This is a genomic window from Rhizomicrobium electricum (genome assembly GCF_011762045.1).
Taxonomy (GTDB): Bacteria; Pseudomonadota; Alphaproteobacteria; order Micropepsales; family Micropepsaceae; genus Rhizomicrobium; species Rhizomicrobium electricum.
This window is the reverse complement of sequence record NZ_JAASQS010000008.1, coordinates 280,835-334,153: the sequence shown is the minus strand read 5'-3', so window position 1 is coordinate 334,153 and position 53,319 is coordinate 280,835. Positions and strand designations below refer to the sequence as shown.

The 53,319-nt window shown below is 64.4% G+C and carries 38 protein-coding genes (1 of these 38 running past the window's edge); 14 read left to right on the top strand and 24 right to left on the bottom strand.

Annotation, left to right across the window (positions count from 1 at the left end; translation table 11 throughout):
- The 4 genes from FHS84_RS17185 to FHS84_RS17170 form a co-directional block, all read right to left on the bottom strand.
- The coding region (locus FHS84_RS17185) for a nucleotidyl transferase AbiEii/AbiGii toxin family protein (RefSeq protein WP_166936647.1) at positions 1-790 on the bottom strand (790 nt) is incomplete at its 3' end.
- Positions 787-1,587: a type IV toxin-antitoxin system AbiEi family antitoxin gene (locus FHS84_RS17180; protein WP_166936646.1), complete on the bottom strand. Its 801-nt coding sequence runs from the start codon at positions 1,585-1,587 to the stop codon at positions 787-789. The genes FHS84_RS17185 and FHS84_RS17180, both read right to left, overlap by 4 nt.
- A 1,386-nt stretch (positions 1,588-2,973) precedes the next feature.
- Positions 2,974-9,006 carry an autotransporter-associated beta strand repeat-containing protein gene (locus FHS84_RS17175; RefSeq protein WP_166936645.1) on the bottom strand — a complete coding sequence of 2,011 codons (6,033 nt, stop codon included), beginning with the start codon at positions 9,004-9,006 and terminating at the stop codon, positions 2,974-2,976.
- A 327-nt stretch (positions 9,007-9,333) separates the two neighbouring features.
- Positions 9,334-10,266, bottom strand: coding sequence for a hypothetical protein (locus FHS84_RS17170; RefSeq protein WP_166936644.1), 933 nt, complete (start codon positions 10,264-10,266; stop codon positions 9,334-9,336).
- 467 nt (positions 10,267-10,733) lie between these two features.
- Here FHS84_RS17170 and FHS84_RS17165 point away from each other — a divergent pair, with 467 nt between their 5' ends.
- Positions 10,734-11,054, top strand: coding sequence for a hypothetical protein (locus FHS84_RS17165; RefSeq protein ID WP_166936643.1), 321 nt, complete (start codon positions 10,734-10,736; stop codon positions 11,052-11,054).
- 7 nt (positions 11,055-11,061) lie between these two features.
- On the opposite strand, the gene FHS84_RS17160 is transcribed toward FHS84_RS17165, so the two are convergent.
- Positions 11,062-14,283, bottom strand: a complete 3,222-nt coding sequence (locus tag FHS84_RS17160; RefSeq protein ID WP_166936642.1) for a patatin-like phospholipase family protein — start codon at positions 14,281-14,283, stop codon at positions 11,062-11,064.
- A gap of 442 nt (positions 14,284-14,725) precedes the next feature.
- On the opposite strand from FHS84_RS17160, the gene FHS84_RS17155 reads away from it, so the two are divergent.
- Positions 14,726-16,519 (top strand): hypothetical protein, encoded by a 1,794-nt coding sequence (locus FHS84_RS17155; protein WP_166936640.1) that lies wholly within the window; start codon positions 14,726-14,728, stop codon positions 16,517-16,519.
- Positions 16,520-16,684: 165 nt separating this feature from the next.
- Here the strand turns inward: FHS84_RS17155 and arsB are convergent, their stop codons facing one another.
- From arsB to FHS84_RS17115, 8 genes are all read right to left on the bottom strand, one after another.
- Positions 16,685-17,710 carry an ACR3 family arsenite efflux transporter gene (gene arsB, locus FHS84_RS17150; protein ID WP_166936638.1) on the bottom strand — a complete coding sequence of 342 codons (1,026 nt, stop codon included), beginning with the start codon at positions 17,708-17,710 and terminating at the stop codon, positions 16,685-16,687.
- A 7-nt stretch (positions 17,711-17,717) separates the two neighbouring features.
- On the bottom strand, positions 17,718-18,539 hold the full coding sequence (gene arsN2 / locus FHS84_RS17145) for an arsenic resistance N-acetyltransferase ArsN2 (protein WP_166936637.1): 822 nt from the start codon (positions 18,537-18,539) through the stop codon (positions 17,718-17,720).
- An 11-nt stretch (positions 18,540-18,550) separates the two neighbouring features.
- A complete protein-coding gene (locus FHS84_RS17140; RefSeq protein WP_166936635.1) occupies positions 18,551-18,694 on the bottom strand; it encodes a hypothetical protein in 144 nt (47 codons plus the stop codon).
- Positions 18,694-19,536 carry an arsenite methyltransferase gene (locus tag FHS84_RS17135; RefSeq protein WP_166936633.1) on the bottom strand — a complete coding sequence of 281 codons (843 nt, stop codon included), beginning with the start codon at positions 19,534-19,536 and terminating at the stop codon, positions 18,694-18,696. The genes FHS84_RS17140 and FHS84_RS17135 overlap by 1 nt, the downstream gene beginning before the upstream one ends.
- On the bottom strand, positions 19,533-19,880 hold the full coding sequence (locus tag FHS84_RS17130; RefSeq protein ID WP_166936631.1) for an ArsR/SmtB family transcription factor: 348 nt from the start codon (positions 19,878-19,880) through the stop codon (positions 19,533-19,535). The genes FHS84_RS17135 and FHS84_RS17130 overlap by 4 nt, the downstream gene beginning before the upstream one ends.
- Before the next feature lie 78 nt (positions 19,881-19,958).
- Positions 19,959-23,075 (bottom strand): efflux RND transporter permease subunit, encoded by a 3,117-nt coding sequence (locus tag FHS84_RS17125; protein WP_166936629.1) that lies wholly within the window; start codon positions 23,073-23,075, stop codon positions 19,959-19,961.
- Positions 23,072-24,598 carry an efflux RND transporter periplasmic adaptor subunit gene (locus FHS84_RS17120; RefSeq protein WP_166936627.1) on the bottom strand — a complete coding sequence of 509 codons (1,527 nt, stop codon included), beginning with the start codon at positions 24,596-24,598 and terminating at the stop codon, positions 23,072-23,074. Before FHS84_RS17120 ends, FHS84_RS17125 begins: the two co-directional genes overlap by 4 nt.
- Before the next feature lie 92 nt (positions 24,599-24,690).
- Complete coding sequence (locus tag FHS84_RS17115) at positions 24,691-25,050, bottom strand: hypothetical protein (protein WP_166936625.1); 360 nt, start codon at positions 25,048-25,050, stop codon at positions 24,691-24,693.
- A gap of 183 nt (positions 25,051-25,233) precedes the next feature.
- Between FHS84_RS17115 and FHS84_RS22100 the strand changes: the two genes are divergently transcribed.
- The 8 genes from FHS84_RS22100 (at position 25,234) to FHS84_RS17080 (ending at position 34,676) form a co-directional block, all read left to right on the top strand.
- Positions 25,234-25,359, top strand: a complete 126-nt coding sequence (locus FHS84_RS22100) for a hypothetical protein (protein ID WP_279589346.1) — start codon at positions 25,234-25,236, stop codon at positions 25,357-25,359.
- A gap of 5 nt (positions 25,360-25,364) precedes the next feature.
- Positions 25,365-25,454 carry a K(+)-transporting ATPase subunit F gene (kdpF, locus tag FHS84_RS17110; RefSeq protein ID WP_166936623.1) on the top strand — a complete coding sequence of 30 codons (90 nt, stop codon included), beginning with the start codon at positions 25,365-25,367 and terminating at the stop codon, positions 25,452-25,454.
- 2 nt (positions 25,455-25,456) lie between these two features.
- Complete coding sequence (gene kdpA, locus FHS84_RS17105; RefSeq protein ID WP_166936621.1) at positions 25,457-27,184, top strand: potassium-transporting ATPase subunit KdpA; 1,728 nt, start codon at positions 25,457-25,459, stop codon at positions 27,182-27,184.
- Between the two features lie 9 nt (positions 27,185-27,193).
- On the top strand, positions 27,194-29,203 hold the full coding sequence (gene kdpB / locus FHS84_RS17100; RefSeq protein WP_166936619.1) for a potassium-transporting ATPase subunit KdpB: 2,010 nt from the start codon (positions 27,194-27,196) through the stop codon (positions 29,201-29,203).
- A gap of 249 nt (positions 29,204-29,452) precedes the next feature.
- Positions 29,453-30,019 (top strand): potassium-transporting ATPase subunit KdpC, encoded by a 567-nt coding sequence (gene kdpC / locus FHS84_RS17095; protein ID WP_166936617.1) that lies wholly within the window; start codon positions 29,453-29,455, stop codon positions 30,017-30,019.
- Between the two features lie 9 nt (positions 30,020-30,028).
- On the top strand, positions 30,029-32,689 hold the full coding sequence (locus FHS84_RS17090; RefSeq protein ID WP_166936615.1) for a sensor histidine kinase: 2,661 nt from the start codon (positions 30,029-30,031) through the stop codon (positions 32,687-32,689).
- The gene (locus FHS84_RS17085) at positions 32,686-33,369 is read left to right on the top strand and encodes a response regulator transcription factor (protein ID WP_166936612.1); all 684 of its coding nucleotides are present in this window, start codon (positions 32,686-32,688) and stop codon (positions 33,367-33,369) included. The genes FHS84_RS17090 and FHS84_RS17085 overlap by 4 nt, the downstream gene beginning before the upstream one ends.
- Positions 33,370-33,401: 32 nt before the next feature.
- The gene (locus FHS84_RS17080) at positions 33,402-34,676 is read left to right on the top strand and encodes a hemolysin family protein (protein ID WP_166936610.1); all 1,275 of its coding nucleotides are present in this window, start codon (positions 33,402-33,404) and stop codon (positions 34,674-34,676) included.
- Here the strand turns inward: FHS84_RS17080 and FHS84_RS17075 are convergent.
- The 6 genes from FHS84_RS17075 to FHS84_RS17050 all read right to left on the bottom strand — a co-directional run bounded on the left by FHS84_RS17075 (position 34,662) and on the right by FHS84_RS17050 (position 42,616).
- Positions 34,662-36,047 (bottom strand): sodium:solute symporter family transporter, encoded by a 1,386-nt coding sequence (locus FHS84_RS17075; protein ID WP_208393925.1) that lies wholly within the window; start codon positions 36,045-36,047, stop codon positions 34,662-34,664. The two genes, FHS84_RS17080 and FHS84_RS17075, sit on opposite strands and share 15 nt — an antisense overlap.
- Positions 36,048-36,117: 70 nt before the next feature.
- Positions 36,118-37,236: an SGNH/GDSL hydrolase family protein gene (locus tag FHS84_RS17070; protein ID WP_166936608.1), complete on the bottom strand. Its 1,119-nt coding sequence runs from the start codon at positions 37,234-37,236 to the stop codon at positions 36,118-36,120.
- 149 nt (positions 37,237-37,385) lie between these two features.
- A complete protein-coding gene (locus tag FHS84_RS17065; protein WP_166936606.1) occupies positions 37,386-37,940 on the bottom strand; it encodes a helix-turn-helix domain-containing protein in 555 nt (184 codons plus the stop codon).
- A 358-nt stretch (positions 37,941-38,298) separates the two neighbouring features.
- The gene (locus tag FHS84_RS17060; protein ID WP_166936604.1) at positions 38,299-39,225 is read right to left on the bottom strand and encodes a thiamine pyrophosphate-dependent enzyme; all 927 of its coding nucleotides are present in this window, start codon (positions 39,223-39,225) and stop codon (positions 38,299-38,301) included.
- A complete protein-coding gene (gene porA, locus FHS84_RS17055) occupies positions 39,225-40,385 on the bottom strand; it encodes a pyruvate ferredoxin oxidoreductase (RefSeq protein WP_166936602.1) in 1,161 nt (386 codons plus the stop codon). Before porA ends, FHS84_RS17060 begins: the two co-directional genes overlap by 1 nt.
- Positions 40,382-42,616 (bottom strand): FAD-dependent oxidoreductase, encoded by a 2,235-nt coding sequence (locus FHS84_RS17050; protein ID WP_166936600.1) that lies wholly within the window; start codon positions 42,614-42,616, stop codon positions 40,382-40,384. The genes porA and FHS84_RS17050 overlap by 4 nt, the downstream gene beginning before the upstream one ends.
- A 290-nt stretch (positions 42,617-42,906) precedes the next feature.
- On the opposite strand from FHS84_RS17050, the gene FHS84_RS17045 reads away from it, so the two are divergent.
- The 4 genes from FHS84_RS17045 (at position 42,907) to FHS84_RS17030 (ending at position 49,024) form a co-directional block, all read left to right on the top strand.
- On the top strand, positions 42,907-43,350 hold the full coding sequence (locus FHS84_RS17045) for an HNH endonuclease (protein ID WP_166936598.1): 444 nt from the start codon (positions 42,907-42,909) through the stop codon (positions 43,348-43,350).
- Positions 43,351-43,861: 511 nt separating this feature from the next.
- Positions 43,862-46,426, top strand: coding sequence for an ATP-binding protein (locus FHS84_RS17040; protein ID WP_166936596.1), 2,565 nt, complete (start codon positions 43,862-43,864; stop codon positions 46,424-46,426).
- 840 nt (positions 46,427-47,266) lie between these two features.
- Positions 47,267-48,553, top strand: coding sequence for an adenylosuccinate synthase (locus FHS84_RS17035; RefSeq protein WP_166936593.1), 1,287 nt, complete (start codon positions 47,267-47,269; stop codon positions 48,551-48,553).
- An 87-nt stretch (positions 48,554-48,640) separates the two neighbouring features.
- Complete coding sequence (locus tag FHS84_RS17030; protein ID WP_166936591.1) at positions 48,641-49,024, top strand: YkgJ family cysteine cluster protein; 384 nt, start codon at positions 48,641-48,643, stop codon at positions 49,022-49,024.
- Here the strand turns inward: FHS84_RS17030 and thiD are convergent.
- The 5 genes from thiD to ftsH form a co-directional block, all read right to left on the bottom strand.
- Positions 49,021-49,848 carry a bifunctional hydroxymethylpyrimidine kinase/phosphomethylpyrimidine kinase gene (gene thiD, locus FHS84_RS17025; protein WP_166936589.1) on the bottom strand — a complete coding sequence of 276 codons (828 nt, stop codon included), beginning with the start codon at positions 49,846-49,848 and terminating at the stop codon, positions 49,021-49,023. The genes FHS84_RS17030 and thiD overlap by 4 nt on opposite strands.
- The gene (gene glmM / locus FHS84_RS17020) at positions 49,845-51,191 is read right to left on the bottom strand and encodes a phosphoglucosamine mutase (protein WP_166936587.1); all 1,347 of its coding nucleotides are present in this window, start codon (positions 51,189-51,191) and stop codon (positions 49,845-49,847) included. Before glmM ends, thiD begins: the two co-directional genes overlap by 4 nt.
- Before the next feature lie 52 nt (positions 51,192-51,243).
- Positions 51,244-52,053 carry a dihydropteroate synthase gene (folP, locus tag FHS84_RS17015; protein WP_166936658.1) on the bottom strand — a complete coding sequence of 270 codons (810 nt, stop codon included), beginning with the start codon at positions 52,051-52,053 and terminating at the stop codon, positions 51,244-51,246.
- Entirely contained in the window at positions 52,050-53,099 is a 1,050-nt protein-coding gene (locus tag FHS84_RS17010) for a site-2 protease family protein (protein WP_166936584.1), read from the bottom strand. Before FHS84_RS17010 ends, folP begins: the two co-directional genes overlap by 4 nt.
- 96 nt (positions 53,100-53,195) lie before the next feature.
- Positions 53,196-53,319 carry the final stretch of an ATP-dependent zinc metalloprotease FtsH gene (ftsH, locus tag FHS84_RS17005; RefSeq protein WP_166936582.1) on the bottom strand. It continues 1,799 nt past the right edge of the window, so the window shows 124 of its 1,923 coding nt (coding positions 1,800-1,923); its start codon lies beyond the right edge, outside the window — the gene reads right to left on this strand; the stop codon is at positions 53,196-53,198.

Sequence of the window (53,319 nt, the reverse complement as noted above, 5' to 3'; positions counted from 1 at the left end):
GCGGAAGAAGGCGGATGAAGGCCCCTCTTACGGCTTCAGCGGCTTCCTGAGTGTCCCAAACGTAGCCGGGCGCTAACAACGGGCTGATATCGGCTGTAAAGATCGGATCGTTGAGCTTGTCGTCGAGATTTTGTTCAAACAAGTCGCGGGTAACATGATGGCCGCCGTGGTCCATGTATACGCTGAACGCGGAGACGATACGCTCCGGGTTTGCTTTGCCGGAGGACAGGGCGGTTGCCAAATCGAAAAGGTCTCGCCCCTTCTTGCGCTGGTAGAGGGCGCGCAGCTTCGTCGCGAGCAGTTCGTCGAACTCGTAGGTCGGGATTTGGCAGGCCCCCTCGAACCAGCGCGAGCGCACTTCGTAGGAAATGTTGGTGAAGCCATGGACAGCAAAGTGTTCGCGCGTGTTGGTCTCGACCTTAAGCCGGAGCGGAATCGGCGGAACATCCTCCGATGCAAAGCGGTAGGCGAACGTCACACGCCCTTCGGTCTGTTTCCAGCGCGGCGCACCCAGCCAGGGCTCAAGCACCGACCGGAGACCGCTCATCACCGGCCCGGCTTGTTCGGCGCGGACCTGGACGAGGTCAATGTCCTCGGAGTAACGCGCCGCGGGCTTGAGGTAGAGCTTGTAAAGCGCAGTTCCACCGCGAAAGGCTAAGGCATCCGCGAGCAGCGGGTGCCGGAAGATTTCGACGAGCGCCCGGCTGATGACCAAATCCTGCTCGACCTGGATGTCCTGAATCCATGGCGCGTGCGCACGCCATTCCGTGATGTAGTCGCGCGGGATCACAGGTCAGGTTCCACTTCGGCGTTCACATCGAGCTTCCAGTCCGAATTCCGCTCGCCACGCATCGACGATGCCGACGGGAGAAGCCGGGTGACATCTCTGGCATGATTCCCTACATAGGCCTTCAAGGATTTGACTCTGTCGTGCCCCTCCACGCGTTCCAGCAGGTAGCCCAAGCGTTGCGACCAAGGGATCGGTGATTTCTCGGCAGTGGCAACCAGCTTGTCCGGGTCGATCGCCTCGGCTAGGTCGGCCAGAACCGTTGCGACCAGATCCAGGCCGCCGATCCGCTCCTGGTAGCCTACCAAATCGAACGCGGTCGCTTCCGGAGATGAAACGCGAATGCTGCCGCGCGGAGTATTCAAGCTCTGAACCGGAACCTCGGCGACGTTCTTCCGCAAGAAGAACGCGACGCGCACAGACCCGGCCTCGACGGACCGCCGAGCTGGAGCGGTCATCACCTGGAATTCTTGCGGGCGATGGTGCGCGGCGCCGTGGTACTGCGCGGCGGTAAGGAGCCCGGCGTAATACGGCTGGCCATAGTGCTCCATGAGCGCCGGGATGAACTGATCCGCTGGAAGCGAGCCTAGCGCGCGATATTCGGGCGGCACGATGATGTAGAAACCGCGCCCCGGTGAAGCGATCAATCCTTGCTTGGCGAGCCGGTACAGGGCGAGCTTGGTGGCGTCCTTGGAAACGCCGAGCGCCACCCCCGCATCGGCGGAGACAAAGCTATACCGGCCCCGCGCCGCAAGCTCGGCAATAAAATTACTGGCTCGATGGGTTTCTTCCGATTTCATGCGAGTAAAGTATCATTATTTGATGCTTTGTGCAATTGAAATAGTATTTCCGCCTGGCACCAGAGCGTCGGCGCTCGTTCTGCGGCGGCGAGCCCTCGTAGAGGCCGTCTGTTACGAAAGGCCCGCACCCTCCATGAAGGATGCTTAGCGCCCAAGGGCTCGCCGCGATGAGAATTTGCCAGAGCCGGGCACAGGCTGTCGAGCAACAGAGACCGCCAGATGCTCTGGCATGACCGATGGGGGACGCGCTAAGCATGCGAGTCCCCACTACCGACAACGTCCGCCAGACCAGCCAGCGAGCCCCGGAGAGCGCCTGGCGAGTCATTGCGCATCAGGCATCACTCCCAATGCGAACATAAACTACAAACGACGGACCAAGGCTCGCGATAGTAGAAATCCTCTCGGTCTAAGGCATTGCGCTCGTGCGTGGGGCGAAGGCGACGTTGATCCTTCTTACCCAGACCCCAACAGATCGCACCGAAACGCCTTACTCCCGATCCTGATCGTCACCACGATATGCATGCAAACGGACGCACTGTTCCTATCCCGAGCCTGTGCTGAAATTTCTACGCTGTTTCCCACGCATCCCTGACCAATGCACTCTCCGGATACGCCTTATACCGTCGCGATGAAGGCAGCCATCCAGCCGCATTCAAAGGTGATCACGCGCAACCCAATCCGTGCAGGCTTGAGCAAACAACATTGTGGGCCGAATTCCGTGAGGTTGCATACACGTTACGTCTGGCAAACACCCGTATGGCGAGTCCCGTTTGGAAGTTGCGATAGGTGCGATTTCCACGTTGCATGGAGGTTACGTGAGGTATTTTCCGGGTCGGGGGTATAAGGGTGCTGCCATGGCGAGGCGGGAACCCCCGGCACCCGGATACGACCTGCATCGTTTTTCCTACGACTTCGAGATCCCGCACCATGTAACCGATCGCTAACACCGCGTTATGTAATCGATCGATTACAGGGGAGAGTGTTGTATCGGGCTGGCCCGAAGCGCTCACCTTTCTCCATGAAGATCGGCGAGGCGCAGCAGGATGCGGTTCAACGAAGGACTTTTGAGCCGCTCCAGTTTTACGCTCAAAACCTAAGTCTTTGTTCTAGTTATATAAATTCTGACTGCGTTTTCAGCGCAAGCGATTGATCCGTATAAGGAAATTCGAGCTTCCCAAGCTGCATACGAGGGTTCGATTCCCTTCGCCCGCTCCAAGGCTTTTCACCAGACCAGATCCCGATCTTCAGCCCCGCTGGTGCGTTTTGCATGGCTGTTCCGCTGTGCGGCGCGCCAGCCCTGAGCCCGTCAATGTGTTCGGTTGCAGGCGGCATATGAACGTCGGCCTTCTCCCGGACATTTCAGTCCGGGAGACGGACGCGAACGGATTACCAGCTCCAGCGCAGGCCGATGGCGGCCGTCTGGGTGGTCTGGCGGGCGCGCAACTCGCCGCCGTAGGACAGATAACCGTCGACGCCGCTGCCAAGCTTGGCCGACAGGTTGAGGTTCACGACCGCCGCGTTGCGCCCGGTCTCGCTCGAATAGACGGTGTAGACGCCGGCGGACGAACCACTGAGGGCCGCATCCATGGCAGCTGCCTTGGGCTCGAAGTCATGCGCCCAACCGACCCTCGCCCCGATGTTGTAAGTGGTTCCACCGGTCTTGAAGTCGAAGCCCAACAGCGTGCGGGTGTTATCGAAGTCAGCGTCGGCGACATTGAGCGACAGGTCGCCGGCGTTGGCTTCCGAGAGGCTGGAACGACCGACATGGTCGAACCGCACTTGCAGGAACGGCTGCAACCAGCCGCTGCCGTAATGAGCGGTGGCGCCGACGGAGAGGTTCATGCCGGAGGTGCTGCCGGTAGCGGTTCGGGTCAACGCGCCGATTTCGAGCTGGCGCTTGACATCGTATTGCACCAGCGCGCCGGCGAGTTCGCCGTCGAAGCGGAAATCGCCCGCCGTTGTACCGCCATAGACCGACAGCCGCTCGGTGTTGAGCCTGGCGGTCGCGCCGTTGGTGGTCGCGACGTCGGCATGAGCATAGCCGAAGCTCGCACCCAGCTTGGCACGCGAGCGCAGCGGAATATCCATACCGACGATCAGGCCGCCCGCCGCGCTGTGATAGGCCGGCGCGTTGCCGTCGTTTGCAGTGGTCGACCACTGACCGAGGCCGCGGGCCCAGAACGGACCCTTGGCGGAATCGGTTTGCGCCGGAGCCGTATTGATCGCCGTCATGCCGGTCCGCTCGTTGGCCGACAGGCTTGCCACGACATGATCGCCGCCGATCCCGTGATCCTCGGTCGCCGATGCGAACATGGTGTCGAGGGACTGAGCGGTGTTCATCGCATCGGCATAGACCGTACCGGCGACTTGATTCATCGCGGGCGCAATCGCCGGACCGCCGAGGCTATAGATCGCCCCGAGCACCGCATTGCGGTCGCCCGTCATGCGCACACCCGGCGCCAGACGGTAGCCGTCGATCGCGTGACCGAGATTGGTCCGGTTGCGCGTGTCGGTGAGACCGGCCGCCGTCAGATTGGCATAGGACACCGGGGTGGCGACCAGATCCATCGCGGTATCGCTGTAGATCGTGTCGAACTGGGTGCCGACCGCCAAGCCGCTGGTCGGTTGGATCAGGCTGGCATAGCTGCCGGTGATGCCGGCCGTCGTGGCGATGACATTGAAGCGCTGACCGAGCACCGGCGTGAAGGTGTTGTTGGCCGCGCCGGTGATGCCGCGCAGCTTGACAACCAGCTTGCCGCCGACGGTGACGGTGTTGCCCGCCCCGGTGGCGACGATGCGGTCGAAATTGCCCGCACCCGCGCCGGTCCCGGTGCCATCGACATCGATGATCGTGGTCGAAGCGGCGGTCAGGATCAGCGGTGCCGTGAAGGTCATCGTGGCCGGGCTATTGCCGGGCGACAACGTGCCATTGACCGTGGTCCGGAAGCCGACATTGCCGGTGCCGCTGAGCGTGCCGAAGACATACAGGCCGTTGACGGTATCGAGCGTCCAGGCGCCGGTGGTGTGGACCGAGCCCGTGAACAAGGTGACCGCACCGCTGCCGGGGTTGAGCGTGATCGTGCCCGACACGTCCAGTGCATTGCCGTTCGTGTCGATACGGCTGTTGGTGCCGTTCAGCGTGATGTTGCGTGCCGTGGCGAAGCCGCAGGTCGTCGTCAACCTGCCGGCGTTGATGACCAGCGCGCCCGACGCTGCACCGAGATTGGCATCGGAACAGACATTGACCGACGTGCCGCCGTTGATGGTGGTGCCGCCCGAATAGGTGTTGGTCCCGGTCAGCGTCAGCGCACCGCCGCCCGTCGCCGTCAGATTGCCGGTGCCGCCGATCACGCCGTTCATCGTCACCGCCTGGCTGTTGGTGTCGAGAGTGGCGGTGCCGGTGATCGTCGTCGCGCGATTTGCGATGAGCGTGCCGATGGCCTGCAGCGTGCCGTTGTTGATGGTCAGGCTGCCGGCGGCCGCGCCGAGGGCGGCATTGCCGTTCACCTTGAGCATCGAGCCGCTGGTGACCGTGGTGCCGCCCGAATAGGTGTTGAGGCCGGTGAGCGTCTCGGTCCCGGTCACCGACAAGGCGCCGGTGCCGCTGATGTCGCCGGAGAACGTGCTGGTCGCCGCCGTCAGCGCGAGGGTCTGAGCGCCCAGCACGACGTGGCCCGATCCCGCCAAGGTCTTGATCGCGGCACCGGACGTGGTGGCAGCGATGTCGAACGTACCATCAGCGGTGACGCCGGACGACGTCGCCACACTGCCGTTGCCCGTAAGGGCCAGAGTCGCGCCGGCATTAATGGTGGTGGCGCCAGTATAAGTGTTGGTGCCCGACAGTGTTTCGGTCCCAGCCGCCACACGGACCACCCCTGTACCGGCGATCTCGCCGCCGAACGTGCCGTTGGCGTTGGAGAGCACCAGCGTCTGGCTGCCCAGCTTGACGAGGCCATTGCCATCCAGCGAGACGATGCTGGCGCCGGCGTTGGTCACGTCGAAGATGCCGTTCGCAGTGACGGTGGATGATTGGGCGACACTGCCCGCACCCGACAGGATCAGCGTGGCGCCGAGGTCGATGATCGTCGCGCCGGTATAGGTGTTGATGCCCGTCAGCGTTTCGGTGCCGGCCGCGATGGTGAGACCGCCGGTGCCGCCCGCAACGCCCGCGAACGTCGTCGAAGCATTCGACAGCGACAGACGCTGTGCCCCGAGATTGACGGTACCTGCGCCCGACAGCGTGACTATCGAGGCGCCCGCCGTGGTGGCGGCGATGTCGAAGGTGCCGGCATTGGCCACTTCGGCAGACGCGGCGATCGAACCCGTCCCCGTCAGCGTCAGGGTTGCTTCCGAGGCGATCGTCGTCTTGCCGGTGTAGCCGTTGGTGCCCGAAAGCGTTTCGTTGCCGGCCGCAACCATCAGCCCGTCGGTTCCGCCGATGCCGCCCGCAAACGTGGTCGACGCATTGGTCAGCGTCAGGAGTTTGTCGCCCAGCACCACATTGCCCGCACCCGACAGGGTGACGATGGAAGCGCCATTGGCGGCACTCGCGATGTCGAGGGTGCCGTCGGCGATGACGTTCTGCGATGCAGCGATGCTGCCGCCACCGACCAGGTAAAGGTTGGCGCCCGAACGGATCGTGGTGTTGCCGGTAAAGGTGTTGGTCCCGGCCAAGCTCTCATCGCCGGCCGCCACCGTAAAGCCGCCGGTGCCGGAAATGACACCCGCAAACGTCTGGCTGGCGTTGGTCAACGTGAGCGTCTGCGCGCCCAACGTCACCGAACCGTTGCCGGTCAGCGTGGTTATGGACGCTCCCGCGGAGGTCAGCGCGATATCGAACACGCCATTGGCCACCACGCCTGCCGACTGCGCGATGCTGCCCGTGCCGGACAGGACCAGCTTCTGGGATGCGCCGCCGTTGATATAGGTCTCGCCCGTGTAGGTGTTGGTACCGGTCAGCGTTTCGCTGCCGCCGGTGATCACGAGCCCGCCGCTCCCGCCGATGACACCGGCAAAAGTCGTACTGGCGTTGGCGAGATAGAGGTATTGGCTGCCGAGTGTGACCGTGCCGTTGCCGGATAGAGTTTGAATCGCGGCGCCAGACGCCGTCGCCGAAATATCGAAGATGCCGTTGTCGTCGACGCCCGACGACGTCGCGATGCTGCCGGTGCCGGAAAGCGCCAGCTGCGCGCCGGAGCTGATCGAGGTCGCGCCGGTATAGAAGTTGATGCCGGAGAGCCCTTGCACGCCGCCGGAAACCGTCAACCCGCCTGGGCCCCCGATGTTGCCGGCGAATTCGTCGCTGCCATTGGTGATCGTCAGGGTCTTGGCGCCCAGCGCGACCGTTCCGGAGCCCGCCAGCGAAACGAACGACGTGCCGGACGTCGTGGCCGAAATACTGATAGTGCCGTCATTGATGACGTGCGAGGAATTGGCGATGCTGCCGGCCCCGCTCAGCGCCAGCGTCCCGCCGAATTGCAGCGTTGTCGTGCCGGCATAGGTGTTGGCAGCCGTGAGCGTCAGGATACCATAATAGCCGTTGCCGCCGATGGTGAGGCCGCCATTCGAGATCACGCCGGTGATGATGGCGCCGTCGGAATTATCGGCATTGGCCTTGACCAGAATAGTCCGATCGCCGCCGTTCAGATCGATGTCGTTGGTCCAGGTGACCGTGCCGGTCGCCAGCGTCGAGCCGAAGATCAGCGCGCTGTTCGTCGGCACGAAGCTGTCCTGATTCCAGACCACCGCGCCGCCGCCGTTGAGCGCGACGGTGAGCCCGCCGGGGCCCGCCGCGAAGCCGCCCGAACCCGTCCACTGCACGCGGTTGCTTTCGGTCCCGACGAAGCGATCGAAGGTCCCGGTCGTGAGGAACGTGCCGCCGTTGAAATCGAGATTGCTGTTGGTGAAAAGGCCGACGCCGTCCTGCGCCTGCAGCACGCCGCCGTTGAGGATGGTTTTGCCGCTGTAGGTGTTGGCGCCGTTGAAGACGACAAGACCGCTGTTGATATTGATGTCGGCGCCCTGGCCGAACTTGAGCGGACTGTTGGCGATCGACGCAATGCTGTCGTCGGCGATGGTGCCGTTGAAGACCTGGACCCTGCCCGTGCCGGGATCGAGCGTCACGCTGGAACCGGCCTGCATGAACAGATCCGTGCCGGCCGCGGCGCCAGCCGTGCCACCCGTTCCGCTCAGGCCGCCGGCGACATTGCCGCGGCTGAACGCGGCATTGCCCGTGATGAGCAGCGTGCCGCCTTGCTGGACGAAGATCGAGCCGCCGAAGCCGGCGCCGCCATTGCCGCCCACCGAACCGCCGGTCGCGCCGCTGCCGCCGCCGAAGCCGCCTGCTCCGCCGACACCATCGTCGCCAGCGAAATAGGTGCTCGACGTGCCGCCGAGGCCACCCGCGCCGCCACCCGCACCGAAGCCGCCGAGGCCGCCGGCCCCGCCGTTGCCGCCCGTACCGCCATGCGAAGCGGACGAACCGCCGACGCCGGCAACGCCGCCCGCACCGCCGATGCCGCCACCGAAGCCGAAGCTGCCGGTGCCGCCGATACCGCCATTGCCGCCGTCGCCGCCGAAGCCGATGCGCCCATTGGCCAGCGCGTTATTCCAGGATGCGAGATTGGCGGAAGCGATGGCGAGATTGGCTGTGGATTGCGCCAGATCGATCGTTGCCGCCGCGACTTCGCCGGCTGCGCCGCCGGCAACGTTCTCGGTCAGCGGATTGGCGGCGTCGGCCGCAGCTGCCGCGACCAGCGCGGCCAGCGTACCCGTCTTGACGGCGACATCCGCGGTGTTCAGCGCAACATCCGCGATCGCCATCGGATTGTAGCTCCAGCCATTGCCGCCGGTACCGCCAACCCCGCCCGTGCCGCCGAAGCCATTCAGGGCTGCGGAGCCATTCCCGCCGACGCCGCCACCGAAGCCGTTGCCGCTGCCGTCGCCGAACAGAATCTCGTTGTCTTCATAGGTGCGCCCGGCCGCGCCGTTCGCGCCGTTGCTGGATGCGCCGGACAGACCATTGAGCGTGCCGCCTGCCACCAGTCCCGAAATCGAGGCGCCGCCAATGGCGGTGTTGCCGGAGAAGGTCACATTGCTCAAGACCGCTGTGCCGCTGGCGCCGACGAAAATGGCGCCGCCGAAGCCTGCACCGCCGCCGCTGCCGGCGCCGCCGCGAGTGGTGAAATTCGTCATCGTGGCGTTGGACACCACCAAGGTGCCGCCCAGCACGTCATAACCGCTGCCGCTATGGCCATTGAGCAACCCGGTCAGCGACGTAGTGCTCGTGACCACCGTCTGGGCGGCGGCCGGCAGCATTATCGCAGCGAGAAAGCACGCGGACAGAAGAAGCGATTGCTTACCGCGGCCGTGTTGTGACTTGCCTGCGACAAACCCGTTACCAGCAGAATTCTTCAGCATTGCTTCTTCCCCAATGGTTGATGGCAGTGTCCTGCGGATGGACCGGAGGCGCGACACGGCTCGCCGTGCCTGCCGCTCCGCGGCACACGCTCTCAAAAACGACAGCAAAAGGCTCCCGCGGCCCGCGCATGCGAGCCGTCGTTTGCGTCATGTGATGGAGATCCCCACGCTCGACGAAATACGAATTTCGTCCGAGTGATTTCCCACGTCGCGCAAATGCCCTTCGGTTCAAAAAAAGAAAAGAGCCGCGCTACCCATTATGGGTTAATCACATTGGAATAATTCTTATCGATATTGCTACAAATGCGAGGCATTCGGCGTTCGTCTTTACGCGAGAGATGCGAAATCGAACTGGCGATAGGCCAAATCCGCGAGTGCCTGTTCGACCCGCAGCGCAACGCCCGTCGCAACCTGCAGCATCTCTTTGCGCGCCAGCACCTCCGCCGGAACCATCACACCTTGTCCGCCCACCCGTATGCACTCGTCGTCGTCGATCAATTGGCACACCGTGCGCCTTGTGGTCTCGACCGATATGCCGAGCATCTCGGAGATAGAACGTACACTGACGGCTTTGCGCAATGCATCGGGCGGCGGGTCTGCGATCGCCCCAAACTGCCACATCACGGCTTTGTCGCGCGCGGCATGGGCCATATTGCTCGACACGATCGCCGCCAGGACGATCGTGCGCAGATAATCGTGCCGATGCAGCGGACCGCCAACCTCGAGCAGCCGCAGGAACAGCACGCCGGAAGCGTCGGCGAGATCGACACGCGGCGGGAGCTGCTCGGCAGAGTCGGTAGCCTCGGGCAATCGCCCCGCCTCTCTCGCAGCTTGAAAATCGAATCCGACCGCCTGCAAGTCCCGCAGCATCGTCAGCAACTGCTCGGTCATTGTTTCGCGCAGGCGTGCCACGGCGGTTTGCGATTTTTGATTGGCGCAAAGCACAATGCTGTCTCGGCCATCGCGCTCACACAAACCCTCTTTGATGAGCACGTTAACCGAGCGACGCATCGTTTCGTAGGGAATGACGAGCGAATTGGACAGCGCGTGTACGCTGACTTTCGGCGACCAATGTTTTCTCGCCGTCCCGCCCGCCGGCAAACTGGCGAACCTGTGGGCCAGCACCAGCAAGGAAATCGTGGCTCTCCTGTCGCCCAGTTGCAATGCACAAATTGCCTTGAACGACCGGCATAAAAATGAATTGGCGCAGCGTATAAGAATGCGACGCGCACCCAGGGATGTACTGGAACGGTCTGGCATGCTGAATTTCGGATGAAAGGGCGTGTGCAGCGGCGGAAAAAATGCGAGGCCCCTTCGCAAAAGATTTCCGGCCGGAGGGGTGGTTCGTATAGGTGGAAGCAGGCACCGCGGCAACTGCCAACAACCGGCGCGACTTAACCTTGAAGGCGAACAACCTCCATGAGAACCGTTGCCGGGTCGATTTTCGCCACGCGGCCGATGCAAAACGCTCCTCACCCGAGACCGGAGAGCACGCCCTCCGACCTTCAAGATGCCGGGCGTCGAAATTCGTTGGCGGCGATGGCTCGCCGGTTCGCGCCAGCGGGTGCACAGCGCCACATCATCCGGCAGGATGCCGCCGAACTCGCGCGTAAACCTTTGCTTCGCCGACAAATCATGCGCGTCCGGCCTCACCTGCAGACGGGTGCATTCAAAATCGCGCCGAACGGATGTAGGCTCTGCGACCGAAGAGGCGATGGGGGCCGGGCATGATGAAATTGGGCGTCGTGATGCTTGTCGGAATGGCGGTCGCGGCGGGGGCTGCCGACGACCAGTTCTGGATCGTCAACGGAACGCGCTCGGCAATGATCGCGGTGCAGGTTCGCCCGTCGGGAAAGCGACCGCTGTCGCCGTGGACGCCGCTGGCGCAACGCGGACCGCTCGGTTTCAACGAACGGGTGGCGATGCCGCAAGCCGCCGGCAAATGCCCGCAGCATTTCGACATCCAGATTCTGTTCGACGACGGCCGCCGCCTGATCAAGACCAATCAGCCGCTGTGTTCGCCCGGCACCTACAAAGCCTCGTTCTGAACCGGCGCTACCACGGCCGCGGCTGACACGGCTTTCCCTCGGCGGCGAGCAGGCACAGCACACGCCGGTACGATCCCAGCACCCGGTTCTCGTCCACCGGATCGAGCGCATGGGTGTAGCTGGCGGCGGGAATGGTGGTGACGTCGGCGCTTTCCATGCCGTCCACCGCCTCGTCGATATAGCGGCGCGACGCATCCGAAAGCACCCAGGTGAGCGGCACATCGGTGTTGGTCTTGTTGAAGAAGCGCAGCGTCACCGCACAGACGATGCCGCTGCAGCTCACATCGTCGCCGCTGCCGTTGCCGGCGTTCAACTCCTCGATCAAAGCCGTGGTGGTGCGCAGCGCCTCCGAGGTGTAGTTGGCGCGCGCATCGCGGGTCGACAACAGCGCCTTGACCGGCGACAGGATCTCGCTCCAGGCGCCCGACGCACGGATTTGCGCTTCCTCGCACGCCAGACCCTGCACGCGCCGGGTACACGGCTCCGACTGGATGATGATGACGACGAAGACCGCGCTCCGGGCGGCCTTGACGGCTTTTTCCAGCCGGCCCTTGTCGGCGATGCCGGCAGTGTCGAGCGGACAGGCTGCATCCTTCAGACACATCTGCTCGCTGACCAGATTGTGCAGCAGCCGCGACAGCATGAAGGTGCCGGAGTTTTCGAAATAACCGCCGTCGACGAAATGGCCGTCGTAGCTCAACAGCGGCTCGCCGGTGTTGGGATCGCTGAATGTGGCGGCCGGCGTCAGGAAGGGGAAGCGCGCACTGACGATCGCCGCGGAACTCAGCGGGATCGGCGCGAAACTGTCTTTGCCGGACTTGATCGAAGGCGGCGACGGCGACAGCAGCACGCAGGCGCCGCGGCTCATCCGCCAGTCCTTGCCGCAATTGATGTTGCCGTCGTCGATCTGCGCCCGGCCGAGCAGTTGCGGGTCGGCAAGACTCGCCGTCAACAGCGGGACGTTGGCACCGCTGCCGGCCTCGGTCGAATTGAGGATCAGGTTCGGCACCGCATTGTGCGGCGTGTAAAGGTCTTCGGCGGCGTGAGCGAAGGCGTCGCGATCCGGCGCGTTGTCGCCGCCCCAATGGACGGCCGCGTCCTTCCACGATTTTTCCACCGCGTATTCGAGGGCGCGGGCGCGGTCGAACTCGGGGATCGGGAACGGAAGCATGCGCTGCAGCGTGTCGGGAAACAGCATGGCGCCGAGCAGCGGCGACAGCAGATCGGCCGACAAGGTCTCGCGCGCCTTGAGCACGAGTTTGCGCTTGCTCTGGTCCATCCCGGCCACATCGGCTTGCGCCAGCCGGCATTGCGGATCGGCATCGCGGCTGGTTCCGCCGGAGGCGAGCGCGGCGAACACGCTGGCGCCCAGGCTGCCGCCCGACACGCCGCTGATGGCGATGGTGTGCTGGGCGAATGCCGGACAGCGTTCCTGCAAGGCCGCCAGAACCGTGGCGGTGAAATAGGCGGCGCGGGCGCCGCCGCCTTCGGTGGCGACCAGGAATACCGGATAAGGCTTGTCGGCCTGGGTATAGCGGTCGAGATCGTTGCGCGAGGCGACCCACTTCACCAGTTCGAGGGTCTGTCCTTTGTCGACGATGCCGGCGAAATCCATTCGCGCCGTCGTGGTCTGAGCGACTGCCGTGTTCTGCACCAGCCGGATGCCGTGGTTTTCGTTGATGTTGAATCCGGCGAACGCCAGCGATGCGATGGCGATGATGGTCAGGAACGGGATGTGCGTGGCGTGCCCGATATAACTGAGGAAAAACAGCACCGCCGTACAGGTCGCGCCCCATAACAGGATGATGCCGACCGGACCGATCCACTGCGGTACGGCAACCCAGCTCAGATTGGCGAACACGAAGAAGATCACGCCGCCGAGCAGCAGCAATCCGCGGATATACCAATGCCAGAACGGATCGAGCGCGGCGAGACGGCGTGCGCTGCCGACGAAGCGGCGGCCGACACTCGGCGAGTCCTGCCAGGCGCCGGTCGCGGCGAAACGGCTCGAACTACCGAAACTGGCGGCGATGCCGATGAGCCCGTAGGTGGCCATGATGGCCCAGGCCACGATGATTTCGGTGTGGTCGAGCGCCACCCCGGCGGAAGGCGGGAAATAGGCGGTATAGAACTGCGCCGCCACGCCGAAACCGAGTCCGGCCGACGCCAGCGGCGGCAGCAAACGCCGGATAAAGCGCGCACCGCGCCCGCCGCCGCCGAGCCCCGGCAGCAGCAGATCGACGAACGCCGCCACCGCGAGCCGCGAGGCATAGCAGGCGGCAAACAGCGACAGCAGCATCGCCAGCACGTACGGGATCGAATAGGCCGAGTTCACGAAGTGACGCGGATAAAGATCGCTGTCGCGCATGCCCGGACTGTTGTCGGTAATGTACGCCGCGTAGCGGGCGATCCGGCCGGCGTCGCATTGGCCCGGATCGGGATCGCGGCTGCCGCAGACCCAGGTCCACAGCTCGTTTTTCTCGTTGGCTTGGCTGGCGTCCGCAAACGGCGCGATGAACGCCGTCGAATAGCGTTCGAGGGCGTGATAGCTGATGCCGGGTCGCGCACTTCCCATCACCGCGACGGCGAATGTCGCCGCCAAAAGAAGCGGGAACAGCGCCAGTCCGACGCGGGTGACGATCGACGGTTCACGGGTCTCGAATTTCGGCGTGTGCGGTCCGGGCGCGATCACGGCGACGAACAGGGCGATGGCGACATAGAGCCCGGCAACGGCCGCGGCAAATCCTTGCGCCGCCGTCTTCGCCGGCACGCCGACGCTCTCGGTCACGCTCCGGAACACGGCGCCCGCCGTCTCGTGGCTGCCGAGCCCGGCGAGACTGCTTTTGAGGATTTCGCCGTCGAGAATGATCTGAACCAGCGGCACTGCCACCGCAATGCCGAGCGACGCGGCGAGCAACCGCGGCACCAGATGGGCGATCCGGCGCACCGGCCCATGCAGAAGATCGGGCGCCACCAGTTCGATGATCGCCTCGCCGCTGAAGCGCACGGCGCCGCACGCCAACACAAGCGCCACCGCGATCACCGCGAACTGGTACCAATGCGCCTGATCCAGCAGCGAATAGCGCAACGCCTCCTTCATCGATCCCGGAATGAGGAAATCGAGCAGGATGACGACCATGAGCGCCGTGACGAGGAGCGGACCGCGCAGCAGGAACAGAACATACGTGAGCGGACCGACATCGCGCGCAACCGCCGTCTTCTCGTCCATTGTCGCCCCCATCGCACGGCCGCTCTGCAGCGTGCGCAACCCCAGTTCTTGCACGCGAGTGTATGTCACTTCCGGCACTCGACCAATTGCGAACTGGCGGACCATCGCCATCCGGCAACAAACATGCGCGGCGCCGATTTGTCTGAGTCGCAAACGAGAAGCGCTATCGCCACGGCAGCGCGCGCAGCGGCGGCAAACACGTCAACCAGCGCGGGATTCGCTCGTTCAAACAAATGGCTACAGGGCGCTACGATCCCCGAACGGCACGCCGGACGTGCGCGTCGTTGTCAAACCTCCGGCCGTACCGCGACGGCGGCGGAATCGTCCGGCGGCGTGCTTCATAAATGCTTCGACTCAAACAAATTCGCCGCCGTTCGGCGCCGCGCCTTTTCGTTGGGACCGTCTCAAACTAGAGTTCGCGGACAAGGTGTTGGGGGTCACAATGGCACCGGTGTTTGCCGCCGTCCGCGAGGAATACGCGGCGCTTTGGAGCAACATGGCGTTGCAGCCTTCGTGGGTGCGCGCCTTTCAGCGCGATGCGCAGCGCATTGTGCGTTACCGCGACCGCTACGAAAAAGTCTCTGCCGCAACCGGCGTGCCGTGGTTCGTGATCGGGCTGATCCATTCGATGGAGAGCGGGCTCGATTTCGACACCCACCTGCACAACGGCGATCCGCTCAGCGATCGCACGGTTCACGTTCCGCGCGGACGGCCGCAATCCGGCAAGCCGCCCTTCACCTGGGAAGAGTCGGCGATCGATGCGCTCGGTCACGACGGCCTGACCGGCATTTCGAACTGGTGCGTCGAGCAGATCGCCTACATGCTGGAGGCCTATAACGGCTGGGGCTATCACTACAAACGCATCCCGACGCCGTATTTGTGGAGCGGCACCAACAACTACGAGCGCGGCAAGTACGTTCGCGACGGCCAGTTCGATCCCAACGCGGTGTCGGAGCAGACCGGCGCCATGGCGATCCTCAGCGTGATGCGGGATCTGGAAGCCGAAATCCAACTGACCTTCTTCAACGGCGCCGATGCGGCCCACGAGCCGACCACCGTGGTACTGCCGCCCGCAGGCGCGGTACCGCAGAAGCCGCGTTCGACGATTCCGCCCGATGCTCTCACGGTGGTCAGCGGCGCCGGCGCCGTGGCTGTCGCAGTCAGCCATTCCTCGTCACCAACGGCCGCCCCCGAACCAACCGCGCCCACGTCCACACCACCAGCAACCACACCACCCGCGGCGCCACCGGCTACTGCACCTGCCACGCCGGCGCCGTCTGTCCCAACCCCGTCGGCGCCATCAGCCCCTGCCGCGCCAGCCCCATCGACCGCTGCGCCGTCTGCGCCTGCTCCTGCTACATCCGCGCCACCAGCCACGGCGACAAAACCCGCACCGACGCCCGTCAAAACGGCGCCACCGGCAGCGGTCACGGTGCAGCCCACACATCCGAGTCTGATCGACACTTACTATCCGGTGATATTCGGCGGCCTGATCGTTCTTTTCCTGATCGGCGTTGTTCTGTCGTGGCGGGCCAGAAGCGGACGCGCCCGTTCGGCACAGACCTTCGGCAAAGCCGTTCCGGAGCTTTTGACCCGCGCCGCTTCGGGGCGGGACATCTCGTCGGCGCCGCTGGTGCGCAGCCTGCGCGCCCGCCTTCTTACTCTGGCGTGGGTCGCTCTAACGATTGCCGTCAATGCGATTGCGCTCGCCAAGCTCGTGCAGTTCTTCCGGCTGGCGCCAGCGGACTGGTATCCGCCGTTCTCCTCGTTCGGCAATCTCTACGACACGCTGTCGGCGCAGGCCTTCGCCGTTCTGGTCAATGCCGCGCATTCGACGCTGGGCTTCGACATTTCCCCTTGGCCGTGGCTGATGCCGTTCCTGGTGATCTATCTGTCGACGGCCTCGGCGTTCATGGTCGCCAATGCGGGCCTGATGCAGCGCCGGACGACGGGAGAGTCGCTGTGGGGCGCCGTCGTGCATGCCGGCTGGCTGCTGGCGCTGCCCACCTTCCTGCTCGATGCCCTGCGCTATCGCGTGGTGGACCGCTTCGCCCGCCAGAACACGGTGCTGTTCTTCGCCTATATCGCGGCGTTCGCCTTCGCCTATATCGGCGCGCGCTTCGTCAACGACGACTTCCTGGCGCCCTATGTCCGCCAGCATCCGCAAGCCGCCGCGGCGATCGAACAGGTGGTGCAGACCAACGTAGCCCCGATCGTCACCGCCGCCGGACGCTAAAGCGTCGGACCTTAAATGCGACCCGTTTGCTGGGATCGGCCACCGTGTCGCATTTAAGGTCTAAAGACGCTTTAGATTCCAATATATTGCTAAAGCAACTTTGGACTTTAAATTCGCTCGGTGCCTGCCATCGGCATACGGCGAATTTAAAGTCCGTTGCTTTAGTCAGGCGGTGCGTTCGTACCAGCCTTTGGAGCGGTTGACGACCCACACCACCGACAGCATCACCGGGACTTCGATCAGCACGCCGACCACGGTGGCCAGCGCGGCGCCGGAGTGAAAGCCGAACAGGCTGATCGCCGCCGCCACCGCCAGCTCGAAGAAATTGGAGGCGCCGATCAGCGCCGAAGGTCCGGCGACGCAATGCTGCTCGCCGCTGACCCGGTTCAGGAAATAGGCGAACCCGGCATTGAAATAGACCTGGATCAGGATCGGAACCGCCAGAAGCGCGATGATCGCCGGCTGGGCGATGATCTGCTGGCCTTGGAAGCCGAACAGAAGCACCAGCGTCGCCAGCAGCGCCACCAGCGATACCGGCGCCAGTTTGTGCAGCACCCGGCCCAGCGCGGCGGTGCCTCCCGTCGCCAGCACCGCGCGGCGGACAAGCTGGGCGACGATCACCGGCACCACGATATAGAGCAGCACCGACAGCACCAGCGTGTCCCACGGCACCGTGATGGCCGAAAGACCGAGCAAGAGGCCGACGATGGGCGCGAACGCCACCACCATGATGAGATCGTTGAGCGCGACCTGGGTCAGAGTGAAATGCGGCTCGCCTTTGGAGAGGTTCGACCACACGAACACCATCGCCGTGCATGGCGCCGCAGCCAAGAGGATCAGTCCGGCGATGTAGCTGTCGATCTGCGCCGCGGGCAGCAGCGGGCGGAATAGATAGCCGACGAAGAGCCAGCCCAGTGCCGCCATCGAGAACGGCTTCACCGCCCAGTTGATGAACAGGGTGACGCCGATGCCCCGCCAATGCTGCCCCACCTCTTTCAAGGCACGGAAGTCGATCTTCAGCAGCATCGGAACGATCATCAGCCAGATCAGCACCGCCACCGGCAGATTGACCTTGGCGATCTCGGCGGAACCGATGACCTGGAACACGCCCGGCATGACCTGGCCGAGCAGAATCCCGGCGACGATGCACAAACCAACCCAGACGGTGAGATAACGTTCGAAGGTCGACATGGCCCCCTCAGAAGGAAATGGTTTTCGACAACAGCACCGCACTCGACGGGCACAGCGACTGCGCCTGCCGGGTGGCGAGAATGGCTTGCGGCGCTTCGCTGCGCGGCCGGCGCTGGAACTTGATCTTCTCGAAGAAATCCGCCGCGGTATTGGTGAGAAGCCACGCGGTCCGTGCGCCCTGGCGGTAGGCCCGATAGAGCAAGAGCGGCACCAGATTGCGTCCGATGCGCTTGCCGCGTCCGTCCGGCGTCACCACGACGGAGCGCAGGAACACGTCGGCACCGTACAGCTCATAGCCGCCATAGCCGAGCACCGCACCCGCGAGACTGCGGTACACGTAAAACGTCCGGTTTGGCTCGCCGAGATCGTCGGTCGGCAGCGCTTCGTCCTTAAGCGCCGCGATCAGACCCGGATGGCTGGGGGGAATCGGAACGTCGCGCAGGAAGCTGACGCCCTCCTCCTTGAAGGCGTCAGTGCCCGTCATCACCGGCAACAGGTCGAGCACGATGTCGGACGGACGGCACAGCGCCGCCGCCTCGTCGGTCACGACCAGCGGCCGGTTGATGAGGATCGGATGGGCGATCATCGCATCCAGCAAGGCATCGTCGCCGGCGGACGCAAGACCGAGGTCCGCATAGGGCGTGCCTTTCTTGCGTACGACATCGCGCGGGGTCAGTCCGGCTTTGGCAAGGATCGCCGCAAGCACGTCGCGCGACGGCGGCGTCTTCACGTACTCGATCACTTGCGGATCGATGCCGAAATGCCGGACCAGCTTCAGGGTGTTGCGCGACGTGCCGCAATCGGGATTGTGATAGATCGTGACGGCCATTGCGTTCCTTGTCAGTGATAGAAGATGTGAAAGATGCCGACCGCCAGACTCGCGGCACCGAACAGTGCCGCGAGCGCGAGATAGGTTTTACGGACAACAACGATGTCGTCGAGTCCGGGACTGTCGGTACAGCAGCCGCGCAGCGGAGTATACATCAGTGGCCTCCGCAGCATCCGCCGGCCGGCTTGGTGGCGCGGATGAAAGCGCTGATGACCTTGCCGTCCGCGTGCGCCGCGAGGGCGAGCTGGCTCGGCGTCATGCCGAGATCCTTGAACCACTCCTTGGCGTCGTCGGCCGTATAGGTGTGGGTCGGCTCGATGCCGATGTTGGTAAATCCCGCCGCCTTGAGCTTGGCTTCGTATTCGACGTCGGCAAGCGACCCGGCCAGGCAACTGGCCCAGAGCTCCATATCCTTGCGCAATTCGTCGGCGATGGCACCCCGTGCAACCGTGTCGGACACGGCAAAACGCCCGCCCGGCTTGAGGACGCGGAATGCTTCGCGGAACACTTTGTCCTTGTCGCCCGAGAGATTGATGACGCAGTTGGAAATGATCACGTCCACGGAATTGTCGGGCAACGGAATGGCTTCGATCTCGCCTTTGAGAAACTCGACGTTGGTAAGGCCGGACTTCTCCTTGTTCTCGTTGGCAAGCTTCAGCATTTCGTCGGTCATGTCGAGGCCGTAAGCCTTGCCGGTCGGGCCGACGCGGCGCGCCGACAGAAGCACGTCGATGCCGCCGCCGGAGCCGAGGTCGAGCACGGTTTCGCCGGCCTTCAGTTCGGCCAGCGCCGTCGGGTTGCCGCAACCGAGCGAGGCCAGCACGGCCTTGTCCGGCAAACCGCTGGTTTCGGCCAAGTCATAGAACTCGACCTTCACGTCCTTGCCGCCGCCGCAGCTGCAATGCTGCGCATTGCTGCTGTTGGCGTATTGGCCGGCATCGGCACGCTTGGCGGCCTCGGCATAATGCGTACGCACGGTGTCTTTCACGTCGCTCATGAGCGTTCCTTTCCGCAACAGGTGACTTTTTTGGGTTCGACAACCCGATTGCGGGTGCAGCACTCGGCGTAGAGAAACGCCAGAAGCTCCTGCAAAGCCTCGTGGTTCGCCATATAGCGCAGGAACACGCCCTCGCGCTTTACGATCACAAGGTTCTCGCTTTTCAGCTTGTCGAGGTGATGGGACAGAGTGGAATTCGGAATGCCGAGTTCTTCGCCGATCTCGCCCACCACCATCCCCAAGGGATGCGCGGACAAGAGCAGCCGCACGATCCGCAAGCGCGGCTCGGTGCCCATGGCTGCCAGCATGTCGGCATAGCGGGTGAGTTCGGCGTCGTCGGCCATTCCGGTCTCCAATTTCTATATTTCTACATATATCGAAATATACCCAGCGTCAACCCCGCCTCGCCCTTTTTGGCGATTTCAGTCACGGCGCCCGAAGCGGCCGTGGACCAGCAGGAACAGCGCCGGAATCACCGCCAGCGTCAGTACCGTCGACGACACCATGCCGCCGATCATCGGCACCGCGATGCGCTGCATGATTTCCGAGCCGGTGCCACGCGACCACAGGATCGGCACCAGGCCTGCCATGATCGCCGCCACGGTCATCATTTTCGGCCGCACGCGGTCGACGGCGCCGGTCATCACGGCCCGCATCAGGTCGGCGGTCGTCGCGCTGCGGTTCTCCGCCGCCGCTTTCGCCCGCTCCTCCTCCCACGCGTGATTGAGATAGATCAGCATCACCACGCCGGTTTCCGCCGCCACGCCGGCAAGCGCGATGAATCCGACCGCCGCTGCGACCGACAGGTTGAAGCCCATCGCCCACATCAGCCAGAATCCGCCGACCAGCGCGAACGGCAGCGACAGCATCACAATCAGCGTATCGGATATGCGGCGGAAATTTAGCCACAACAGGAACAGGATCAATCCCAGCGTCGCCGGCACCACGATCCGCAGCCGTTGATTGGCGCGTTCCATGTATTCGAACTGGCCGCTCCAGCGCACGTAATAGCCCGGCGGGAAATGCACCCGCTCCGCCACCGCCCGCTTGGCATCGTCGACAAATCCGCCGAGATCGCGATTGTGGAAATCGACGTAGACGTAATTGACGAGCTGCCCGTCTTCGGTGCGCACCATGGTCGGCCCGCGGTCGCGGCTGATCTTGGCGACTTCGCCGAGCGGCACCGCGCCGCCGTCCGGCAGCGACACCAGCGTATTGGCGGCAAGCTCTTCCGGGCTCGAACGGACATCGCGTGGATAGCGCACCACCACACCATAACGCTCGCGCCCTTCCACCGTGGTCGTAACCATTTCGGCGCCCACGGCACCGGAAACCGTTGCCAGAACGTCGTCGATGGAAAGCCCATAGCGCGCGATCTGATCGCGATCCGGTGCGATATTGAGATAATAGCCGCCGTTGATGCGCTCGGCATACGCGGAGGTTGTCCCCGGAACCGCATGCACCGCCGCTTCGATCTCGCGCCCCAGCCTCTCGATTTCGGCAAGGTCTTTGCCGTAGATCTTGATGCCCACAGGCGTGCGGATGCCGGTGGACAGCATGTCGGTGCGCGCCTTGATCGGCATGGTCCAGGCGTTCGAGATGCCGGGGAATTGCAGCGCCTTGTCGAGGTCCGCAATCAGCTTGTCGGTGGTCATGCCGGCGCGCCATTGCTCCTGCGGCTTCAGATTGATGACCGTCTCGAACATTTCGACCGGCGCCGGATCGGTGGCGGTTTCTGCCCGCCCCGCTTTGCCCCACACCGAGTCCACTTCGGGAAACGATTTGATGATGCGGTCCTGGGTTTGCAGGATTTGCGCCGCCTTGGTGACGGAGAGGCCCGGCAGCGTCGAGGGCATGTAGAGCAGTGTGCCTTCATTCAGCGTCGGCATGAATTCGCTGCCGACGCGCAGCACCGGATATAGACTGACGGCAAGAACCGCGGCCGCCACGCCGATGGTTGCCCACGGCCGCCGCAGCACCAGTGCGATCACCGGACGATAAACGCGGATCAGGAACCGGTTGACCGGATTTTTCGCTTCGGGTGCGATCTTGCCGCGAACGAACAGCGCCATCAGCGCCGGGACCAGCGTTACCGACAGCAAGGCTGCCGCCGCCATGGCGAAGGATTTGGTGAAAGCGAGCGGATGGAACAGCCGCCCCTCCTGCTCTTCCAGTGCAAAGATCGGAATGAACGACACCGTGATGACCAAGAGACTGAAGAACAGCGCGGGACCGACCTCGATCGCCGCCGCGATCAGCACTTTGGTGCGTGGTTCGTCGGGCGCGGCGCGTTCCAGCCGCTTGTGCGCATTCTCGATCATCACGATGGCCGCATCGACCATGGCGCCGATGGCAATCGCGATGCCGCCGAGACTCATGATGTTGGAGCCGAGCCCCAGCGCATGCATCGCGATGAAGGCGATCAGAATGCCGACCGGCAGCGTGAAGATCGCGACCAGCGCGCTTCGCACATGCATCAGGAACAGGAAGCACACCAGCGCCACGATGACGCTTTCCTCGAACAGCGTGCTTTTCAAGGTCGCGATGGCGCGCTCGATCAGTTGCGAGCGGTCGTAGACCGGGATCAGCTTGACGCCGTCCGGAAGACTGGCGGTGATTTCGGCAATCCGTGCCTTCACGGCGTGAATGACATCGAGCGCATTGGCGCCGTAGCGCTGCACCACAATGCCGGAGGCGACTTCGCCTTCGCCGTTCAATTCGGTCAGTCCGCGCCGTTCGTCGGGCACCTCTTCCATATGCGCGACGGCGGAGAGATAGACCGGCGTTCCGTTCTGCGCCTTCAGCACGATGCGGTCGAGATCGGCTTGCGATTTCAGATAGCCGCGGCCGCGGATCATGAATTCGGTTTCGGAGAGTTCAAGCGTGCGCCCGCCGACATCGGCATTGGCGCCCGCCACGGCGGAACGGATTTGCGCCAGCGTGATGCCGTAACTGCGCATCTTGCCGGGATCGGCCACCACCGCATATTGCTTGACGAAGCCGCCGACACTGGCGACTTCGGCGACGCCTTCGGTCTTGGCCAGCGCATAGCGCAGATGCCAATCCTGCAAAGAACGAAGCTGTGCGAGGTCCTGCTTGTTGCCGGTCAGCGCGTATTCATAGACCCAGCCGACGCCGGTCGCGTCCGGTCCGAGGCTCGGCGTCACGCCTTGCGGCAGCTTCTGTGCGGCGCCGTTCAAATATTCCAGCACGCGCGAGCGCGCCCAGTAGATGTCGGTGCCTTCTTCGAAGATCACATAGATGAACGACACGCCGAAGAACGACACGCCGCGCACCGTCTTGGCCTTCGGCACGCTGAGCAGGGCCGAAGTCAGCGGAAACGTGACCTGATCCTCCACCACTTGCGGCGCCTGGCCGGGATAATCGGCATAGACGATGACCTGCGTATCCGACAGGTCGGGAATGGCGTCGAGCGGAATGCGGCTGACGGCCCATATGCCGGCCAACACCACGACGGCGGTAGCGACCAGCACGGCCGCCCAATGCTGCGCCGACCAGCGGATGATGCGCGCGATCATTTGCCGTTTCCGAAAGTTTGAAGTGCGGTCTGCAGATTGCTCTCGGCGTCGATCAGGAAGTTCCCCGTCGTCACCACCTGTTCGCCTTCCTTGAGGCCGGACAGGACTTCCACGGTATTGCCGCCGCGGGCGCCGAGCTTCAGCGTGCGCGGTTCGAACACACCGTTGCCTTTGGCGACGAACGCAATCTGGCGGGTCCCGTCGTCGATCACCGCCGACGCCGGAATGGTGAGCGCCGCCATCGCCGCCGCGGGCGCCGCGATGCGCACATCGGCGTATTGGCCAAGCCGCAAGCGGCCGTCCTTGTTGGCCACGGCGATGCGGACCTTGGCGGTGCGGGTGGCAGAATCGAGCTGCGGATAGACAAACAGCACCTTGCCTTCGAACGAGGCCGACGGCTCATTGCGGAAGCTGACCGTCGCGGTCTGCCCCACGCGCACCGAGGCGAGATCGCGCTCGGAAACATCGGCAAGAACCCAGACGCGGGATAGATCGGTGGTCTTGAACAGCGTATCGCCGGTCGCAAAATGCATGCCCTGCACCACCGGCTTTTCCATCACTGTGCCGCCGGCCGGGGCTACGAAGGTCACCGAGCGGGTCGGAACGCCGCTTTTCGCCATCGCATTCAGCTCGGATTGGGCGACGCCGTATTGGCGCAGCAGATTGGCGGCGACGGCGGCGTGATCCGCTGCCCCGCTTTGCAGCGAGCCGATATAATCGGCTTCCTTCACCAGCAGTTCCGGACTTTCGACCCACACCCGCATCAGCGGCTGTCCGGCGCGCACCACATCGCCGGTCTGCGAAACGTAAAGCTTTTCGACGAAACCGGTGAAGCGGGCGCTGAGGATCGCTTGGCGCGATTCATCCGCCGCCACAATGCCGGTGGCGCGGATCGAACTCGCCAGCGAAGCGCGCGTGACCGGCGTCGTGCGCACGCCGGCGCGCTGGATTTTCTCCGTCGTCAGGCGCACGGCGCCGCGCACCTTCTGCACCTCATCGGCATAGACGGGCACATACGCCATGCCCATGGCGTCCTTCTTCGGCACCGGCGAGGTGTCGGCGAGGCCCATCGGATTGCGGTAATAGAGGATCTTGCGGCTTTTGCCGGCCGCGGTGGCGGGAGGCGGCGATGCCGCCTCCGCGCTCTTTCGTGTCGCCGTGACGACGACCGATCCCGTCACCGGTTTGCCGTTGACGGTGCCCTTGAGGATCACCGCCCAGCGTCCGGGGGCGTATAGATTGGTCTGGACCGTCACCACGCCCGACGTCTCGCTTTTCACGATCTTGGCATCGGCCGTCATGTCGGCCATGGCGTCGGGGCTCATGTCGACGCGGACCGACGCACCCGCCACGGTCTCAGCGACGGGCTTGCCGCTGCCGTCCACCAATTGCACGCGGATGGTGCGGGTGGTGTTGAAGGGAACGGACGGGTCGAGAGCCTTGAAGCCCATGCCCGATCCGGCGAAAGCCGAGTATGCCAGCACCAGCCCGAAAGCCAGTGCGGCCAGCAACATGCGTTGCATGAATGCACTCCTTATGCCTGAAAATTCTCAGGCGCATCGTTTGAAACCCGCGCGCAGGTGCGCGCGTCACTGCGAAGCAGCGCTACGGTCCGTCAAACGATAGGAGGGCGGTCGTCCGGTGGGGCGCTCAGTCCGGCGAGCGTGCGATGGCCGTCCGGCACACGCTCATGAGCCGTCGCGACAAGCGGCATGACGGTGTCGTGCACCAGGGCCGCCAGTCCGAAGCAGCCGAGCATGCCGGCGCAGACCTGCATGTTTTTGCAGGGCGACGCCGGTGCTTTCATCGGCTTCATGTGATCGCACGGCGACGTGGCGTGCTCGCAATCCATGCCGTGCGTCATGGCGGTCTGTGGCGCGGGCATGGCCATCGCCCCCGGCAAAACGGCGACGAAGAACACCAGTGCCAAAATGGCACTGAGGACCGCGCGCACCGGGGACGTCTTCAACCGCATGCCGTAGATGTTAGTTTAGAATGCCCCTAGACGCAAAGGTGCCTTCGTCACACCGGTTTTGCGCAGCGATACGGCCGGGTTTGGGCCAACGGTTCTCCCAAACCGAGAAACCCGCCCCGACGTCACCAAGCCGTCTATACGAAACCCCTATTCCCGCCCCGCCGCGCGCAATCTCGAATCTATATGGGGTGCGGCGCCATCCTCCGCCCGTTCGTGGAGGACAAAATGTTCGATCTTTTGATGCTGGCGCTCGGCCTCGGCTTCTTCGCCGCCGCTGCCGCCTACGTCTTCGCCTGCAACCGGCTGTGACGGCGATGGACCTTGATTATGCGCTGGCCGCGCTCGTGACGGCCGCTATCGCCATTTACCTTCTGATCGCGCTCCTGCGTCCGGAAAAGTTCTGACCATGACCGCCAATGCCATTCTGCAGATCGTCCTGTTCGCGGCCGCGGTGACGCTGACCGTGAAGCCGCTCGGCGCCTATATGGCCGCCGTATTCGAAGGACGCCGTACCGTCCTCTCGCCGGTGTTCGCGCCGGTCGAGCGGCTCCTCTATCGCGCCGCGGGTCTTAATCCGTCTACGGAGCAGCACTGGACCGCCTATGCGCTTGCCATGCTGGCATTCAGCGTCGCCGGGCTGGTGTTGCTGTACGCGATCCTCCGGCTGCAGGCGTATTTGCCGTTCAATCCGCAAGGACTGCCGAACGTTCCGGCCGATCTTGCCTTCAACACCGCCGTCAGTTTCGTCACCAACACCAACTGGCAGAGCTACGCCGGCGAGACGACGCTGTCCTATTTCAGCCAGATGGTCGGGCTGACGATGCACAATTTCGTCTCCGCCGCGACCGGCATCGCGCTCGCCATCGCCCTCATCCGCGGCTTCGCGCGGCGGTCCGCCAAGACGGTCGGCAATTTCTGGGTCGATCTCGTGCGCGCCACGCTCTATGTGCTGTTGCCGCTGGCGCTCGTCATGGCGCTGGTGCTGATCGGACAAGGCGTGCCGCAGAATTTCTCCGCCTACACCGCCGTGACCACGCTCGAAGGCCTTAAGCAGACCCTCGCGCAGGGGCCGGTCGCTTCGCAGGAGGCGATCAAGATGATCGGCACCAACGGCGGCGGCTTCTTCAATGCCAATTCCGCCCATCCGTTCGAAAACCCGACCGCGATCACCAATTTCATCGAACTGTGGTCGATCCTCGCGATCAGCGCGGCGCTGACCCACACCTTCGGCCGGATGGTCGGAAACACCCGCCAAGGCTGGGCCATCTTCGCCGTCATGGGTCTTCTCTGGCTCGGCGGGCAGGCGGTCTGCAGCGTTGCCGAATATCAGCCGAGCGTGAAACTCGCCGCGCTGCATGTCGACCAGACGCCGAATGCGCAGCAGGCGGGCGGCAACATGGAAGGCAAGGAGGTGCGGTTCGGTATCGTCAATTCGACGTTATGGGCCGTCGCCACCACCGACGCCTCCAACGGCTCGGTCAATGCGATGCACGACAGCTTCACCCCGCTCGGCGGCCTCGTTCCGATGTTCAACATAGAACTCGGCGAGATCGTGTTCGGCGGCGTCGGATCGGGACTGTACGGCATGCTCCTGTTCGCGATCCTGGCGATGTTCGTCGCCGGGCTGATGGTCGGGCGCACGCCGGAATATCTCGGCAAGAAGCTGGAGGCGCGCGAGGTCAAGATGGCGATCCTCGCCATTCTGGTCACGCCGCTGGCGACGCTGATACCCGCCGCGATCGCCTCGGTGACGCCCGCAGGCCTCGCCGGATTGAACAATGCCGGTCCGCACGGCTTTTCCGAGATCCTCTATGCCTTCTCGTCGGCGGCCGGCAACAACGGCAGCGCGTTTGCGGGTCTTACCGCCAACACGACATTCTACAATCTGACCCTCGCGGTCGCGATGCTGCTGGGACGCTTCCTCTGGATCGTGCCGATGCTGGCGGTCGCCGGTTCGCTGGCGGCGAAGAAAATCGTACCCGCGTCGGAAGGCACCTTCCCCACCACCGGTCCCTTGTTTGTCGGCCTTTTGACGGGCGTCGTCCTGATCGTCGGCGGCCTCACTTTCTTCCCGGCTTTGGCGCTCGGGCCGCTCGCGGAGCATTTCGCGATGCATGCCGGCGCCCTTTACTGAGACACAGCCATGAAAACCTCCCATGTCATCCGCGACGCCGCTTTCGGTGCGATCAAGAAGCTCCATCCGCGCGCAATGGTGAAGAACCCGGTGATGTTCGTGGTCGAGATCGTCGCCGCGCTCACCACCATCCTGTTCGTCCGCGATATCGCGCTCGGCCGCGGCAGCTTCGGCTTCGCGCTGCAGATCAATCTCTGGCTCTGGTTCACGGTGCTGTTCGCCAACTTCGCCGAGGCCTTGGCGGAAGGCCGCGGCAAGGCGCGCGCCGCCTCTCTTCGCGCCACCAAAGTCGACATGACGGCAAAGAAGCTCGCCGATCAGAAACTGAAGCTGTGGCGCAAGGTTCCCGCCTGGGAGTTGGAACGCGGCGATCTGGTGCTGGTCGAAACCGGCGAGCTGATCCCTTCCGATGGTGAAGTGGTGGAAGGTGTCGCCTCGGTCGACGAGAGCGCCATCACCGGCGAAAGCGCGCCCGTGATCCGCGAATCCGGCGGCGACCGCTCCGCCGTGACCGGCGGCACCCGCGTCCTGTCCGATACCATCGTGGTGAGGATCACCGCGACGCAGGGCTCGACCTTTCTCGACCGCATGATCGCCCTGGTCGAAGGCGCCGAACGGCAGAAGACGCCGAACGAGATTGCCCTCAACATCCTGCTGGCGGGTCTGACGCTGATTTTCGTGTTCGCGGTCGCCACGATCCCGGCTTTCGCGGCGTACGCCGGCGGACGCATCTCCGTGCTGGTGCTGGTGGCGCTGTTCGTCACCCTCATCCCCACCACCATCGGCGCGCTGCTGTCGGCCATCGGCATTGCCGGCATGGACCGGCTGGTGCGCTTCAATGTGCTCGCGATGTCGGGACGCGCCGTGGAAGCGGCAGGCGATGTCGATACGCTTCTGCTCGACAAGACCGGCACCATCACGCTCGGCAACCGCCAGGCGACGGCGTTCCTGCCGCTGCCGGGGGTCGATGAACGCGATCTCGCCGATGCGGCGCAGCTTGCCTCGATCTCCGACGAAACGCCGGAAGGCCGTTCCATCGTCGTGCTCGCCAAGGAGAAATACGGCATCCGCGGCCGCGATGTCGGGCATGCGCATTTCGTACCCTTCTCCGCCCAGACGCGGCTGTCCGGCATCGACCTCGACGGCATTACCATCCGCAAAGGCGCGGTCGATGCGGTGCTTGCCTGGGCGGGGCCCGCGGCCGATGCCGACGCGCTGAAATCCATTGCCGATACCATCGCCAAGCAAGGCGGCACGCCGCTGGCGGTGGCGCGTGATGGCATTCTTCTCGGCGTCATTCACCTGAAGGACATCGTCAAAGGCGGCATCCGCGAGCGCTTTGCAGCGCTGCGCCAGATGGGCATCCGCACGGTGATGATCACCGGCGACAATCCGCTGACCGCCGCCGCCATTGCCGCCGAATCCGGCGTCGACGATTTTCTCGCGCAGGCAACCCCCGAGACCAAACTGAAACTCATCCGCGACGAACAAGCCAAAGGCAAGCTGGTGGCGATGTGCGGCGACGGCACCAACGACGCGCCCGCGCTGGCGCAGGCCGATGTCGGCGTGGCGATGAACACCGGCACCATGGCGGCACGCGAGGCCGGCAACATGGTCGATCTCGACAGCGATCCGACCAAACTCATCGAGATCGTGGAGATCGGCAAGCAACTCTTGATGACGCGCGGTGCGCTGACGACGTTTTCCATCGCCAATGACGTCGCCAAGTATTTCGCCATCATCCCGGCAATGTTTCTCGCTTTCTATCCACAACTTCAGGCTCTGAACGTAATGGGCCTGCATTCGCCCGAGAGTGCCATCCTGTCGGCGATCATCTTCAACGCCCTCATCATCATCGCGTTGATCCCGCTGGCGCTGAAAGGCGTCACATACCGCCCCATCGGGGCCGCCGCGCTGTTGACGCGCAACCTCTTTCTCTACGGCCTCGGTGGCGTCGTGGTGCCGTTCCTCGGCATCAAGCTGATCGATGTCGCCATTACCGCGATAGGACTGGTGTAGGAGAGCCGCGATGCTCAAAACCCAAAAACTGTCATCCCCGGCCGAGCAATCCGAGCGAAGCGAGGAATGTGAGGGGAAGGGGACCCAGGTGCATAAACCACGACGATCTTCGCAAACCAGCAAGAACGCTGGGCATCCGCTTTATCATCCCGTCGATTTCAACACCTGGGTCCCCTTCGCCGCGGCGCGGCTTCGGCCGGGGATGACACTGTGCTGAATATTGCAACTAGCCAACCTTCTGGTGCTGCCATGAAAGACTATTTCCGCCCTGCCCTTGTGATGCTGGCGCTTCTCACGCTCGTCACCGGCGTGCTTTATCCCCTCGCCGTCACCGGCATCGGCCAGGCCATTTTTCCGCGTCAGGCGGCGGGCAGTCTGATCGAAAAGAACGGCCGCGTGATCGGCTCCGAACTGATCGGCCAGAATTTTTCCAATCCGCGCTATTTCTACGGCCGGCCTTCCGCGGCGGGAGCCGGTTATGACGCGGCCAGTTCCGGCGGTTCCAATCTCGGGCCGACATCGAAGAAGCTGATCGACCGGGTCGCGGCCGATACCGCCAAGCGCCGCACCGAAAACCCCGGAACGCCCGTCCCGGTCGACCTTGTCACAACATCCGCGAGCGGGCTTGATCCCGACATCACCCCGGCAGCGGCACAGTTCCAGGTGCCGCGCATCGCCAAGGCCCGCGGGATCGATCCGGCCCGCCTGCGCGCACTGGTCGAACGCCAGACGGTGGATCGCCCCTGGGGTCTCATCGGCGAACCGCACGTCAATGTCTTGAAGCTCAACCTCGCGCTGGATGCGATGGCCCGCTAATATGGCCTCATGAGTGACTCTCCACGCCCGTCGCCGGAAGCCCTGCTTGCCGATGCGGGCGACAGCAGCCATGGCCGCCTCAAGGTCTTTCTCGGCTTCGCGCCGGGCGTCGGCAAGACCTACGAGATGCTGTCCCAGGCGCGCCGGCGCAAGGCCGAGGGCACCGATGTCGTCATCGGCGTGGTGGAGACGCACGGCCGCGCCGAAACCGACCGGCTGACGCGCGGCATCGAGGCCATTGCCAAGCGCAGTATGCCCTACAAGGGCCACACGCTCGCGGAGATGGACCTCGACGCCATTCTCGCCCGCAAACCCCGGCTGGTGCTGGTGGACGAGCTTGCCCACACCAATGTCGACGGCAGCCGTCATCCCAAACGCTATCAGGATGTCGAGGAAATCCTGGCGGCGGGGATCGACGTCTACACCACGCTCAACGTCCAGCACATCGAAAGCCTCAACGATGTGGTGGCGCGCATCACCAAGGTGCGGGTGGCGGAAACGGTGCCGGATTCGGTGCTCGACCGCGCCAACGATGTCGAACTCGTCGACCTCACGCCGGAAGACCTGATCCAGCGGTTGAAAGACGGCAAAGTCTATCTGCCCGACACCGCCGAACGCGCAGCGCAGAACTATTTCGTGCCCGGCAACCTCACCGCCCTGCGTGAGATCGCCTTGCGCCGCACCGCCCAGCGGGTCGACGACCAGATGGTCAATTACATGCGGGCGCATGCCATCTCCGGTCCGTGGGAGGCAAGCGAACGCGTGCTGGTGCGGGTCAACGAGCGGCCGGGCGGCGTGGCGCTGGTGCGCTACGGACGGCGCTTGGCCGACCGCCTCCATGCCGCCTGGACCGCCGCGTATGTCGAAACGCCGTCGGCCCGCAATTTCACCGAGGAAGAACGCGACCGCATCGCCGAGGCGTTGCGCGTGGCGGTGCGGCTCGGCGGCCAGACGGTGACCATTCCCGCCGCCAACGTCGCCGACGGCATTGTCGATTACGCCCGCGCCAACAATTTCACCCACATCGTCACCTCGACCACGCGGCGCACCTGGTGGGAAACGTTGCTGCGCCGCTCGACCACGTTCGAGATCATCCGCCGCGCCGGCGGGGTCAGCGTGCATGTCGTGCCCGAACAGCTCACCGCCGCCTTGCGCGGCCGCGAGGCGCGCCGCACGTCTCCGCGCATCGACCGCCGCGCCTATGCCGTCAGCCTCGTCTACACCGCCGCCGCGCTCGCCGCCGGTTTCGTGCTGAAACGCTATTTCGGCATTACCAATGTCGGCCTCGTGTTCCTGCTCGCGGTGCTGGCGAGCGCGGTGCAATACGGGCTGTGGCCGTCGCTGGTTTCGTGCGCGGTCGCGGTGTTGGCGTTCAACTTCTTCTTCCTGCCGCCGGTCCACACCTTCACCATCGCCGATCCCGAAAACATCGTGGTGCTGGTGACGTTCGGCATCGTCGCGGCCATCGCCAGCAATCTGACGGCGCGGGTGCGGGCGCAGGCGCTGGTGGCGCGCGAACGGGCGACGGTGACCGAAAGCTTGTACCAGTTCTCCAAGAAACTCGCGGGCGTCTATGCGCTCGACGATCTGTTGTGGGCGACCTCGTTCCAGATCGCGCAGATGCTGAAAGTGCGCGTGGTGATCCTGTTGCCGGAGAACGGGCTTCTCACCGTGCGCGCGGGCTATCCGCCCGAGGACGTGCTCGACGAGTCCGAAGTCGCCGCCGCCAATTGGGTGTGGGAGCATGCGACGCCGGCCGGACGCGGCGCGGATTCGCTGCCCGGCGCCAACCGGCTTTATCTGCCGATCCGCACCGGGCGCGGCGCCATCGGCGTGATCGGGCTCGACTGCGACAAGCCGGGACCGATCCTCACGCCCGATCAGCGCCGCCTCTTCGATGCCCTCGCCGATCAGGCGGCATTGGCCATCGAGCGCGTGCTGCTTGCCGTCGACATCGAGAAAAGCCGCCTCGCCGCCGAAACCGAAAAGCTGCGCGCGGCGCTGCTGACCTCGATCAGCCACGATCTCAGGACGCCGTTGTCGGTGATCCTCGGCGCCGCCTCCAGCCTCAAGGATCTCGAAGGCGCGCTCGATCCGGCAAGCCATCGCGAGCTCATCACCACCATCGAAGAGGAAGGCCAGCGGCTCAACCGCTTCATCGCCAATCTGCTCGACATGACGCGGCTGGAATCGGGCGCGCTGGCGCCGCGTCTGGAACTCACCGACATCGGCGACGTCGCCGGCAGCGCCGCGGCGCGCGCGAACCGCATCCTCGCCGGTCACAAGCTGACGCTCGTCGTCGAGCCCGATCTGCCGCTGGTGAAACTCGATCCGGTGCTGTTCGAGCAGGTTCTGTTCAACGTGCTCGACAATGCCGGCAAATACGCGCCCGAAGGCACCACGGTCCGTCTCACGGTGCGGCGCGACGGCGGAGCCTTGCGCCTCGAAATCGCCGACGAAGGCCCCGGCATTCCGCCCGCCGACCTCGAGCGCATCTTCGACAAGTTCTATCGCGTGCTGGCGGCCGACCGAAAGCGCGCCTCCACCGGCCTGGGGCTTGCCATTGCCCGCGGTTTCGTGGAAGCCATGGGCGGCACGCTGACGGCGGCCAATCGCGAGGACCGCAGCGGCGCGGTCTTCATCATCACCTTACCGGTCGAAACGCCATGACACCTTTGCGCATTCTTGTGGTCGACGACGAGCCGGCGATCCGGCGCTTCCTGCGCACTTCGCTGGGCTCGCAAGGCTATCAGGTCGAAGAGGCCGAAGACGGCACTGCCGCGCTCGCCGCCATGAGCCACGCGCCCGATCTGATCGTGCTCGATCTCGGCATGCCCGGCATGGACGGCTTCGAAGTGATCCGTCATTTGCGCGAGTCCGGCGCGACGCTGCCGATCGTGGTGTTGTCGGTCCGCGCCGACGAAGCGGGCAAGGTCCGCGCCCTCGATCTCGGCGCCGACGATTACGTCACCAAGCCGTTCGGCATCGAGGAGTTGCTCGCGCGCATCCGCACCGCGCTGCGTCACCGCCTGCAACAGGAAGGCGAGCGCCCGGTATTCAAGGTCGACGCGCTGTCGCTCGATCTGGTGCGGCGCGTGGTGACCGTGGCGGGCGCCGAGGTGAAGCTGACGCCCAAGGAATACGACATTTTGCGCCTTCTGGTGGCCCATGCCGGCAAGGTGCTGACCCACAAATTCATCCTTAACCAGGTGTGGGGCACCGAAACCGACGTGCAATACCTGCGGATCTACATCCGCACCCTGCGTCAGAAGATCGAAGCCGATCCCGAACAGCCCAAACTGATCCTGACCGAACAAGGCGTCGGCTACCGGCTGAAAGCGCCGGATTGAATGCTTTTGCTTGGCAATGCCATAATGGCGGCATGCTTATTCTCGAACTGGCCGTCGTCGCTTTCCTGATCGTCCTCAACGGCGTCCTGGCGATGTCGGAACTGGCCATCGTTTCCTCGCGCCGCACCAAGCTGAAGAGTTTCGCCGACCGCCGCATTGCCGGCTCGCGCCGCGCCCTCGAACTTGCCGACAATCCGGGACGGTTCCTTTCCACCGTGCAGATCGGCATCACCCTGGTAGGCGTGTTGTCGGGCGCATTTTCCGGCGCCACGCTGGGCCTCAAGCTCACCGCCTGGCTGATGGCGAAAGGGCTGCCCGAAGCGGCGGCCGATGCGCTCGGTGTCGGCACGGTGGTGGCCGGGATCACCTATCTGTCGCTGATCGCAGGCGAGCTGGTGCCCAAGCAGATCGCGCTGTCCGATCCCGAACGCATCGCGGTCCGCGTGGCGCCCGCCATGATCGTACTGCAGAAGATCGCGAGCCCCCTCGTCTCCCTGCTCGATATGTCGGGTGCGCTGGTGTTGCGCCTGATGGGACAACGCCGGACCAAACGCGAAGGCCCAACCGACGACGAGATCAAAGCCCTGATTGCCGAAGCCGAAAGCGCGGGCGTGCTCGAAGCCGACGAGCGGCGGATGATTTCCGGCGTGATGCGGCTCGGCGACCGTCAGGCGCGCGGCGTGATGACCCCGCGCACGGACGTGGCCTGGATCGACACCGGCATGCCGCCGGAGGAAGTGCGCCGCCTCGCGGTCTCGACGCCGTTCACGCGTCTTCCCGCCGGTCCCGGCATCGACGAATTGTCCGGCGTGATCCGTATTCACGAACTGCTCGCGGCCTATCTCAGCGGCAAGCCGTTCGAGATGGGAAAACTCATCCGGCCCGCACCGGTGGTCTACGATCAGGCCGATGCGCTCGACGTTCTCGCGCTCCTGCGCACCGCGGCGGTACCGATGGCGCTGGTGCACGACGAATACGGCCATTTCGAAGGCGTGGTCACGCCCGCCAACATCATGGAAGCCATCGCCGGCAGTCACGGCGGACCATCGGGCGACGACGGCGCGGTGCGGCGCGAGGACGGCTCGTGGCTGATCGCAGGCGATCTCAATGTCGACGAGATGGCCGACATCGTCGGCTTTCCGCTGCCCGCGCATCGCGACTACCAGACCGCGGCCGGCTTCGTGCTGTCGCTGGCGCGCCATCTGCCCACAACCGGCGAAGTGTTCGTGTCGCAAGGCTGGCGTTTCGAAATCGTCGACATGGACGGGCGCCGCATCGACAAGGTGCTGGCGTCACGCCTGCCGTAAGCGCGCGCGCCGCAGCCCCGCGCCGATCACCACCGCGCTGACCGCCAGCCCGACGAACAAGGGATGCAGCGGCAGATGGAAGACGAACCGTCCGCACACCGCCGCCAGCGTCGCCAGCGCCATCGAGACGGCGGCCCTGCGTCCGTTCAGGTGGCCCGGCCGGAACACGGCGAGCGCCATCGGCAGGAACACGCCGGCGCCGCGCAGCGCCATCGAGAGATAGTTCCATGCCAGCACCTGCGATCCGGCATTGGCGAGCGCGATCGCGAAGGCCAGCGCCGTCACCGCCAGCACGGCGAAACGGTTGAGCCACAACAGCGCCCGCCCGTCGCGAATTTTCAACAGGCCGCGGCCGAAATCGCCGGCGATCATGGTGCCGATGCCGAGCGCCAGCCCCGAGATCGAACCCACCACCGAAAACAGGATTCCGGCGAGCCCGATGCCGCCGATCACCGGCGGAACTTCGGTAACCAGAAATACCGGCAAGGCATAGATCGCCGCCATATCGGGATGGGCCGCATGCATCGCCATGCCGATCGCCACGCACGGCAATCCGACCGGAATGCTCAAAAGCCCCGCCACCAGCGTGCCGCGCGCCGCGGTCCTGGTGTCGACGGCGGAGAACATCGCCTGGATATAGGTCTGGGTGCAGATCATGCCGACCAGCAGCGCGACGAAATCGGCGATGGTCTGGGATACCCCGTGCGCAAACGGATCGAACCAGGGATCGAACGGAAACACCGTCGAGAAATCCGGCACGCGGGCAAGCGCAATCGCCGCCGCAACTCCCGCCACCGCGAGCGCCAGTCCGATCGCCGCCATCTTCAATAGTCCGGCAAGCCCCGCACCTTTGAGGCCGCCGAAGAACACCGTGCCGATCACCAGGGCGGCGATGATCGCGCCCGCCTGCCACGGCACCAGCCCGAACAGCACGCCGATAAGCGCAATACCGGAGATCGCGCTCGCCACCGCGCTGAACAGGATACCGGTCGACGACACCGCACTGGCGATCAGTCCCGCCGCGCGGCCGTAATGGCGGGTGAGATATTGCGGCAGAGTTTCGAGGCCGGAGGCGCGCAACGGCTTGGCGTAAAAGCACGCCATCAGGATCAGCGCGATGCCGACGCCGAGGGTGAACCACCACGCCGTGATGCCGTAGGAAAACGCCATCTGGGCGGTGCCGATGGTGGAGGCGCCCGCCACCGAGGTTCCGGCGATGGAGCCGGCGATCATGGTGGGACCGGCGCGCCGCCCCGACAGCGAGAAGCCTTCCGCCGATCCGACTTTGCGCGCCGCATGCACGGCCAGCGCCACGAACGCGGCGAGCGTCGCGAACAATCCGAGCAAATGACCGACAGAAAGCGTGAACACGGCGGCAGCCCTTCGCCGGAAGGCGTTACACCCCCGGCTTACGGCGCTACAGCGTCAGGATTGCCGCGCGTTACTGGGCCGCCACGGCCGGCGCGAATTTGGGCAGCTGGTTGAGGCGCTCGATCACCAGTTTCGACAGGATATCCTCGTCCTTGAGCGAGGGATGATAATGGCAAGCCATCCAGTCGAGGCCGGTGAAGATCACCGTTTCGAGATCGGCCACACCTTCCGATTGCGCCAGCGCCGCCGCCGCCTTCATGTTGTTCGCGGTTTCGTTGGCATTGTTGTCCGGCGCCATCATGACGATGTGGGCGTTCGGATACTTGGCGCGGAGCGATTTGACGAAATCGGCATAGGTGCGGACGTAATCGGCGTGCAGCGCGTCGCGCGTCGCCCATTTCTCGCCGGGATTCAGCGGGGTCGAGAAATCGTTGGTGCCGAGACCGACGATCACCACATCGGGCGTCCAGCCGACATCGTCGGCGGCCACCGAATGGTCGAACAGCGCGAATTTGTAGAGATACGGCAGCGTATCGCCCGCCGCGATGCCGTTGTAGTTGCGCACGATACCGCGGCCGGAGAAGGCGTTGATGCGATAGGCGGCGTTGAAATGCTTGGCGACCGCCGGGCCCCAGGCGCGCGACGTATCGGTGGTATCGCGCACGTCGTCGGTGGTGCAGGTCTGGCCGCGGCTCTGGTTGCCGTAGCCGACGGTATAGGAATCGCCGATGAACTCGATGGCGCGCGTGTATGTCGGCGCCGGCAGCACGTCGGCCTTTTCCGGCACGGTGAAACCTTCGAAGCGGCCGGTGGTGCCTTGCGTCTCGCTTGCCTTTTCGAGGCGCACGACGTGGCGCCCCGCCCCGAGATCCTTCAGCGCCACCGTCGTCTTGCCCGGACGGGTCAGCGTCAGCCTGTGAACGCCGTCGATCCAGACATAGAGATTGTTCTCGGTGTCATCGACCTTGACGGCAACGCGGTCGCCGGTAAAGGCGGCTTCGAAATACACGCCCGGCCATTGATAGGTGTAGGTGGTCGCCTCGGTATCGGGGGAGAACCAGCTTCCGCTTTCCACCTTCACGATTTTCGGCACCGCGCGGCCGCCGATATAAAGCGGCAGCGCCGCATCGGCGAAAGCGGCTGTGGTGAGCGCGGAGGCGGCGAGGACAAAACAGGCGGCGCGTTTCATCGGGGACCCCGTTGGTGACCGGAGCCCCTTATACGACAGCGCTTACCAATATTGTATGATGAAACGCGCTCCACCTCGGCGAGAAAATGCCGCGGCATTTCCAATGGACGGCGTTTTGATTGCGCGGCGCCAACCCCGCCGCGCAGTGCTTACGAACTCACCACCGCCAGCATCTTGGAGATGGTCGTCCCCAAGCCGTGGAAGGCGTGCGGACGGGTGGCATCGTGATAGACGCTGTCGCCCGGCTCCAGAATGAAGCTGCGACCGTCGTAGGTGAACTCGATCAGGCCCGACAGTACATAGCAGAATTCCTGGCCGTCATGGGTGATCGGCACCGGTTTCTCCGCACCGGGGTCGAACGACAGCAGGAACGGCTCCATGCGATGGCCTTCGGTGCCGGGCCGGGTCAGCGACTGATACGTGTAGCTCTGTTCGGTGTCGCCTTGGTCGCCCGCCATGCCTTCACCGGCGCGGCAGATGGTGAGCTGCTCCGACACCGTGGCGCCGCCGAGCAGAAGCCCTTCCATCTTGGAACCGAGCACGCGCGAAAGCTGGATCACCGCGCCGATGGAGGGCACGGCCGATCCGTCTTCATAGGCCTTCAGCCGGACCGGATCGATGCCCGCCAGACTCGCCACCTGTTCGAGGCTCATATCCTGCGCCTCGCGCAGCGCCTGGATGCGTTGACCGACGTATTTTCTCATCGGAATTCTCCAAACATCAATGTCATCCCCGGCCGAGCAGAATCTGCGCAGCAGATTGTGCGAGGGGAAGGGGACCCAGGTAGCGAAAACGGGATGCTGGTAGAAATCAGTCTATTGCACGCGGAGACGCGGAGACGCGGAGGAAGTGAGCCGTAGAAACCACTGGACGATTGTGTGCAGGAATAGCGGAACGGTTCAGCACGCCCTCTCCGCGTCTCCACGTCTCCGCGTGAATCGATCTTTCCACCCAGCCGGCGTCTGACAGGCGATGCCACCTGGGTCCCCTTCCCCTCCCAGCCATAGCGCTTCCGCGCAATGGCCGGTCGGCCGGGGATGACAGGATGTTGTGCCCCGCCCATCACCCCTCCCGTCGCGCCGGGACGATACGGCCCGTGAGCGCGCGCAAGTTTTGCCAATAGCGGTCGATGGCGGGCCTAAGGTCCGCCGCGGAAAGTCCCGATTTCTGGAAACGGCGCTGCAGCGACAGATACATATTCAGCGCTTCGTCGGAGAAATCCGGCTCGATATTCACCAGATGGCGCTTGCCGTCGAAAATCTCGTAGACCGGCCACAAGCCGGACCGCACCGCCAGCCGCACCAGTTCGAGCCCGAGCGCCGGTTCCGATTTCCACCCCGTCGGGCACGGCGACAGCACATGCAGGAAGCGGAAGCCGGTGGCTTCGAGCGCATAGGTGAGTTTGCGGTGCGTGTCCTCGACATGGGCAAGGCTGATCGAGGCGGCATAGGGAATGCGATGCGCCGCCATCACCGCCAGGATGTCCTTCTTCTGCTCCAGCTTGCCTTCGAGGGTGTTCGAGGTCACCGCGCCTTGCGGCGTCGCCGACGAACGCTGGCCGCCGGTGTTGCCGTAGATTTCGTTGTCGTAGCAGATGAAGAGAATGTCTTCGTTGCGTTCCGCCGCGGCGCTGACGCAGGCGAAACCGATATCGAAGGTGCCGCCGTCGCCCGCCAGCACGACGATGCGCGTTTTCTCGTTGTTGAGGCGCGCCACCGCCGCCATGCCCGATGCCGCCGCGGCGGCCGAAGCGAAGGTGGTCATGATGGTCGGCACGCCGAAGGTCGCTTGCGGGAAGGTGCCGCCCGCCACCGCGCCGCAGCAGGCCGGAATGACCATCTGCACCGGCCGGTCGCCGACCGCACGCCGCAGCATCTGCAACGTGATCGACATGCCGCAGCCGCCGCAATTGGTGTTGCCTTTGCGGAAGATCGGTTCGTCGCGATCGAGTTCGCTCTGGCAGAGGCCGCCGAGGATGGGTTCGTTCATCACACCATCTCCATCAGCTTCGGCGCACCGCTCGCGGTGCGCGCCTCGATATCCTCGACCATCTTGACGATATGCTCGGGGCGGATGTCGCCGCCGCCCATGCCGGCTAGATAATCCTGCACCACCGTGCCCGGATCGGCGAGTGCGCGCGTATCCTGCCACAACACGCCGCCCATACCGAGGCCGATATTGCGGTCGATCACGGCGATGCGCTTCTTGCCGGCGAAAACCCTGCCGATCGCCTCGACCGGCAGCGGCCGGAACAGGCGCACGCGCAAACTGCCGACCTTCTTGCCTTGGGCGCGCAAGTCGTCGACCACGCGCTCGGCGGTGATCGGAATGGTGCCCATCGACACGATCAGCGTCTCGGCGTCATCGGCCTTGTACGGCACCAACATATCGGGCGGACGGCGGCCGAAAATCTTTTCGAATTCGTCCTGAATCTCGCGATAGATCGCAGGCACGTCCAGCATCGCCGCATGGTGCTGCATGCGATGCATTTCGGTCTGATGCGGCACTTCGATCTGGCCGAGCGTATGCGGGATTTGCGCAAGCCGGTGCGGGACATCGGTCGGCGGCAGGAAGGCGTCGACCTTGTCCTGCTCCGGCACGTCGGTCTGGGCGGTGCGGTGCGAGAGGATGAAGCCCTCCATGCACACCATCACCGGCATCATCACGCGCTTGTCTTCGGCGAGACGGAAGCCGCACAACACGCTATCGAACACTTCCTGATTGTCGGCACAGAAGAACTGGATGATGCCGGCGTCGCGCAGGATCAGCGCATCGCCGTGATCGGCCCAGATATTCCACGGCGGGCCGAGGGTGCGGTTGGCGACCGCTATCACCACCGGAAAGCGCATCGTCGCGGCGGTGATGCAATTCTCCACCATGTAGGCCAGGCCGTTCGACGAGGTCGCAGTGAAGGTCCGCGCCCCCGCCGCCGCACCGCCGATGCAGACGCCCATCGCCGAGTGCTCGCTTTCGACCCGCACCACATGGCTTTTTTCGATCTTCTGATTGCAGAGGAATTCCATGCACTCGGTCGACGGCGTGATCGGATAGACGCCGGAGACGAAGCCGCGCCCTTTGCGATTGGCGCGCGCGGCCAGCGTGGCGGCCATGGCGGCGCCGTGATTGGCGGAGAGAAGTTCGAGGCTCATACGGTCTTCTCCTGCATGGCCATGACGCCGCGCGGACATTCGGCGACGCACATGCCGCAGCCTTTGCAGTATTGCGGATCGATGCGGTAGCCCGCGCCGTCGCGGAAAATGACGCCGTCGGGACACGAGATGATGCAGGTGTCGCACAGCGTGCAGTGTCCGCAACTGAAGCAGCGCTCCGCTTCGCTCACATCGGCGAGGCCCGCATTGACCTCGCTGAAATCGCCCGCCAGCATCTTGACCGCGATCTGCCGGTCCTCGTGCGGACGGGCGACCTCGAAATGATCGAAGCGGATCTGTCCCGGCGCCACCGGCATGCCGTTGGTTTTCGCCGCGGGGGCGTGAACGCCGAGCACCGCTTCCGCCGCCTTGCGTCCCGAGCCGATGGCGTGCGTGACGGTGCCTTCGCCGGTGGCGCAATCGCCGGCGAAGTAAACCGGCAACGCCCGGTCGCCGTGGAAGGCGCGACCCTCTTTCATGCTCCAGCCGTCGGGAAGCGGCATGTCGGTCTTCTGCCCGAGCGCCAGCAGCACCGTTGCCGCAGCCAGCGGCGATGTGCGGTTCGTCACCACCGGACGACGGCGGCCGCTTGCGTCAGGCGGACCGGCTTCCATTTCGGCCAGCAGCGCGCTCGCCACCGCACCGGCGCCCTCGAACGCCACCGGCGTGCGATACGACAGGATGCGCACGCCTTCCTTTTCGGCGTCGTGGATTTCCTCGGCGATGGCCGGCATGTCCTTGCGGCCGCGGCGATAGGCGATGGTCACGCTCGCCGCGCCGCAGCGCACCGCCGTGCGGGCGCAGTCGATGGCGGTATTGCCGCCGCCGATCACCACCACGGACCCCGACAGCGTTACCGGCTCGCGCTTGGCGCGGTCGAGGAAATCGAGACCTTGTTCGATATTGGCGAGATGCTCGCCTTTGACGCCGAGCGCCACCGGCGCGCCGAAACCGACCGCGACGATCACCGCATCATGATCGTGGGAAAGCTGCGCCAGCTCGTTCTTGCCGACATGGGTATTGCAACGGACCTTCACGCCGAGCGCGGTGATCCGTTCGAGATCGCGATCCAGAGCCGCTTCGGGCAGGCGGAACGCCGGGATGCCATTGCGCAGCACGCCGCCGAGCGCCGGCCCGGCCTCGAAGATCGTCACCGCATGGCCGTCGCGCGCCAGTTTCCACGCCGCGCTCAATCCGGCCGGACCGCCGCCCACCACCGCCACATGCAGCGGCCGCGGCACGCTCGCGCGCACCGGCTGGACCTCCGCATGATCGCCGATCCAGCGTTCGAGGCTGCGGATGTTCACCGCGCCGTCGAAGAACGCCCGGTTGCAGCGGCCCATGCACGGCGCCGGACAAACCCGTCCGCATACGGAGGGAAGCGGCTGGGTGGCGAACAACAGGCCCGCCGCGGCACCGGCGTCGCCCTTTTTCAGCGCCTGGACGAACCCGACCACGTCGTTGCCCGCCGGACAAGCGACGTTGCAGGGCGCATCGTGGGTGGCATAGCTCGGCATCTGGTTCGACCAGGTGCCGGTCAGGACGGTTGGCGGAAAATCCTTGCTGTGTTCGAGGGTCGAGGCGACCGGCGGCGGCACCGGCAGCGGCGCCGGCGATGCCGGGGCTTCGAGCGCCAGCACTTCGGCGATTTCGACTTTCTCGAACGCTTGGCGCGCGGCGGCAAAATCGCCCGACACGCCGAGCTTGGCGAATCCTTTTTCCAGCGCCGTCACCGGCAGGCCCAGCAAGCGCGCATAGGCGCCGAGAATGGTGGTGTTGATGATGACGACCGCCGCCGAGCCGATGCCCTGCTCGCGCGCGATCGCGGTGGCGTCCACCACGCCGAAGCGGTAGCGGTCGAACTTTCCGGCGAAAGCTTCGATCGGCTTGGCGGAATTGAGCAGCAACAGCGATCCCGGCTCGACGCCGTCGAAGATCGCCGGCCGCATCAGGCCTTCGTCGAGCACCAGCAAATGATCGGGGCGGTAAACCTTGTTGGCGTTGCGGATCGGCGCCCGGTCGACGCGCGTGTAGGCCTGGATCGGCGCGCCCGAGCGTTCGCTGCCGTAATCGCCGAAGGTCTGCACGAAGCAGCCCATCTGGGTGAACAAGGCCGCGATCAGCTTGGCGCAGGTGACGCCGCCCTGGCCGCCGCGTCCGTGCACGCGCACTTCGAGCGGCAGCGACAGACCGGAAGGAAGCGGGACTTCCGCGGGATGTTGGGGATCCATGGTTCCTCCCGGATTGTGCGACTCCGTTCCCGCGGATTCTCGCAGGTTTTGCGGGGGCTTAAAGGGGTTTCTGAGACGCGGGGGGCGGGCCCGGATGCCGGCCCGTAACAATGTGGCCGGAGCGGGCCGAGCCTGTGCACAGGTTCATGCGCCCTGCCCGGCGGCCTCGACATATTCTGCTTCCTGCTCCGGGCGAATGGGAGGGATGCGACAAGTGGCGGCCGCCCGGCGGATTGCGGCGGCGTGGGAACCCCGTTGGCCGGCCGCCACGGCTGCTGCATCATGGCGTCATGGCGCGCATTTCAAAACCGCCCAGCAAAGGCCGTCTGCAGCAAAAGCTGAAGACACAGATCACGCACGCCATGGAGCCGAGCCGCGTACGCACCCTGAACCCGGACCACCGCGCGTGGCTGGTCCGGCACATGGAGCGCCAGAACGACCGTTGCGCCTATTGCGGCATTCCCATGGTGCTCAACCCGCGCCACAAGCGCGACGCCGACCGGCGGGCGACGCTCGATCACGTCATCCCGTTGTCACGCCACGGCCATGACAGCGAAGGAAACACGGTCGCCGCCTGTGATGCCTGCAACAGCGCCAAGGCCATCACGACCGCCGCGGCGTTTCGCATGAGCGAATTCCTCAAAGCCCGCAAAGCCCACGCCGCCACCGTGCGCGAAAAGAAACCCCTCGTCGTCGAAACCGTCCGCAAACGCGAGCGGAAGACGGAGAACTAATCACCGCCCCCTTGCGGAGCGGCGGCGTGCGCGCAAAACGCGCAGGATTTCGGAACAAGGGTAGGCACAATGACGGGCGATCATCATCCGTATCGCACGCCGAAATTGGAGACGTGTGCTCTTGGCCCCTAGTCCTCGATGCACGCCAAGCGACAGATGAAGGGCACGCTGCGTCGCGCGGTTCAATCAAATTTGCGCCGGATTCCATCCTGCCGAACGCCCGTCATCCTTGCCGCCGTCGCCGAACTAGAACCTCAACTCCACACGCTCGACATGGGCTTCCCGTGAAGGTGTGGTCAGGAAATCACAACATAGCAACAACCACCCCACGACGAACTGACGCCTATTCTGTGAATGGTTTGTAATGCTAACATTATCAATGTGCCGGCGCGAGGAATGGACGGATTTGCGACCGACGGGAACATGTACGTGTGTGTGGTTCGGCGGTCACTTGAGAACGAACTAACCGCCTCACCGTGAACTGCGGCTTAAGTAGCAGGAGCTTTTTGTCATGGTCGATCTCGCCGCCGCGCGCCTGGATAAGCCGATCACCCTCCGTTTTTCGTCGAACCTGATCGTTGCGATCGCCGCATTTCTTGCGGGTGGGTTTGCCATTCGTCATTACGGCGGCAACAATCCCGTCCTGCACACCATGCTCGATACGAGCGCCGTCGTTACCGCGGCGCTGGTGGCCATGATGTTCTGGGATGCCAGCCGCCGGCTCAATCAAACCTGGCTGTTGTTGTTGGCGATATCGTTTGCGTGGTTGGCCTTCGCCGAGTGCGCGCACGCCATGGCCGCGCTGATCTGGACCCAAACTGGCAGTCAGCCAACGTCTGCGGAGATCATGTGGCGAGCAGGAACATGGGGAGCCCCGGCGCACCTGCTTCCACTCGGCGTCGGTGCGGCCCTTCTGCTCCGCAACAGGCCGCGATCCGTCGGTTGGCTGTTCGCGATCGCGCTTGGCCTCTTTGCCCTCCTGGTGGCATTCGTATTCCTGTCCCTCCCCCGCTACGCGCCGCCGGGGTTGTTGGGAATCACCCGGCCGACGCTCGTCCTGGTACCCCTTCTGTGGGCCGGCATCGCCGTCGCCTATTGGCGGCAAGTCCACGAATCGGAAATGGCGCGTACCGTCGCTGTCGCTGCCGTCGTGCTCGCAGCCGCGCATTTCGAGATGCTGTATTCCCGCGCCCCAAGCGACTCGATTGCGCTGGTTGCCCATCTTGGAAAATTTATCGGCGACGCCTTGCTCCTGACCAGCCTGGCGCAGATCGGTGCAGCCGACAGCAAGCGGCTCCGCCTCGCCGAGAGCAAGTTGACCGGCCTCAATCGTGACCTCGATGCACGCGTCAGGGAACGCACGGCGCGTTTGCAGGAGGTGAACGGACGCATGTACCTGTTGCAGCAAATCACCCATGCCATGGGCGAGCGCCAGGATGTTCTCAGCATCTTCCATACCGTCGCCAGCACACTGGAAGAGCGGATGCCCGCGGATTTTGTCTGCCTTTGCCTCTACGATCGGGTCGCCCGCGAGCTCAGCGTCAATCATGTCGGCGTGCGCAGCGCTTGGCTCGCCAAAGCGCTCGAAATGTCCGAACACGCCATCGTCCCGATCGACGAGAACGGCCTGTCGCGTTGTGTTCGCGGGGAACTCGTCTACGAGCCGGACATTGCCGCGATCAAATTTCCCTTTCCGAGAAGGCTTGCAGCCCAGGGTCTTCGGTCCCTCGTGCTGGCGCCGCTCAAAGCGAAGACGCAAGTCTTTGGCGTTTTGGTTGTGGCGCGCTTGGCAAGAAGCTCGTTCCTCAGCACCGATTGCGAGTTCTTGCACCTGCTGGGAGAGCATGTGGCCTTGGCCGCCCACGAAGCGGAGATTCGTACGAGATTGCAGTTGGCCTACGACGACCTGCGCCGCACCCAGCAATCCGTTCTGCAACACGAGCGCCTGCGGGCGATCGGTCAAATGGCCAGCGGAATCGCCCACGATATCAACAACGCCATATCCCCCGTCGCGGTCTATACCAAAGCCATGCTCGAAAAGGAGCCGAACCTCTCGCCCCGGATGCGGGAGTATCTCGATCTCGTCGGCCGCGTCGTCAAAGACATATCCGCAACCGTGGGGCGCTTGCGCGACTTCTATCGCCACGATCAGGCCGACGTGGAACTGAAGCCGCTGAATTTGAACGACCTGGTGCCGCAAGTCGTCGACCTGACGAGAGCACGATGGAATGACATGCCGCTGCAGCAAGGTGTCGTGGTCAGGGTCGAAACGGAACTCGAACCGGATCTGCCGTCAGTGATGGGAGACGAGACGGAGCTGCGCGAAGCCCTCACCAATCTCGTTTTCAACGCCGTCGACGCCATGCCCCAGGGAGGCGTGCTCAGCCTGCGCACACGCAGCATCGCTCGCCAAAGCGGGAATCATTGGGTCCAGCTTGAAGTCGGCGATACCGGTGTGGGTATGGACGAAGCAACACGCAAACGCTGCCTTGAACCCTTCTTCACGACCAAGGGGGAGCGTGGAACGGGGCTTGGGCTGCCGATGGTATTCGGTGCCGCCCGGCGGCACAGCGCCATCCTCGATATCGACAGCAGCCCAGGCAACGGTACCCGCGTGCGCATTGAGTTTGCCGCAACTGAGGGGGATGCGCCCAAGATTGTCGATCGCGCGTCGAAGACAAATCATCCTCTGGGGCTGCTTCTTGTCGACGATGATCCTGCCGTACTCAGCTCGACACGAACGGTGCTTGAGATGGACGGCCACAACGTGGCCGTGGCCGAAGGCGGACAGGCCGCCGCGGACCTTCTCTCCGCCGCGCAGAAGGCCGGCAAACCCTTCGACATTGTGGTAACCGATCTCGGCATGCCGCACCTCGATGGCCAATTCGTCGCCCGGACGGTCAAGGAGTTATTCCCCGCAACGCCCGTCGTGCTGTTGACGGGCTGGGGACGGCGCCTGCCGGGTGGCGACGAGCAGTCCAAGCATGTCGACTTTATCTTGTCGAAGCCTCTCGATATCGATGAGCTGCGTGACCTCTTCACGACGATCACCTCATCAAGAGGCCTCGGTACGTAGTGCGAGGCGTGCCAATCGCGCCGGTGGCTACTCTATCCCACACCCCGCTATTGCGATTTCGTCAGCGCCGTCATGGCGTTGCGCGAAATATGGGCGTTGCTTATCCACCTTCGCCGAACCGGCCTTACAATAGGGCCATGACGAAGCTCGCACTCGCGCCATCCCAGACGCCCGCCGTTCTCGCGGCGGCGATGGCGCGCTTGCCGCGGCGAAGCTGCAAAGCGAAGCCGGGTGGGCCGCGTCGATATACGCATGCGAAGCCGGGCGGGCCGCACGCGAGTCGGTCAAACAGGGGGACCCCCTCCCCCCGCGAAAATTCGAACAATTATGTTGCCGACTTGTCCGGCGTAGCCTTGTCCAACCCGTCACAACCACGCGAAACCGGGGCGAAGCCGGAACCGAACTGGGGCCGCAACCAGCGGCGGGGGATTCGCCCTCCCGGTGCGCCGCCCGGCAACTTTCATGCGAGCCCCTGTCCCGAAGCTGCGGCACTCAAGCGGCGGGCCACGGAGTGTATCCGGCGCATGCGCGCCGCCCTGGCCTATGCCGAAGCGGTCCTGGCGCAGGAAAAGCCCAGAAATCCGCTCTATTGCGTCACCTACATCGAGAACGGTGCCATCCGGCGGGTCAAAGCCGTGTGCCGCATCAGGCTTAAAAAAGCGGCAAAAAACCCGCTGTGCGAAGGCCTTGAAGCCGCTATAACCCGTTCTCGCCGCACCGTTCCGAGTCTGCCTGAAGCCGGGTGCAACCACGACGAGGACAACCCCTCGGTCCGCGCGGCGTCGACGCGGCAAGCCCTAGGCGGTCCGCAAACTGAAACCTTCATCCGGGTACGGAACAATGGCGAACGTGGCGGTGATCGGCGCCCAGTGGGGCGACGAGGGCAAAGGCAAGATCGTGGACTGGCTCTCGGCGCGCGCCGATGTGGTGGTGCGCTTCCAGGGCGGCCACAATGCCGGGCACACGCTCGTCATCGATGGCGTCACCTACAAGCTGTCGCTCTTGCCCTCGGGCGTGGTGCGCAAGGGCAAGCAGGCGGTGATCGGCAACGGCGTCGTGGTCGATCCTTGGGCGTTGGCGGCCGAGATCGAACGGCTGAAGGCGCTGGGCGTCAGCGTTACGCCCGAGAATCTGCAAGTGGCCGAGAACGCCGCGTTGATCCTGCCTTTGCATCGCGAGCTTGATACCGTGCGCGAACAGGGTGTGCAGGCGCTCGGCACCACCAAGCGCGGCATCGGCCCGGCCTATGAAGACAAAGTCGGCCGCCGCGCCATCCGCGCCGTCGATCTCAAGGACCTCAACACCCTGCCCGGCAAGGTGGAGCGGCTTTTGTCGCATCACAACGCGCTCCGGCGCGGCATGGCAGCCGCCGAGATCAAGGCCGAGGACGTGCTGGCCCAGCTAAAGGAGATCGCGCCCCAGATCCTGCCGTTCGTCGGCCCGGTGTGGCGCACGCTCGATCAGGCCCGCAAGGCCAACAAGCGCATCCTGTTCGAAGGTGCGCAGGCCGTGCTGCTCGATATCGATCACGGCACCTATCCCTTCGTCACCTCGTCCAACACGGTGGCGGGACAGGCGGCGGCCGGCTCCGGCATCTCGCCGCGCCAGATCGGCTATGTGCTCGGCATCGTGAAGGCCTACACCACCCGTGTCGGCGACGGCCCCTTCCCCACCGAGCAGAAGAACGAGATCGGCGACCGGCTCGGCGAACGCGGCAAGGAATTCGGCACGGTGACGGGGCGCAAGCGCCGTTGCGGCTGGTTCGATGCGGTCCTGGTGCGCCAGACCATCGTGACCGGCGGCGTCGACGGCATCGCGCTGACCAAGCTCGACGTGCTCGACGGCTTCGACGAGATCAAGGTCTGCGTCGGTTACAAGCTGGACGGCAAGACCCACGATTATCTTCCTGCCGACGCGGTGGAACAGGCTCGCATCGAGCCGGTCTACGAAACCATTCCCGGCTGGAAGGAATCGACACACGGCGCCCGTTCGTGGGCGGAGCTGCCGGCCAACGCCATCAAATACGTCCGCCGCATCGAGGAGCTGATCGACGCGCCGGTGGCGCTGCTCTCCACCAGCCCCGAACGCGAGGACACCATTCTGGTGCACGACCCGTTCCTGGGGTGAATGGGCCGGGGGTGAGGCTAATCCATACCGTTATTGCGCAATTGCGCCGAATTGATAACGGCGCGGCGCGCTGTTATGCAGGGAATCATGGCTAGAAAACCGTTCGATTGTTCGAAGTGTCCGGGCTATTGCTGCTCGTATCACATCATCCCGGTCAAAGAGAGCGACCTGAAGCGGCTGGCCAAGCACTTCAAGATCGGTCTCGAAGAGGCCAAGAAGAAGTTCGTCACGCCCGGCCGCAAGCAGGACGCCAAGGACGGCGCCTACAAGATGCGCCGCAAGGCCGATCCGCATTTCGGCAAGATCTGCCGCTTCTTCGATACCGAAGAACGCCGCTGCACGGTTTATATGGCGCGCCCGTACATCTGCCGCGCCTATCCGACCGGCAAGTGCGGCTACTACGAGTTCCTCAAGATCGAGCGCGACACCCAGGACGATCAAGAGATGATCGCCACGACGCAGAACGATTAGAGCTTCAGCACCGCGCCCTTCAGCGGCCGGCCGGTCCATTGCACCATGTGATTGAGCGGGCCGTGGCCTTTGCCGAAGCCCGGCGCATCGGCGATGGCGGCCTGGACGTACTCGCGCGCCTTGGCCACTGCGACGGTGATCGGCAGACCCTTGGCCAGGTTGGCGGCGATCGCCGAGGCCAGTGTGCAGCCGGTGCCGTGCGTGTGGCGCGTCTTAAGGCGCGGGAAGCCGAACGTGTCCTCGCCGTGCTCCCAGACCAGAATGTCGTCGATGGTCGCCTTGGACGAATGTCCGCCCTTGATGAGCGCCGCCTTCGCACCCATATCACGAAGGATCGCCGCCGCCTTGCGTAAGGAGGCGCGGTCGGTGCGGGTGATCCCCGTCAGCCGCTTGGTCTCCGGGATATTCGGGGTCACCAGCGTGGCGAGCGGGATGAGCTGTTTGATGACGGTCTTTTCGGCATCCGGCTTCAGAAGCGCCGCGCCCGAGGTCGCCACCATCACCGGGTCGACCACCAAGGGAATGCCCGGCGCGTATTCTTTCAGCGTCGCGGCGACGACGCGGACGATGGCGGCATTGGCCAGCATGCCGGTCTTGATCGCATCGGCGCCGATGTCCTTGAGGCAGGCAATGATCTGCTGCCGCACGATGTCCGGCGGCACGGCATGCACGGCGGTAACGCCGGTCGTATTCTGCGCCGTGATCGCGGTGATCGCCGTCATGGCGTAGACGCCGAAGGCGCTCGCCGTCTTGATGTCGGCCTGAATGCCGGCTCCGCCCGACGAGTCGGAACCGGCAATAATCAGCAGGCGCTTGAGGCTCACGCGGTTGCTTCCGCAATGGCTTCGGCGATCACGCCGACCACCGTATTGATGGCCTTTTCGTCTTCGCCTTCGGCCATGATGCGGATGAGCGGCTCGGTGCCGGACTTGCGCACCAGGATGCGGCCCTTGCCGTCGAGCTTGGTGCGGCAGTCTTCGATGGTCTTCTTGACCTTGGCGTTCTCGAGCGGCGCGCCATGCTTGAAGCGCACGTTCTTGAGGACTTGCGGCAGCGGCTCGAACAGGTGGCAGGCGGCGGACGCCGGCTTGCCTTCCCGCGCGATCGCGGCCAGCACCTGCAGGCCGGCGATGAGGCCGTCGCCGGTGGTGCAGAAGTCGTTGAGCACGATATGGCCCGACTGCTCGCCGCCGACGTTGTAGCCGCCCTTCTTCATCTCCTCGATGACATAGCGGTCGCCCACCGAAGCGCGCACCAGCTTGAGGTCGAGGCTGCCGAGATAGCGTTCGAGGCCGACGTTCGACATCACCGTGCCGACCACGCCGCCGCCGCGCAGGGTTTCGGTCTTCTTCCAGCACGAAGCGATCAACGCCAGCACCTGGTCGCCGTCGATGATACGGCCGTGTTCGTCGGCCAAGACCACGCGATCGGCATCGCCGTCGAGCGCCAGACCGAAGTCGGCCCTCACCTCGCGCACCTTGGCGCACATGGCTTCCGGCGCGGTCGAGCCGCATTCGAGATTGATGTTGAAACCGTCGGGCTCGACGCCGAGCGGAATAATCTCCGCCCCAAGCTCCCAAAGCACCGCCGGGGCAACCTTGTACGCCGCGCCGTTGGCGCAATCGATGACGACCCTCAAACCATCGAGGCGCAGATGGCGGGGGAACGTTCCCTTTACCAGTTCGATATAGCGCGCCTGGGCGTCGTCGATGCGCTTGGCCCGGCCGATCTTGGAAGCCGCCGCCAGACCCGCTTCTAGCCCGTTCAACATCAGGGCCTCGATCTGCTCCTCGCGCGCATCCGACAATTTGTTGCCGTCGGGGCCAAACAGCTTGATGCCGTTATCCGTATACGCATTGTGCGAGGCCGAGATCATCACGCCGAGATCGGCGCGCAGGGACCGCGTCAGCATCGCCACCGCCGGTGTCGGCAAGGGGCCGAACTGGAAGACATCCATGCCCACCGCCGTGAAACCGGCGACCATCGCGTTCTCGACCATATAGCCCGACAGACGGGTATCCTTGCCGATCACCACGCGACCGCGGTGCTCGCCACGACGGAAGATGCGACCGGCCGCCATACCGACTTTCATCGCGATCTCGGCGGTCATGGGATGGGTGTTGGCTTGGCCGCGAATGCCGTCGGTTCCGAAAAACTTGCGCGTCATTGCCCCTCGCTGAATTTGGGTCGAGCCGGATAATACCAATAAAATCGGCTTGTTAAGTTGACGTTGTGTTACCGGTTAATATGGCATTCCAGGTCTTGAGACCACTGGCCAGAGCGGCCGGGTCGTGAGTGCGGATATAGTCTGCTCCTGCGTGACATGCAAAGAGTTCGGCAGCCAATGTCGCAGGCCCCGCCTCGGCGGCTGGCCGTCCGGCGCGCAGGAAGGATTTGCGCGATACCGAAATCAGGACCGGCAAATCGAAAGCTTGTTTGAGGTCCCCGATCCGCCGCAATACCTCGTAGGACGACTCGGAATGGCGCCCGAGGAACATTCCCATCCCCGGATCGACGATCAACCGGTCGCGCGCGATTCCCGCCCGCGTCAGGGCACCGAGACGATCTTCGAAAAATTCCAGAATACGGTCGTAGATGGTATCCGGCGCAACATCGTCGGCGGTGGCCCGGCCCTCGGCCTGGACGGCGTGCATCACGATCAGCTTGGCATCGCTGTCGGCCAGCAACGGATAGAGCGACGCATCAGAAAAGCCGTGAATGTCATTCAAATAGGCGACGCCCTCGCCCAGCGCCCAGCGTTGCACGGCCGGCGAAAAGGTGTCGATGGACAACGGCACGCCCTCGCGGGAAAGCGCCGCCACGACGGGCGCAAGCCGGGCGATCTCTACGTCCGGCGGCACAGGCTCGGATTTCGGATTGGAAGCCGCCGCCCCGATATCAAGCCCGTGTGCACCGTCAGCCATCAAGGCACAACCATGGGCGAGCGCGTCGTCGATCTGAAGGTATTTGCCACCGTCGGAAAACGAATCCGTCGTGACATTGAGAATGCCGAGAATATTCGGGCTCACGGAAGCTCCTTTTCGATCGCGTCGAACCAATCGGCATCGAATGCGGTGGCGAAAGGACCTTCGCGGACAAGGATGCGCCCCTTGCGCAGCGCCTCGCGTGCTGCAGTCGTTTCGCCAGTGATCAGCGCCTGCGCGGCACGCGCCCGCCAATAGCAGATCAGGCTATGGCTGCTCCAGCCGGTGCGCGCAAGAAGCGCGCCCGCAGCCGCCGCGTTGCGATCGAACCATGCTGCTGCGAAGGCCTGTTCGGCAAAAATCTGCGGATCGCGAGCACTGCGCGCAAGGGCGGCACGGGCCGGTCCGATTTCACCGCGGTCGAGGTGCCACGCGTAGGCGGCAAGCTGGAGATCGGGACTATCAGACCATAGGGAAAGGCGCCGAACGGCCACCATCAATGAGTCGGGCCAGTCGCGAGGCCGGACGCCGCGCAGGGTTTGTTCGACGAGGCGCGCAAACAGACCGCGCCAATCGCCGTTCTTGAATCGCAGCACATTCAGAAGCTGAGCGCCGTCCGAACTGCCGCGCGGCCAGAGGTTATAGAGTCCAGACGCCAGTGAGATGACGGCCAATACGAGAAACAGCGCCCGTGGCGTGTCGGAAGCCGCGGCGGAGGCCATCCCTGCGGCACCGGCCAATAGGAAATTGGCGAGCGGTCCGCCCGCGGACAGCAAAGCCCAACCCCAATTGCTCTCCCGCCCGGCCGGCGGCACGGCAACCACCGCGCCGGCTGCGCTGCTGCCGAATGCGGGAGCGCCATAAACGAGTTTCAACGGAACGAAGCGCAGGGTGAAGGGCCCCCACGACAAAAGCGGCACACGCCAGCCAAGCAGTTTGGCGACGGCAAGATGGCCGCCCTCGTGTACCAGCACCTCGGCCGGCACGATAAAGAGGAAAAACACGAGCGACACCAACCGGGCGAGCACGTCCGGAAGCGCATCGGCATGCCAGACGGCTATCGTAATACCCGCACTCGCCGCTACGAATGCGATCAGCGCCGCCGCCAGAAGCGGAGCCTGCTTTGCGGAGAGGGGCGCGGCAGCCGTCATGACCGAAGCCTAGCAGATCGCTGCCGCTTAGCGGGGCCGAAACAAAGAAAAGGCCCGGAGATCCCGAGCCTTTTCGATTCCGTGTTGCAGGTCCGTTCAGTGCCCCGGCTGCGGCTCCGGCGCGATGATGCCCGGCCCGCGGGGGACACCTGCCTGCGGCACGCTGGGACCTGGACCGCGCTGCGGCTCTGGCTCCTCGTACGGCGTGCGCACCGGCGGA

Bases quoted from the DNA above. Each gene is read 5' to 3' on its own strand.
- kdpF (WP_166936623.1), top strand. From the start codon at position 25,365: ATGGACCTTGATTATGCGCTGGCCGCGCTCGTGACGGCCGCTATCGCC.
- FHS84_RS17060 (WP_166936604.1), bottom strand. From the start codon at position 39,225: ATGAACGAACCCATCCTCGGCGGCCTCTGCCAGAGCGAACTCGATCGC.
- FHS84_RS17070 (WP_166936608.1), bottom strand. From the start codon at position 37,236: ATGAAACGCGCCGCCTGTTTTGTCCTCGCCGCCTCCGCGCTCACCACA.
- kdpA (WP_166936621.1), top strand. From the start codon at position 25,457: ATGACCGCCAATGCCATTCTGCAGATCGTCCTGTTCGCGGCCGCGGTG.
- FHS84_RS17165 (WP_166936643.1), top strand. From the start codon at position 10,734: ATGATGAAATTGGGCGTCGTGATGCTTGTCGGAATGGCGGTCGCGGCG.
- porA (WP_166936602.1), bottom strand. From the start codon at position 40,385: ATGAGCCTCGAACTTCTCTCCGCCAATCACGGCGCCGCCATGGCCGCC.
- FHS84_RS17155 (WP_166936640.1), top strand. From the start codon at position 14,726: ATGGCACCGGTGTTTGCCGCCGTCCGCGAGGAATACGCGGCGCTTTGG.
- arsB (WP_166936638.1), bottom strand. From the start codon at position 17,710: ATGTCGACCTTCGAACGTTATCTCACCGTCTGGGTTGGTTTGTGCATC.
- FHS84_RS17010 (WP_166936584.1), bottom strand. From the start codon at position 53,099: ATGACGGCTGCCGCGCCCCTCTCCGCAAAGCAGGCTCCGCTTCTGGCG.
- FHS84_RS17045 (WP_166936598.1), top strand. From the start codon at position 42,907: ATGGCGCGCATTTCAAAACCGCCCAGCAAAGGCCGTCTGCAGCAAAAG.
- kdpC (WP_166936617.1), top strand. From the start codon at position 29,453: ATGAAAGACTATTTCCGCCCTGCCCTTGTGATGCTGGCGCTTCTCACG.
- FHS84_RS17090 (WP_166936615.1), top strand. From the start codon at position 30,029: ATGAGTGACTCTCCACGCCCGTCGCCGGAAGCCCTGCTTGCCGATGCG.
- FHS84_RS17175 (WP_166936645.1), bottom strand. From the start codon at position 9,006: ATGCTGAAGAATTCTGCTGGTAACGGGTTTGTCGCAGGCAAGTCACAA.
- FHS84_RS17080 (WP_166936610.1), top strand. From the start codon at position 33,402: ATGCTTATTCTCGAACTGGCCGTCGTCGCTTTCCTGATCGTCCTCAAC.
- FHS84_RS17050 (WP_166936600.1), bottom strand. From the start codon at position 42,616: ATGGATCCCCAACATCCCGCGGAAGTCCCGCTTCCTTCCGGTCTGTCG.
- FHS84_RS17135 (WP_166936633.1), bottom strand. From the start codon at position 19,536: ATGAGCGACGTGAAAGACACCGTGCGTACGCATTATGCCGAGGCCGCC.
- arsN2 (WP_166936637.1), bottom strand. From the start codon at position 18,539: ATGGCCGTCACGATCTATCACAATCCCGATTGCGGCACGTCGCGCAAC.
- FHS84_RS22100 (WP_279589346.1), top strand. From the start codon at position 25,234: ATGGGGTGCGGCGCCATCCTCCGCCCGTTCGTGGAGGACAAAATGTTC.
- kdpB (WP_166936619.1), top strand. From the start codon at position 27,194: ATGAAAACCTCCCATGTCATCCGCGACGCCGCTTTCGGTGCGATCAAG.
- glmM (WP_166936587.1), bottom strand. From the start codon at position 51,191: ATGACGCGCAAGTTTTTCGGAACCGACGGCATTCGCGGCCAAGCCAAC.
- FHS84_RS17125 (WP_166936629.1), bottom strand. From the start codon at position 23,075: ATGATCGCGCGCATCATCCGCTGGTCGGCGCAGCATTGGGCGGCCGTG.
- FHS84_RS17115 (WP_166936625.1), bottom strand. From the start codon at position 25,050: ATGCGGTTGAAGACGTCCCCGGTGCGCGCGGTCCTCAGTGCCATTTTG.
- FHS84_RS17130 (WP_166936631.1), bottom strand. From the start codon at position 19,880: ATGGCCGACGACGCCGAACTCACCCGCTATGCCGACATGCTGGCAGCC.
- FHS84_RS17040 (WP_166936596.1), top strand. From the start codon at position 43,862: ATGGTCGATCTCGCCGCCGCGCGCCTGGATAAGCCGATCACCCTCCGT.
- FHS84_RS17120 (WP_166936627.1), bottom strand. From the start codon at position 24,598: ATGCAACGCATGTTGCTGGCCGCACTGGCTTTCGGGCTGGTGCTGGCA.
- FHS84_RS17170 (WP_166936644.1), bottom strand. From the start codon at position 10,266: ATGCCAGACCGTTCCAGTACATCCCTGGGTGCGCGTCGCATTCTTATA.
- FHS84_RS17160 (WP_166936642.1), bottom strand. From the start codon at position 14,283: ATGGACGAGAAGACGGCGGTTGCGCGCGATGTCGGTCCGCTCACGTAT.
- FHS84_RS17035 (WP_166936593.1), top strand. From the start codon at position 47,267: ATGGCGAACGTGGCGGTGATCGGCGCCCAGTGGGGCGACGAGGGCAAA.
- FHS84_RS17180 (WP_166936646.1), bottom strand. From the start codon at position 1,587: ATGAAATCGGAAGAAACCCATCGAGCCAGTAATTTTATTGCCGAGCTT.
- FHS84_RS17085 (WP_166936612.1), top strand. From the start codon at position 32,686: ATGACACCTTTGCGCATTCTTGTGGTCGACGACGAGCCGGCGATCCGG.
- FHS84_RS17140 (WP_166936635.1), bottom strand. From the start codon at position 18,694: ATGTATACTCCGCTGCGCGGCTGCTGTACCGACAGTCCCGGACTCGAC.
- FHS84_RS17030 (WP_166936591.1), top strand. From the start codon at position 48,641: ATGGCTAGAAAACCGTTCGATTGTTCGAAGTGTCCGGGCTATTGCTGC.
- FHS84_RS17065 (WP_166936606.1), bottom strand. From the start codon at position 37,940: ATGAGAAAATACGTCGGTCAACGCATCCAGGCGCTGCGCGAGGCGCAG.